At 37.4% G+C, this 46,203-nt stretch carries 33 protein-coding genes; 16 read left to right on the top strand and 17 right to left on the bottom strand.

Annotated features, from left to right (window positions below):
• Positions 1 to 405: 405 nt before the first annotated feature.
• The 3 genes from dprA to ACM03V_RS30475 all read right to left on the bottom strand — a co-directional run bounded on the left by dprA (position 406) and on the right by ACM03V_RS30475 (position 4,809).
• Positions 406 to 1,524: a DNA-processing protein DprA gene (gene dprA / locus ACM03V_RS30485; RefSeq protein WP_414624561.1), complete on the bottom strand. Its 1,119-nt coding sequence runs from the start codon at positions 1,522 to 1,524 to the stop codon at positions 406 to 408.
• A 168-nt stretch (positions 1,525 to 1,692) separates the two neighbouring features.
• A complete protein-coding gene (locus ACM03V_RS30480) occupies positions 1,693 to 2,349 on the bottom strand; it encodes a DUF2301 domain-containing membrane protein (RefSeq protein ID WP_414624560.1) in 657 nt (218 codons plus the stop codon).
• A 93-nt stretch (positions 2,350 to 2,442) separates the two neighbouring features.
• Positions 2,443 to 4,809: an adenylate/guanylate cyclase domain-containing protein gene (locus ACM03V_RS30475; RefSeq protein WP_414624559.1), complete on the bottom strand. Its 2,367-nt coding sequence runs from the start codon at positions 4,807 to 4,809 to the stop codon at positions 2,443 to 2,445.
• 1,098 nt (positions 4,810 to 5,907) lie between these two features.
• Here ACM03V_RS30475 and ACM03V_RS30470 point away from each other — a divergent pair.
• The 3 genes from ACM03V_RS30470 (at position 5,908) to ACM03V_RS30460 (ending at position 9,353) form a co-directional block, all read left to right on the top strand.
• Positions 5,908 to 6,528 (top strand): hypothetical protein, encoded by a 621-nt coding sequence (locus ACM03V_RS30470; protein ID WP_414624558.1) that lies wholly within the window; start codon positions 5,908 to 5,910, stop codon positions 6,526 to 6,528.
• Between the two features lie 203 nt (positions 6,529 to 6,731).
• Positions 6,732 to 7,871, top strand: coding sequence for an AbrB family transcriptional regulator (locus ACM03V_RS30465; RefSeq protein WP_414624557.1), 1,140 nt, complete (start codon positions 6,732 to 6,734; stop codon positions 7,869 to 7,871).
• Positions 7,872 to 8,054: 183 nt separating this feature from the next.
• Positions 8,055 to 9,353 (top strand): ATP-binding protein, encoded by a 1,299-nt coding sequence (locus ACM03V_RS30460; protein ID WP_414624556.1) that lies wholly within the window; start codon positions 8,055 to 8,057, stop codon positions 9,351 to 9,353.
• Between the two features lie 480 nt (positions 9,354 to 9,833).
• Here the strand turns inward: ACM03V_RS30460 and ACM03V_RS30455 are convergent, their stop codons facing one another.
• Positions 9,834 to 10,631, bottom strand: a complete 798-nt coding sequence (locus ACM03V_RS30455) for an SDR family NAD(P)-dependent oxidoreductase (protein ID WP_414624555.1) — start codon at positions 10,629 to 10,631, stop codon at positions 9,834 to 9,836.
• Between the two features lie 413 nt (positions 10,632 to 11,044).
• On the opposite strand from ACM03V_RS30455, the gene lysS reads away from it, so the two are divergent.
• Positions 11,045 to 12,202, top strand: a complete 1,158-nt coding sequence (gene lysS / locus ACM03V_RS30450) for a homocitrate synthase (protein ID WP_414624554.1) — start codon at positions 11,045 to 11,047, stop codon at positions 12,200 to 12,202.
• A gap of 72 nt (positions 12,203 to 12,274) precedes the next feature.
• Here lysS and ACM03V_RS30445 read toward each other — a convergent pair whose 3' ends face one another.
• Positions 12,275 to 12,892: a glutathione S-transferase family protein gene (locus ACM03V_RS30445; protein ID WP_414624553.1), complete on the bottom strand. Its 618-nt coding sequence runs from the start codon at positions 12,890 to 12,892 to the stop codon at positions 12,275 to 12,277.
• Positions 12,893 to 13,506: 614 nt separating this feature from the next.
• On the opposite strand from ACM03V_RS30445, the gene ACM03V_RS30440 reads away from it, so the two are divergent.
• Positions 13,507 to 14,922 carry an aldehyde dehydrogenase family protein gene (locus tag ACM03V_RS30440; protein ID WP_414624552.1) on the top strand — a complete coding sequence of 472 codons (1,416 nt, stop codon included), beginning with the start codon at positions 13,507 to 13,509 and terminating at the stop codon, positions 14,920 to 14,922.
• Between the two features lie 214 nt (positions 14,923 to 15,136).
• Positions 15,137 to 16,540 carry a histidine--tRNA ligase gene (gene hisS, locus ACM03V_RS30435; RefSeq protein WP_414624551.1) on the top strand — a complete coding sequence of 468 codons (1,404 nt, stop codon included), beginning with the start codon at positions 15,137 to 15,139 and terminating at the stop codon, positions 16,538 to 16,540.
• A 127-nt stretch (positions 16,541 to 16,667) separates the two neighbouring features.
• Here hisS and ACM03V_RS30430 read toward each other — a convergent pair whose 3' ends face one another.
• The gene (locus ACM03V_RS30430) at positions 16,668 to 17,447 is read right to left on the bottom strand and encodes a carbonic anhydrase (protein ID WP_414624550.1); all 780 of its coding nucleotides are present in this window, start codon (positions 17,445 to 17,447) and stop codon (positions 16,668 to 16,670) included.
• Between the two features lie 284 nt (positions 17,448 to 17,731).
• On the opposite strand from ACM03V_RS30430, the gene ACM03V_RS30425 reads away from it, so the two are divergent.
• Positions 17,732 to 18,130: a nuclear transport factor 2 family protein gene (locus tag ACM03V_RS30425; RefSeq protein ID WP_414624549.1), complete on the top strand. Its 399-nt coding sequence runs from the start codon at positions 17,732 to 17,734 to the stop codon at positions 18,128 to 18,130.
• A gap of 24 nt (positions 18,131 to 18,154) precedes the next feature.
• Here ACM03V_RS30425 and ACM03V_RS30420 read toward each other — a convergent pair whose 3' ends face one another.
• The 3 genes from ACM03V_RS30420 to ACM03V_RS30410 form a co-directional block, all read right to left on the bottom strand.
• The gene (locus ACM03V_RS30420) at positions 18,155 to 18,619 is read right to left on the bottom strand and encodes a hypothetical protein (protein ID WP_414624548.1); all 465 of its coding nucleotides are present in this window, start codon (positions 18,617 to 18,619) and stop codon (positions 18,155 to 18,157) included.
• 310 nt (positions 18,620 to 18,929) lie between these two features.
• Positions 18,930 to 19,133: a hypothetical protein gene (locus ACM03V_RS30415; RefSeq protein WP_414624547.1), complete on the bottom strand. Its 204-nt coding sequence runs from the start codon at positions 19,131 to 19,133 to the stop codon at positions 18,930 to 18,932.
• A gap of 459 nt (positions 19,134 to 19,592) precedes the next feature.
• Positions 19,593 to 20,948 (bottom strand): ATP-binding protein, encoded by a 1,356-nt coding sequence (locus tag ACM03V_RS30410; protein ID WP_414624546.1) that lies wholly within the window; start codon positions 20,946 to 20,948, stop codon positions 19,593 to 19,595.
• A gap of 592 nt (positions 20,949 to 21,540) precedes the next feature.
• Here ACM03V_RS30410 and bchI point away from each other — a divergent pair.
• Complete coding sequence (bchI, locus tag ACM03V_RS30405; RefSeq protein WP_414624545.1) at positions 21,541 to 22,662, top strand: magnesium chelatase ATPase subunit I; 1,122 nt, start codon at positions 21,541 to 21,543, stop codon at positions 22,660 to 22,662.
• A gap of 126 nt (positions 22,663 to 22,788) precedes the next feature.
• Positions 22,789 to 23,100, top strand: a complete 312-nt coding sequence (locus ACM03V_RS30400; protein ID WP_414624544.1) for a hypothetical protein — start codon at positions 22,789 to 22,791, stop codon at positions 23,098 to 23,100.
• Between the two features lie 376 nt (positions 23,101 to 23,476).
• Here the strand turns inward: ACM03V_RS30400 and ACM03V_RS30395 are convergent, their stop codons facing one another.
• The 3 genes from ACM03V_RS30395 to ACM03V_RS30385 all read right to left on the bottom strand — a co-directional run bounded on the left by ACM03V_RS30395 (position 23,477) and on the right by ACM03V_RS30385 (position 27,623).
• Positions 23,477 to 23,956 (bottom strand): DUF3598 family protein, encoded by a 480-nt coding sequence (locus ACM03V_RS30395; protein ID WP_414624543.1) that lies wholly within the window; start codon positions 23,954 to 23,956, stop codon positions 23,477 to 23,479.
• A gap of 138 nt (positions 23,957 to 24,094) precedes the next feature.
• The gene (locus tag ACM03V_RS30390) at positions 24,095 to 25,186 is read right to left on the bottom strand and encodes an FAD-dependent monooxygenase (protein WP_414624542.1); all 1,092 of its coding nucleotides are present in this window, start codon (positions 25,184 to 25,186) and stop codon (positions 24,095 to 24,097) included.
• 157 nt (positions 25,187 to 25,343) lie between these two features.
• Entirely contained in the window at positions 25,344 to 27,623 is a 2,280-nt protein-coding gene (locus ACM03V_RS30385; protein ID WP_414624541.1) for a CHASE2 domain-containing protein, read from the bottom strand.
• A 256-nt stretch (positions 27,624 to 27,879) separates the two neighbouring features.
• Here ACM03V_RS30385 and ACM03V_RS30380 point away from each other — a divergent pair, with 256 nt between their 5' ends.
• The 5 genes from ACM03V_RS30380 (at position 27,880) to ACM03V_RS30360 (ending at position 37,018) form a co-directional block, all read left to right on the top strand.
• Positions 27,880 to 28,794, top strand: a complete 915-nt coding sequence (locus ACM03V_RS30380) for a DMT family transporter (RefSeq protein ID WP_414624540.1) — start codon at positions 27,880 to 27,882, stop codon at positions 28,792 to 28,794.
• A gap of 496 nt (positions 28,795 to 29,290) precedes the next feature.
• Complete coding sequence (locus tag ACM03V_RS30375; protein WP_414624539.1) at positions 29,291 to 31,018, top strand: alpha/beta hydrolase; 1,728 nt, start codon at positions 29,291 to 29,293, stop codon at positions 31,016 to 31,018.
• Positions 31,019 to 31,286: 268 nt separating this feature from the next.
• Positions 31,287 to 32,165 carry a tRNA pseudouridine(55) synthase TruB gene (gene truB / locus ACM03V_RS30370; RefSeq protein WP_414624538.1) on the top strand — a complete coding sequence of 293 codons (879 nt, stop codon included), beginning with the start codon at positions 31,287 to 31,289 and terminating at the stop codon, positions 32,163 to 32,165.
• A 310-nt stretch (positions 32,166 to 32,475) separates the two neighbouring features.
• Positions 32,476 to 34,218 (top strand): purple acid phosphatase family protein, encoded by a 1,743-nt coding sequence (locus ACM03V_RS30365; protein WP_414624537.1) that lies wholly within the window; start codon positions 32,476 to 32,478, stop codon positions 34,216 to 34,218.
• A 208-nt stretch (positions 34,219 to 34,426) separates the two neighbouring features.
• Positions 34,427 to 37,018 (top strand): filamentous hemagglutinin N-terminal domain-containing protein, encoded by a 2,592-nt coding sequence (locus ACM03V_RS30360; RefSeq protein WP_414624536.1) that lies wholly within the window; start codon positions 34,427 to 34,429, stop codon positions 37,016 to 37,018.
• A gap of 90 nt (positions 37,019 to 37,108) precedes the next feature.
• On the opposite strand, the gene ACM03V_RS30355 is transcribed toward ACM03V_RS30360, so the two are convergent.
• Both ACM03V_RS30355 and dapF read right to left on the bottom strand, forming a co-directional pair.
• Positions 37,109 to 37,609, bottom strand: coding sequence for a hypothetical protein (locus tag ACM03V_RS30355; RefSeq protein WP_414624535.1), 501 nt, complete (start codon positions 37,607 to 37,609; stop codon positions 37,109 to 37,111).
• Positions 37,610 to 37,871: 262 nt separating this feature from the next.
• Positions 37,872 to 38,711 (bottom strand): diaminopimelate epimerase, encoded by an 840-nt coding sequence (gene dapF, locus ACM03V_RS30350; protein WP_414624534.1) that lies wholly within the window; start codon positions 38,709 to 38,711, stop codon positions 37,872 to 37,874.
• A 129-nt stretch (positions 38,712 to 38,840) separates the two neighbouring features.
• On the opposite strand from dapF, the gene ACM03V_RS30345 reads away from it, so the two are divergent.
• The gene (locus ACM03V_RS30345; RefSeq protein WP_414624533.1) at positions 38,841 to 39,053 is read left to right on the top strand and encodes an Hfq-related RNA-binding protein; all 213 of its coding nucleotides are present in this window, start codon (positions 38,841 to 38,843) and stop codon (positions 39,051 to 39,053) included.
• Between the two features lie 121 nt (positions 39,054 to 39,174).
• Here the strand turns inward: ACM03V_RS30345 and ACM03V_RS30340 are convergent, their stop codons facing one another.
• The 3 genes from ACM03V_RS30340 to ACM03V_RS30330 form a co-directional block, all read right to left on the bottom strand.
• Complete coding sequence (locus ACM03V_RS30340; protein WP_414624532.1) at positions 39,175 to 41,514, bottom strand: cation:proton antiporter; 2,340 nt, start codon at positions 41,512 to 41,514, stop codon at positions 39,175 to 39,177.
• 150 nt (positions 41,515 to 41,664) lie between these two features.
• Positions 41,665 to 43,059, bottom strand: a complete 1,395-nt coding sequence (locus ACM03V_RS30335; RefSeq protein WP_414624531.1) for a lysophospholipid acyltransferase family protein — start codon at positions 43,057 to 43,059, stop codon at positions 41,665 to 41,667.
• A gap of 233 nt (positions 43,060 to 43,292) precedes the next feature.
• Positions 43,293 to 44,147 (bottom strand): lysophospholipase, encoded by an 855-nt coding sequence (locus ACM03V_RS30330; protein ID WP_414624530.1) that lies wholly within the window; start codon positions 44,145 to 44,147, stop codon positions 43,293 to 43,295.
• A 445-nt stretch (positions 44,148 to 44,592) separates the two neighbouring features.
• Here ACM03V_RS30330 and ACM03V_RS30325 point away from each other — a divergent pair, with 445 nt between their 5' ends.
• The gene (locus tag ACM03V_RS30325; protein ID WP_414624529.1) at positions 44,593 to 46,131 is read left to right on the top strand and encodes an FAD-binding domain-containing protein; all 1,539 of its coding nucleotides are present in this window, start codon (positions 44,593 to 44,595) and stop codon (positions 46,129 to 46,131) included.
• Positions 46,132 to 46,203 lie beyond the last annotated feature (72 nt).

Raw genomic sequence — 46,203 nt, 5'->3', positions numbered from 1 at the left:
ATTAAACTATGTATGATTATGTTTGACTATATTTTCATTAAACTTAATATATACTCAATGTTTGTAACCGGAACACGTTTCACAAAGACTTTGGATTCCCCAAGGACGATGGTGTGATTCGTCCCCCAACCCGTGCTTGACTCATTAGAATCACTATTGGCAAGTAAACAGCGCAATTGTAAATTATCCAACTGAGCAATTTGCGAACTGAGCTTAAAGTACCTTTTTCTTCTAAGTTCTATATGGTTCTTGACCATTTTTTCCCTTTCAGTTTGAGTAGTTAGATTACAAAGTCAAACCTCTGCACTTTCTCTACAAGAAGCCCCACTTCCTGCGTCTACCGCGTCTAGTAAGGTTTTTTTCAATAATCATCTTTAGCGGGAAGAGAGAATTGATAATTGTTCATTAATAATTCCTCTGATATCGCATTCCTGGAAGTTGGGAAACTAACCCCATTAATTCCAACTGTAATAAAGCGCTGGAAACTTCTGAAGCTGGCATTTTGGTTTGTTGAATTATAAAATCAAAGGGCAAAGATTCTGAAGAAATTGCTTTCATTACCTGGTGTAATTCTGCGGGCAAATCTGGTAACGGCTTCTCTATATCTGGGGTTAAATTTATTACATGAGCTTGAGGAATCGCACCCAACATTTTTAATAATTCATCCAATTCTTTAAGAATGGGAGTAGCACCTTGAGAAACTAATTTTAAGCATCCTTGGGAAGAAAAATCATCGAGTCTTCCTGGTAATGCGTAAACATCTCTACCAAATTCGTTTGCGTAGTCGGCTGTAATTAAAGCACCGGATTTTTGAGGTGCTTCCATGACTAATACAGCGCGAGATAAACCTGCAATAATCCGATTGCGTCGCGGAAAGTGAGTGCGGTGAGGTTGAGTTTTTGTGGGATATTCGCTGACAACAAAGCCTTGATTCAAAATCTGCTTGTATAATTCCCGGTTTTTCGCGGGATAAACCATATCTACACCCGTACCCAAAGCTGCGATGGTACGTCCCCCCGCTTTAATTGCTGCCGAATGTGAAGCGGTATCAATGCCTTCCGCTAAACCTGAAACCACCGTAAAACCATTTTGTACCAAAGCTGTACTAATACGGCGCGTCCAACGAATACCGTATTCCGTAGGTTGTCTGGTTCCCACTATGGCAACGAGAGGTTTTTGTGCCAAATTTTCAGCCTTATCTACCTTGCCGCAATAGTAAAGCACGGCTGGAGGGCTGGGGATTTCCAGCAGCAAACGGGGATATTCTGCATCTGCGGGAGTCCAGAAATTAGGATTTTCTTGTTCGTGCTGTTTAAGAAACTGTTCGGGATTTATTTGGGAACGTTGTTGAATTACCTTTTGCAAAGTTTGATAACCAAAACCTTCAACTTCTCCCAATTGCGAAGAATTTGCTTCCCAAGCAGTTTTCGGGGAACCAAAATGTTGCTGTAGTCTTTGCAGTAAAACTGGGCCAACCCCCGAAACCCTAGACCAAGCTAACCAGTACGCACGTTCTTCCGTCAATTTTCTATCCTCATCCCTACTGAGCTAGTATTCCCAGAAAGACAATGAACAATTATCAATTATCAATTATTAATTGTTCGTTGGGGAGAGGGGGAAGAGGGAGGGATGGGGAGACAAGGGGACATATTAATTCCCAATGCCCAATGCCCGATGCTCAATTCCTCACCTTTAACCTTTAACCTTTAACCTTTGACCTTTTAAATATTCAAATACCGATTTATCTCCAATATCTGGGGGAATTGCCTGTACTGATTTACGAATTGCGAAAACTAGAAAAAATACTGCCCAAACTGCTAATAAAGCTTTTTCTACTTCTAAGGGGAGAATATTTGTCATGTGTCCTAAAAGTAATAGCGGAACTATAGGAGTTAGTATTTTAGTTTCTAGACGATTGAAACAAAAAGCTTCTTTGAAAAAAATACCTGTTAAAGCTGCAAAGGTAAAGCCAATTCCTAATATAGTTAGGGGATAATTGTAAACTGTTTCTGCTAAGGTTCCGCTGTTGGAGAAAGCAAAAACAATTGCCGAAATGCTACCAATTGCCCAAAATACTTGTAATAGTCTGTGCAACTCTACCATGTAGATATGAATGCTCAACAAGCTGACTCCGAGAGCAAGACTAAAACCAGCGTACAAGAATGCGATCAATTGTAAATGGGGATTATCTTTGAATAATACTAAAGCCGTACCAATGGCAAAGAAAAGTGCGGCGATCGCCAACCCCGCACGATAGATAATTACACCCAATCGGTCATCTTTAGTAATCGTAAATTCACCAAATTGACCTTGATAAGTTTCTGGTATCGGTGCTGTTTGTGTTGTCATAGAATTTTAGATTTTAGATTTTAGATTTTAGATTTTAGATTAAAGTAGAGAGTTAAAGGATTTTAGATTAGGAGTTAATAAGTTCTCCCCCCTCTACCCCCTCTCTTCCCTCTCCCCATCTCCTTCTCCCCTCATTTCCCTCTTCCCTATTAACAAATAAGTAGTCATAACACCTCTTCCTTTAATAGAAATTTCTCCGCGTTTTTCTAAAATAAATTCATCTCGCAATCTGTGATAAGTTTCAACGGTAACTTGAATTTTTCCAGGTAAACCGTGAGATTCCATTCTGCTGGCAATATTTACAGTATTACCCCATAAATCGTATGTAAATTTTTGCAGCCCAATTACTCCGGCAACTACTGAACCTGTATGAATTCCAACGCGAATACTCAAGTTTAAATTATTCCTTTTATTAAATATCCCAATAGCATCTTGCATTTCTAATGCCATCGAAGCAATAGCTTGAGGGTGATCTGAACTTCGGGTAGGTAAACCACCAACCACCATATAAGCATCACCGATGGTTTTGATTTTTTCTAAACCATATTTTAACGAAAGACGGTCAAATACAGAAAATATTTGATTTAGTAGGTTCACTAAAATTGTAGCGCTCACTGAAGTTGCAATTTTTGTAAATCCCACAATATCTGCAAATAAAACGGTTACATCTTCAAAATGCTCTGCTATGGTACCCGGTTGCTGTTTCAAACGATTGGCTATACTAGCTGGTAAAATATTAAGTAATAAGCGCTCGGCTTGTTCTTGCTGATGACGTAATGCTTTCTCCGCTGAGATTCTGGCGGTAACGTCGCGAAAAATGGCACGTGTAGCTACTGGTCTTCCTTCGACAAATTTACAGTTAAGGTTTCCTTCTAAAAAGATAGTTCGATTATCTTTAGTCATAAATGCAGCTTGAAGCTGTTCGGAATTACTGCTCGACATGACACGATAAAAAGCATCTCGACACCGGATTTTAAAATCTGGATGTACAATATCAAATACGGATATTTTCTCAAGTTCGGCTTCGGTATATCCTAAAGTTTCTTGCCAAGCACGATTAATATATAAAAATCTTCCGTAAGGATTAACTGACTGAATCAAATCGTTGGCATTTTCAAATAAATCGCGGTATCTTTCTTCACTTTCTAATAGTGCTGACTCTGCTTCTTTTCTTTGCAGAAATTGCGCTATTTGACTGCCGATCGAAACCATCATTTGCTGCAAGTCTTCATCTTTAAATACTACCTCTCGGCAAAAGAAGATCATTACTCCCAAAATTTGATTATCGTTGAGAATCGGAAAACCGAAAGTTGCGTGTAATTGTGTTTCTTCAACCTGTTTAAATCGCGGACAAATATCATCATTGGCTATATCCTCGCACCATAAGGGAGAAATATTTTCCCAAATTTTACCAGCCAAACCATTTCCTACTTGTAAAGTTGTTAGCCAAGTAATAGCTTCAAACTCTCGCACGTCAACTCTTCGAGATGACCAGATTTCGACGCATCTCAAAACAGGATTGCTCGAACATTTCTGGTTTACACTTAGGTATTGACTGGGAGTCCACAATTCTCCTAAATCCCATCCCAAACTTTCACAAATTGCCTGCAAAATTTGCGGCATCGCTTCTTTAACTGTAATTGATTCTGACAAAATATTAGTAATTGCATACTGAGCGCTTTTACGACGTTGACGGCGTTTTTTAGCGGTAATATCTCGACCAATATAAACAATATCTTCTACACCGTTAATTTTCTTACTAATTACCGAACAAGAAAAAGCAATTAATTTTCTTTCTCTTGATTTTGTCCGACATACAACTTCTACATTTTGAAAATATTTTTTGTACAAAGAACGTTGTTGAATCGCTTTTTGCAATAATTTATTATCAGCAATAATTAAAGAAATTTGTTTATCGATTAATTCTTCTTCTGTATAACCGAGTAATTCTACCGTTGCTTTATTTATCCTTTTAATTATCCCGGTTTTAGTCGTTACAATCAACGCATCCGCCATTGAAGCGATTACTTTATCCAAATAGTTTTTATAAGCAACTAAAGTACTTGAGAGCAAATTCGTTTCATTGGCTCTTTGATTTAACTTTTGCTCTAAGAGCATCCTATCGCTTACATCTTCAATTAAAACTACCAATCTATTTTCAATCGGTTCGCCGATTATATATATATCTATATAAAAATCGCCATTATCTTGATTGAAACGGTAAATACCCTCTAACTCAAAGAACTCCTGTTCCCCTTCTAATATAGATGTCATTACATCTTCAAGCCCGACAAACTCCGGAAACCCAAGACGAATATCTTTTTGTAAAACTACTTCTTGAGGATAATAAGCAAAACGCTGCGCCTGCTTGGATATATGTAAAATAGAAAAATTCCCATCCAACTCCAAGCTTTCAAACTTGCGCGGTGCATTGTGTTTATTAAAAATTTTCTCTAACACATGATATTTCATCGTGGCGCTTTAAATTAATTAAAAAGGAAAAACGAATCAAAAAAATTCCAATTCAAACTAAAATTACTATTCTAGTTTAATAGTAATTTTAATTTCATTTTTTTAAGCTCGTCTTCCTACTCTTAACTTTTCAGTTAGATGTAGGCACCATTGATAATTGTATATGTACGTAATCTATTAGAGCGTCACCCTGAAATTAAATTTAAAATTGACTATCTTATTTCAAATATCGATCGCACCAATAATTTGCCACCTGGCAATCTGGTTTAACCAACAACTGGTAGATATACTATCGCAGTAAAAATATGCCTCAAAATGTTCATTTTTATTAAGTAACCTTTTAAATATTACCGCAAACAGGAATTGCTGCTCGTTGAATTATAAAATCGCTTTAGTTCAATCCACTATACTAGTCTTTAAAGCGTTACAGAGCAGCTAATCGAGCCATAGCTTCTACTGCATTGCAAAAATCTATAGTAAGTAAGTCGGCAGAAATAAACCGAATCATGTAACAGAATGTTAATTAGGCTTAAACTCTTACCCCTACTGCCGACTGCCGACTGCCTACTGCCTGCCCTAATTATAATTTTCAACGCCAACCTACTTAGCAGTGTCTCAGTGAATCAAATGTAGTATATTTATCTGTACCTACGTACAAGTTAAAAAGGTATTTAAAGCTTACGCAAAAGTCACTGGTGTTGTGCTACTAATTACTACGTTAGCGTAGTATCTTCCAAGGATAAAGATAGTAACTTTAATCTATCGAGACGTTAGGATAGATCCCTAGATGTAGTCTATTTTATTGCTCGCCACTGTAAAAAAATATCGCTTAGAGGATGGGCGGAAAAGTATTGTGTTTTACTTGCAGCACCTCGGAAACCTAACCCCCCTACCCCCCTTCCCAAAAGCGGGAATGGGGGTTTCAAAGCCTCTCTCCTTCTAGGAAAGAGGTTTCGAGTATAGTTATGGACTTTTCAAACACCCTCTTAGAGTGAATATAAATTTAATTGACAATTGCAAGTGAATATCAATAAGTATAAGTTTGTTGCAAGAGCTTTAAATCTGGCAATAAGGGCAAAATTTTTAATGATTATCGCGATTGCTTCGCAGATGCCCGAAGGGCATGAGGCTTTATTGTCAGCTCTAGCAGTGCGGGCAGAAGTTAGCAATCCTAACGGTATTAAGAATAAACCAGAACCCGGTTGGAGTTTGTGGCGCACGCGAGATAAAGCCCAAGAAGCAGATTTTGATTCTGGTTTCTCGAATCTGGAATTAGGGGCATATTTAGAATTTGAAAATGCCTGTAAAATGTCTTTCGCGCTTCCGGAATCTGAAATAAAATATTGGTTTAGGTTGAGCGATCGCGTTAGTCGTATTGGTACGGGTAAAGTCGAATTTGGTTGTTGGGATGGAAAGCGTTTTTTACATACTTATATTAGTACCGCAATTAAAAGTAGTTTGGAATATGTTGATTGTCTTCAGGTAAAATCTGCCGCAGGTGGTGTATTAATTTGGTCTGAGCCAACAGGTAAATCTAAACTTTTACGAGTCATTGGTAATGGTGAAACTGTTAAACCTGGATATTTCCCGGCGACAATTAACAATGATGGGAATCGTAATTGGGTTGCTATTAGTTCTCCCGTGGAAGGATGGGTTTCTGATGGAAGTATGAAGGGTGAAGGGAATTTAAGATTGTGTAGTCGATGATTTAAAGTTATATATAATTAAATTTTTAAACGACAATTTACAGAATTTGCGGTTCGATAATTTGGAATTTGTAAATTAATAGTTTGCGATTTTAAACAGATAATACAATTTTTCCAGCCAATCTACTTACAAAGCAAGATAAACTAGGATGGGAATTAATGATTTGATTCTTATTGTAAATATATCTGTTTATAAATAGCTTTGTGATTGAAAAAAATCTACCTTTACAAAAATATAATTGTAAAGACTGGCAACAGCAGCTTGTCTCCTATCTTCCCCAATTAACAATAATTGCCTCTCAATTAACTGTAGGAATTATTGCAGGTTTAATATTTAGCTGGTTACAAATTCCTGTAAGTTGGTTGTTAGGTTCGATGATTGGGGGAATTGCCTATTCGGTGATTCAAGGTAATCCCCAGCCATTACCGAAGATGTTCGTTACTGTAGGTAAGGCATTTATCGCTCTTTATACTGCGGCACGTTTTTCTTGGGAAACGATAAACGTTGCCGCAACTTATGCCGTACCATTACTGCTATGCGTGCTGATTACTGGTGCCTTAAGCTTGTTTCACGGGTATTTATTATCTCGCTTGTCTGGTATTGACAGGGTTACGGGATTAGTAGCGTTTATCCCTGGTGCTGCCTCTAGCATTGTGCCTATAGCAGAAGAAATGGGAGCAGATGCAGTCGCCGTAGCAGTGTTTCAATCAATACGGTTATTACTAGTAGTATTGCTGATACCCAGCGCCGCCGGTTTCTTTTTTCCAGCCGATTTGAATAGCTCTGTAACAATAGCAATCGCAACAACAACAGCGGATAATTCATCAATACCGATGTGGCTAAATTTAATCGTATTAGCTGGATGTTGCGTTGTGGGAATGTGGGGTGGAAATCGTTTAAGTTTACCTGCTTCTGGGTTTTTAGGTACATTTTTAATTGGGTTAGCGGTATTTTGGGGTTCCCCTTACGAGTTGCAAGTTCCTCAATGGTTATTCGCTGTGGGATTATTATGTGTAGGGCTTTCGATTGGGGTTAAATTTGATATTAAAACCGTAAATAAACTTCTGAAAGCGGTGTTAATTGAAATAGCTTTAGTAATCTCATTGATTATTTTATGTCTGGGTATTGGTTACGAATTTCATGTATTTACTCACGTTGATACCATTACTTCTTTATTAGGATTTACCCCTGGAGGATTAGAAGCAATGGTTGCCACCGTCATGCAGTTAGGTGGTGACACGGGTTTAGTATTAGCAATGCAGTTAACGCGAATGTTAATTATTATCGCTTTGGGGCCTTGGTTGGTAAAATTTGCGATCAAAGTTGCTGACAGCGAGCAGTGAGCAGTGAACAGTTAAGAGTTAGGAGTTAGGAGTTTTTATTTCTTCCCCCTCTTCCCCCTCTCCCCCCTCTACCCCATCTCCCCTCTCTCAAATATAAGTATAAATTTGCTCTACTTTTTCAAAATTTCCGAAGTTAAACTGGTAAAAGTGTGTTTTTAGTAATATTTAATCGGCTTTATCCAAATGTTATCTACGATTTTTATTCCTCACGGACATTGTTATTTGTGGAAAACTGGATTGGTTTCGCTGCATCTAATTTCAGATTCTTTGATTACAGTGGCTTATTTTTTAATTCCCATCATGCTTGTCTATATAGTTCACAAACGAGATGATGTTCCTTTTGATTGGATATTTCTTTGTTTTGGTGCTTTTATTATTTTGTGTGGCTTTACGCATTTGGCGGAAGTTTGGACGTTATGGCATCCTAATTATTGGGTTTCTGGTTGGTTAAAAGCTTCGACTGCGGCAATATCTCTAGCTACGGCTATTTTACTTTTTTGGTTAATTCCAAAGCTGTTAGCTATTCCTAATGTTCCGAAATTGTCAGCGTTAAATATAGCTTTAGAAAAAGAAATTCTTGAAAGAAAGCTGATAGAAACAAAGTTAAACTTACAAACTCAGCAGTTACAAGAAACTTTATTAGAACTTCAGCGTACTCAAGCTCAGATGATTCATACCGAAAAAATGTCTGGGTTGGGACAAATGGTAGCAGGAGTCGCTCACGAAATCAATAATCCGGTGAGTTTTGTTTATAGCAATCTTGAACCTGCTAGGCAATATGCTCGTGATTTTATAGAGTTATTAGAACTTTATCAGCAGGAATATTCCCAACCTCTGCAAAAAATTCAAAATAAAATTGAAGAAATTGATTTTGATTTTATCAAAGAAGATTTTATGAAATTGCTTGATTCGATGGAGGTAGGAACCGAACGTATTTATAAAATTGTTTTATCGCTGCGTAATTTCTCCCGTCTGGATGAAGCTGAATTTAAGAAAGTAAATATCCATGATGGGATTGATAGTACTTTAATGATTCTGGGAAATCAGTTAAAAGCAACATCAGCACATTCTCAAATTCAAGTCATCAAAGAATATGGTGATATTCCTAATGTGGAATGCTATCCGAGTCAGTTAAATCAAGTCTTTATGAATATTATTGCTAATGCGATCGATGCTTTTGAGGAAAAATTAGATAGTAAAAAAAATAATTCAAATAAAATTACAATTTCTACTCAAAAACTTGATAACAATCTGATAAAAATCATTATTGCTGATAATGCTTGTGGGATTCCGACGGAGATACATTCAAAAGTATTCGACCCATTTTTTACTACGAAAGAAGTAGGAAAAGGTACGGGTTTGGGTTTATCTATTAGCTATGAAATTATCATAGATAAACACGGTGGGAAATTGTCTTTTGATTCTGTTATTGAGTTAGGTACAAAGTTTGTAATTGAGATTCCGATTACTCATGAAAAATAGATTAAGTAGGGAGTAGGAAATTAATTTATAAATAAACTCGCTATTTTTATAAATAGCGGGTTTATGACTTTTTTAAGTAAATACATTTATAATTATCTCGGACTAAATGTATCGAAAACTAAAAGTTTTTCAATATTATATAAAAATCTGACATCTAATTGGGAACAATAAATTTGTTGAGTAACTCGGTTTTTTGGCAATAGCGGGTTTCTCCCCATTCATTCCAAGGATTTTTGTAGGGTGTGTTAGACGCACGACTATTTCATGTATGAACGATAACCTTAATACGTCTAACGCACCATCCGATATTGCTGCATAACGGTATAAAGCTTTTAATTCCGTACTCAATCTTTTTAAGCATCGCACACTAGTAGTCTGGCAACCTAAAAATGCTAGGTGAGAATGTAAGGAGTAGCAGCAGAAAGTAAAAGAACAAAATTACGCCATATTTGCTAAGGATTTTAACTGAAACCAGAGAAGTCATTCCAGAATAGGTTCTAAGTGAGAAGAAATCATTAACGCGCCTCCATTAACATTAATCACCTGACCATTGACAAAACCGCTATAATCTGATGCGAGATACAAAGAAGCTTCCGCTATATCTTCACAAGTTCCCAAACGACGCACGGGTATGAGCTTTTTTAAAAGTTCGTATTTAGCCTCCAAATCAGGGTAATCTTGAGCAATGCGATTAGTATCTATTGTGCCGGGACTAATTGCATTTGCCGTGATTCCGTATGGTGCTAATTCTGTGGCGAGTGCCTTTATTAAAGCATCCAAACCACCTTTACAAGTGACGTTATGAGCGCGGTGGGATGCTCCGATTGTGCCGTCATAACCAGAAATATGAATAATTCGCCCCCATCCTCTCTCTTTCATACCCGCTACTACTGCTTTGGCTAAATAAAATGCAGAATTTAAGTTTGTGTTAATAACTTGATGCCAATCCTCAATCGAAAGATCAAAGAAAGATTGTTTTTGTCTAAGTGAAACATTAGAAACAATAATATCAACCGCACCAAACTTTTGGGTTGCAGTATCAACCATTTTTTGAACTGCATCGGGATTGCTCACATCAGCCATAACTGCAATTGCTTGAGCGCCTAAATCGCGAGCTTCTTGAGCAACTTTTTCAATCGCTTCTCGATTTTTATGACCATTAATTACAACATTCGCACCAGATGAAGCAAAAAGCAATGCGATCGCTCTACCAATATTTTGACCAGAACCTGTAACTATAGTTGTTCTACCTTGCAGAGTTTTATTCCGATCTTTCATTAGTAAATTTAACCTTTTTTCAACTATTTATAGCTAAACAAAAAATAAGCTTTTACATTGTACTACTCGGTTTAATCATCTTCAAATACTTTAATATAATCGCTAGTCATCTTCATGTAAAAATTGTCTAATAATGTAATAAAAGTAAGAAAATTCATATACGTTTTTGATTTATTATACCACTTAAAGAATCTAAAAAAGAGAACGGTAAATAGGAAACAGTAATCAGAAGTAATCTAGAGTTAAAACAAAAATGAAATTATTTTTATTAAATAAGGACTTCAAGCTGTTTGACAAAATATACAGACATATAAAATACAGCTATAACCAAAAATTACATATAATTTATTTTACAAAAACAGAATATAATAAAACTGTTGTAAAATAAACCAAGCTGTTATGAAAGGTAGTCAATGTTATTTAATAAACTAGCGATTATTGACTCTACTTTACGCGAAGGCGAACAATCTTGCTATGCTAACTTTTCGTCTGAAGATAAAATCGAAATAGCAAGAGAACTTGATGCTTTTGGAGTAGAATATATAGAAGTTACATCTCCATGCGTTTCCTCTCAATCCTATAAAGATTGTCAGCTTTTAGCTCATAATGGTTTACAATCAAAAGTTTTAACCCACATTCGCTGTAATTTAGAAGATGCTAAAAAAGCCTTGGATACGGGGGTTAATGGTATTAATATATTTATGGCAACCTCTCCACTTTTACGTAAGTTTGGTCATGGTAAAGAAATCAATCAAGTAATTGATATTGCTAGTGAAGTAATTACCTTTATTCATCAACAAAATCCTCAAACAGAACTGCGTTTTTCCACAGAAGATTCTTTCCGAAGTTCGCTACCAGATTTGCTCAAAGTTTATCTTGCTATTGCAGAATTAGGAATTGTTAATCGTTTTGGAGTTTCCGATACAGTTGGTGTTGCAACACCACAACAAGTCTCTCAATTAGTACAGACTTTACGTCAATGTTTTGATCGAGATATCGAGTTTCATGCTCATAACGATACCGGATGCGCGATCGCAAATAGTTATGCAGCTTTTGAAGCAGGTGCTACCCATATTGATACAAGTGTATTAGGAATCGGCGAACGAAATGGGATTACTCCTTTAGCTGGATTAATTGCTCGTTTATATACCCTCGATGCAGAAGGTTTACGTAATAAATATAACCTGAATAAGCTTTTACATTTACATCAAATTGTCGCGGCTAAAGTTGGCATCGAAATTCCCTTTAATCACTATATAGTTGGTGAATATGCCTTTACTCATAAAGCCGGGGTGCATACAAAAGCAATTTTAAATAATTCAAATACCTACGAACTAATTTCTCCCACGGATTTTGGTTTAAGCCGAAGAGTATTAATCAACCATAAATTAACAGGTTCTCATGCTCTGACTCATCGCATGAATGAACTCGGAATTAACTTAGATTCAACTCAAATTCAAGTCATTACTAGGGAAATTAAAGAATTAGCAGAACGGCAAAATGTAACTTTAGAAAAGCTTGATGAAATTTTATTATCATACAGTGATGTTTCCGCGAGGAAAGTCAATTGATTTAGGAAACAGAGTTAATTGTTTCATAACTTAATTCCGAATTTCCCCAATCGGTATCATCCAGACATTAACTTAATTTAATGGCATCGGAACAGTTGATTTTACCGATTCGCGCTGATGCAATTCATTAAACCAATTTCCGACATGAGGAAACTCTAAAAGCCAATCTTCATTTAAGCGAAAGCTGTAGTAGCCAAAGGAACATAATGCTGCTATATCTGCTGCTGTCCATGTGTCATTACCTAATAAATATTTAGATTGGGCTAATTGTCGCTCGAAAAATAATGCAAGACGATTAATTGAAGTTTCTAATTTAGTTCGATGACGAGTTGAAGCTAAATTATTTGTTAAATTAAGTATCCATAGATTGATGATATTATCACCTAAGTTATCTGCTAACTCTTCCCATTTCCGACAATCAAGCCTTGTGCGAAGATTGCTAGGATAAAAACTAGGTTGTGGATAAGTTTGATCGAGATACTCTGCAATTAATGTAGAATCCCAAATCACCGTACCATCTTGTTCTACAAACACGGGTACTTTACCAATGGGAGAAATTTCTAGGAATTCAGGAGATTTATTCAGCAAATTAATATCTTTTAGTTCACAATCCAAATTTTTCTCCGCTAATAAGATGCGAATTTTCCGAGAAAAGTTTGATTGTTGGTGATAATACAAAATTCTATTCATGAAAAAATGCTCATTTATTTTCTCTTACAAAGCTTATACTGATTATGCCTCAAAATAAATCAATTTAAAATTTAGTTGTGATTGGTGCCGGAATCGATGCTTTAAATTGTAGGTTGGGTTAGAGAGGATTTAGTAATTGGATTAAAACGAAAATATATATTAAACAATCGTAACCCAAGATTATTGTGATGAATTTGAGTTATTTTAAGATGCCGATAATTGCATTTTTATCGTTGAAAAACATGGTTATAATTGTGCCATGAAGTTAACCTACAAATTGATAACTCTTATAGCAAAAGTTTTATAAATTTCACATCTTGCACCAGTGTCGTAAACCCGGTTTATTTTAGTGAAACTTTAAAATCATCGACTATCGCGGTATAGTGCTTACAGAAATGGGTGCAGGTGAAACACCGCAACATTCACCTATTTAATCAGAAGATGCAAGGGGAGAGCAGTAAACATTTTTAAAGTAGCGAGTCGAAATAGATGTTTGAGCAGCCACATCTACGACAATAATGCAGAAAAAGTATTTACTTGGTACTTGCTACTTTCTACTCATTCCTTAACTCTCAACTATTTCCAATCCCCAATGCCCAATGCCCTAATATCTTATGTCCAAACCAATCGAAATCCGTAACCCCCGCACGGGAAAATATGATTACGTAATTGTACCTCCACCAGAAAAGCTGTTGGTGCAGCAATGCAATCGTCTGCGGAGAGCGCAACAAAGTTGGTTTGATTTAGGTGTGAGTGGAAGAATTGATGCTTTATTAGAATTGAAGGATACTATATATTCAAAGCAAGATACATTAACAGAAGCTTTGACAATTGATACGGGTAGATTTAGAGAATCTAAGTTAGAAGTTGATTTCTTTATTTCTAGTATTGAAAGATGGTGTCGGTTAAGTTCAAAAATATTGCAAGAAACGCAAAAAGGAACCTCAATTTCGTTTATTAATTTGCAACAAACCGGGATACCTTATGCTTTAGTTGGCGTTATCAGTCCTTGGAATTTTCCTTTATTACTATCAACTATTGATACTATTCCGGCATTATTAGCCGGTTGTGCGGTAGTTGTTAAACCCAGCGAACTTACGCCACGATTTATGGCTCCTTTGATGAATGCAATTAGTAACATTCCCAAACTAAGGGATATATTAATTTTTATTGAGGGGGATGGTAAAACAGGAGCGAGTTTGATTGACAATGTAGACCTGGTATGCTTCACAGGCAGCGTTGAAACAGGACAACAAGTTGCGATCGCAGCAGCCCAACGTTTTATTCCTGCTTTCTTAGAATTAGGAGGAAAAGACCCAGCAATTGTATTAGAATCGGCAGATATAGAGTTAGCAACTTCTGCTATATTATGGGGTTCTGTAGTTAATAGCGGACAGTCATGCTTGTCAATCGAGAGAATTTATGTTGCTCAGAATATTTATGAAGAGTTTTACCATAAAATTGTAGCCAAAGCACATAAATTAAACCTTGCTTATCCTACATTAGAAAGTGGAGAAATTGGGCCAATTATTTCCGAAAGACAAGCAGCAATCATCAACGAACATTTACAAGATGCGGTGGAAAAAGGTGCAGTAATTCACTGCGGTGGTAAAGTTGAAAAAATAGGTGGTGGCTGGTGGTGTCACCCCACAGTAATCACCGAAGTTAATCATCATATGAAATTAATGAACGAAGAAACATTTGGCCCTATAATGCCAATTATGTCCTTTTCTAAAGTAGAAGAAGCCATCGAATTAGCAAACGACACCTATTATGGATTAAGTGCCGCAGTATTTGCAGAATCGCCAGACGAAGCATTAGAAATAGCCCGTCAAATAGATGCAGGTGCCATAAGCATTAACGATGCAGGTTTAACAGGAATGATGCACGAAGCCGAGAAAAACGCCTTCAAATTTTCCGGTTTAGGAGCTTCCCGCATGGGTGCATCAGCATTAACAAGATTTATCCGCAAAAAAGCATTTTTGATTAAGACTAACGACAATTACGATCCTTGGTGGTTTAATCAATGATCAATGATCAATTATCAATGTTAAATTAAATCAAAAAATAGGTTCGTAGTAAGGGCTAAAGCCCTCTCATCCAAGGACTAAATTCCTCACTACAAACTAATTAAAAATAATGCAACTAAGTACTACAAGCATAATTCCACCTTCATATAGTATGCTTTCCCAATGCCTCATACCCAATTACCTGATAACTGCTCACTGTTAACTGTTAACTGATATGCCAAAATCTGACAAAATAAATTACTCTAATCCCAGCGGTTTTCCTGAATTTTTACCTGGTGAAAAGCGCTTAGAATCTTATTTGATGGATACTATTCGTAAGGTTTATGAAAGTTACGGATTTACGCCGATTGAAACTCCTGCTGTAGAACGTTTAGAGGTTTTGCAAGCTAAGGGAAATCAAGGTGATAATATTATCTATGGTATTAGTCCGATTTTACCGCCGAATAAACAAGCTGAGAAAGAAGAATCTGGTAAAAGTAAATCCGATGATAATAATTCGGAAGCTAGAGCATTAAAGTTCGACCAAACTGTTCCTTTGGCAGCTTATATTGCGCGAAATTCCAATAATTTGACTTTTCCCTTTGCTCGCTATCAAATGGACGTGGTATTTCGCGGGGAAAGAGCAAAAGATGGACGTTTTCGCCAGTTTCGTCAGTGCGATATTGATGTAATTGCTCGTCGGGAATTGAGTTTACTTTATGATGCTCAAATGCCTGCAATTATTTCCGAGATATTTGAAGCGGTAAATATTGGTGATTTTCTGATTCGGATCAATAACCGTAAGGTTCTAACGGGTTTCTTTCAGTCGGTTGGTGTTACCGAAGACAAAATTAAAACCTGTGTGGGGATAATTGATAATTTAGAGAAAATTGGTGAAGCAAAAGTAAAAAAAGAGTTAGAACTCGAAGGTATTTCGGCAGAAAAAACTGATAAAATTATTGAATTTGTGAATATTAAGGGTTCGGTAGATCAAGTTTTGAGTAAACTGAAACATCTTGCTGAAAGTATGGCAGAAGCCGAACAATTTAAACTAGGCTTAAACGAATTAGAAACTGTTATTTCCGGAGTTCGTGATTTAGGAGTTGCCGACAATCGCTATTGCATTGATTTGGCGATCGCTCGCGGTTTAGATTATTATACCGGCACCGTTTACGAAACAACTTTGTTGGGACATGAAGCGTTAGGAAGTATATGTTCTGGTGGTAGATATGAAGAGTTAGTAGGGACATTTTTAGGTGAAAAAATGCCGGGTGTGGGTATTTCTATTGGTTTAACTCGCTTGATGAGTAGATTATTAAAAGCCGATATTTTAAAGACTTTACCCGCAACACCAGCACAAGTAATGGTGGTAAATTTACAAGCCGAATTGATGCCACTTTATTTGAAGGTGTCTCAACAACTGCGGCGATCGGGAATAAACGTAATTACCAGCTTTGATAAACGCGGTTTAGGTAAACAGTTTCAAGCCGCCGATAAACAAGGAATTCAATTTTGTGTAATTATCGGTGCTGATGAAGCAGCAGCAGAAAAATCAAGTTTGAAAGACTTGAAATCGGGAGAACAAATCGAAGTTTCGCTGGATAAATTGGCAGAAGAAATTAAGCAGAGATTGAGTTAGGAGTTAAGAGTTTAATTATGTTCGTTCGTAGTTGCGCTTCAGCGCCTCTTCTCGGAAGCGCTGAAGCGCAACTACGAACATATTATGCATTCCCAGCCCGGAGGCTAGGAACGAGAAACTGCTAACTCTATTCCAACAAAAATCTCCGCTTAACTACTTGTACTGGCCTAGCATTCATGGGAAATATTTGAGCAAACTTCTTTACTTGTTGCGAAGAAATTTCTACTGGTTCTTTAAAAACAATCCAGTTAACCATTTCCGAACAAGGTGGTATAGTCAAAGAACCGAAATACCGATAGTAATCTTGGTCTTCTGGTAATAAGTCAGCAGCATTAATATTTACATTAGATACCATTTGTTCGCGATTTTCTTTTATCGGCAGTGATTGCCAAATTTGCTCTATAATTTGATTTTGTTGACCCTGTTTTAGAAAAACACCAACTACAGCCAAATCTCCTTTTTTATTTTTATGAACTAAATGCAATTCCATCGGTAAGGCAACTCCGTCAACCTGATGCTCGCTGGGGTGATGGAAGTGGAATTGTAGTAACTCATAAGGCTGATTATCAAGAGTTAAAATGCTTCCCGGTTGATAATTAATCTGAATAGTATGACCGTTATTAATTATACGAAGAGGAGTATCTTTATAGGTAATTTTTAGTCGAGGTAAATCCGCATCAATAGCCGATTGAAGATTAACCGGAGATTGACTTTTACCCGATTGACAAACATCAAATTCTTCAGATAGAGTTCCCCAATTTTCAGGCCCTTTTTCACCAATGTAACCCCAATGCGTTTTTCCTTTTTCCTTTGTTGCTGAGGTTAATGAATTACAGCCAAATAAAGAACTTGTTGCAATTCCAGTAGCTGCAAATAATCCCTTTTTGAGCAATTGTCTTCTATCCATAGTCTTGCTACGATAAACTCGAATTTGCCATTACAGTATCTGCCTAAATTAGTTTACGCTCTATTTAGTCAAGTATATCAAAATACATATTATAAATAATTAATTAATTTGTCATATTTAATCTTGATAATTGATTTTTATTATTATCTTACGAATTATGAGTTGTTCTTTATTTACTTTTAGATTAAATATCTTGTGATTATATTTACAGGATGTATTGTTTAAGCTTAGAATACTTTAGGCACTGATTTAATCTTGCGAGCAAATTTTATAGATCAAATAAAATGACTCAAAATTCAGAAAACACCTTAAAAATTGCACATCAAGGATTTGAAGATTTTACACATGGTTTAGCAACAGGGGAATGGAACGATTTTTTAAATATGCTTACAGAAGACTTTACCTTTTGGTTTCCTAATGGAGAATATCACGGTTTAAACGTCGGAAAACAGAAAGCAAAAGAGTTTTTTGAATACGTTTCCCAAGCCTTTAATTCGCAACTTATAATTACTTCCGTAGAAAGAGTTACCAGCAACGATACAACAGTTGTATTTGAATTTCGCGACGAAGGAAAACGAATGGGAGAACCTTATAAAAACAGAGTTGCAATATCCTTTGATGTACGTGAAGATAAAATTTGCGGATATCGAGAATATTTTGGTAGCGATGGTAAATCTAATTGAATCAATTATCAATTACCAATTACCTTAATTATTTTCAAGATTCGGTTGATTGAGTTCCTCATATTTAGCTGCTGCTAATTCATAAGCGGATAAATATTCTTTACCACCTAACATTACTTCCCCATAATATTCATAAGGCGTATCACCGTAAATTGGTAATGGATCATCTTCTGGATAATCTTCTTTTGACTCTTCAATTATCCTTTTAAGTTTTTTGATGGTAAAAGTTTGTGCCGTGAAGTACCACATTTCCTGAGATTCCTTAGTTAAATGTGGTAAATTTGGGTCAATTATTCGCGAATCTATTTCTATCCAAGAATGTTCGAGAAGTTGGTAAGACTTACGTTTGATAATCAAAAAACCTTGAGCATAAACTGCACCTTCCGTAGCCAATACCGCTTTATAAGCATTGTCAAAAGGTTTTTTAGCTTTACTTCCGATTTGCTCGGCAATTTCTCGCGAAGCTGCTTCATCCAGTAACTTATCCATCAGCAGCAAGAACAACTACATCAAACAGTTTACAGTGACCAGTGACCACTTACCAGTTATCAGTGAGCAGTGAGCAGTTAGCAGTTAGCTTAAGCCCACATTTCCGCTTTGTAAGCCGGAGGCTTTCTCGCAGAGAAATCAATTTCAGGGCTGCATATACAAACTACGTTAAAACGCACTAAAATAACCTAAAAACCTTAACCAGTCTGATTTATCAGACTTTGTGTATTAGCCTTGGAATAAATTCCAAGGCGGTTGTTGAGAATGATACAAGATGTGAGTTAAAACGCACTAAAATAACCTAAAAACCTTAACCAGTCTGATTTATCAGACTTTGTGTATTAGCCTTGGAATAAATTCCAATGCGGTTATTGAGAATGGTACAAGATGTGAAAATTAATACTATTCGCAAATTACGCCATTCACTTTGTCGCAATAATTCTAATATATCTTCTGATGATTCGGGATTTGATAATGGAAACTGATAAGCTTTTTTTGCTAATTCTTCTTCCATTCCGAATTGGATTCCTTTGGATTTTAAAGCTTAAAGTAATAGTTTTCCTAATTCATATACCCAGTTGGTGTAAGTTCTGATTTTAATTGGTACTATCTCTTCTAAACCAATAGAACTATGTTTTAAAGCCGGTACTAATCCTGCCTACTAAATTAGGACGATTTGCTTGAATAAAAATATTAATACTCTGCTGAAAATAAATATGTGCTTCTTGTAAAAAATTAACAGATTTTAAACGATATCTTTGAGCCTGCTGGAAGTAGCATAACCCCATATAAAACAAAATTACTCCCATGCGGAATTTGGAATTTGGGAGGAGGGCAGAGGGGAGAGGGGGGTAGAAATATCTAACTCGTCTCTTTGTAATCTTTTACTATCTTCTAACTCTTCACTCATAACTCTTAACTCCTAACTATTATTAGCCAATTACCAATTACCAATGCCCAATTACCAATCCCCTCATTCTTCCAACTCACTAGCTTCAGCCAAAATCGGATTGATATCAAACCAAGATTCCCCACCAGCATCGCGATATTCAAACACTAAACGACTGTGAACTAATGCTTGATACTCCAAGTCTCCTCTCACTTTCTTCCGCTTCTTCACTTGACGCAATAATTCCCATTCATCATCGGAAATTTGCATAGTCATTTCATTGCGACGGTAGCGAATCAAAGCTTCTAAAGTTTTACAGGATAAAGGAAGTTTTCTTTCTTTCTGAATCCAGTTATTTAACAACCGCAGCAAATCCCGCACGTGCCCCCCACTTACCTGACATAATCTATCTAAACTTTTGGCATCGTCGAAAACTTGAGTAATTTTATTTAGGCGCTGCTGTGGATTCAAATCTGGAAAAGCCCGCGCTAAAACCATTTGCCGTAACAATACCATCCCCGGTTCAAAAATGCTTCCATCTGGTAATTGTACTGGTACCATTGGTAACACCTTTCGGTCTTCAGGAAAACGTTGAGTCAAGTATCCATAGTCATTAGAGAACTTTAACGCCAAAGGCATTGTGTAAACAACATGACACCCCAACTTCGTTAAATACTCACTCTGATCGATAAATAGATACTCTTGTTGCGGTCTTCCCCATGACTTTGCACGAGAATCAACTCTATCGAGATTATCCACAATTACAACCAAACCTTTTTTACCCTGTTGCTTCAATTTTTCTATCGCAGGTTCGAGTAATTCAGAATTAATAGCCTCTAATAGCTTAGTTTTTTGAGGCCCTAAATACTGATTCAGCCTACCTCTTAAGGTGGCATCATCCTTGGTTTTCGCCGTAATCTCTCCAATCCCAAAAGCCAGAGAAAACTTATCAGAGTCCGAACTAACACCAACATCACCAACACCCGGAAGTTTAGCTTTCATCCCTACAACTTCCGCATTTAGAACCCGCCAAGTACCCTGCAACAACTCCTTTAACAGACTGGGTTCATCCAAACCCATATCAGCCAAACTCTGACTAACCCGACGCGCCACACTCAGCAGGAAATCACCGATATCAACATCAGCCATTTCCATATCTTCACTAGACTCAAAATAGACCACATAAAAGCCTTCCCCCTCCAACTCCGCCTTCAATCTCAACAATTCAGTAGACTTACCACACCCAATATGTCCCGTAAACAAAACACAAGTAGGTCGATCCGGCGAGAAAAAACTAATATTATCCCGCAACTCCTGAATAATCTTGCCACCTCTTACCGAAGAAAAATCAATATAATACTTTTCATCTTCAGCATTTTCGATAACCAGAGTTTTGCTAGGATTCGTAGCTTGAAAAAATTTTCGTAAATCTATCACCATACCAACAAACCCGTATTTTGTAATAACGTCTTAATTCCAATAGACATCTCCGGAAAACATTATATAGTTTTAAATTTACACTTTGACCTAACCCCCCTGCCCCCCTTCCCGGAGCAGGGAAGGGGGGTTTTAAAGCCTCTCTCCTAGTAGGAGAGAGGTTTGGAGAGAGGTATTTTTCATTTCCGGAGATGTCTAATAGATTTACCAGCAGCCGAAATTTAATTAGATAGCAAACTAGAAAAAATACTTAAGGTGCAGTATTAAAACATCTAACTTATACAATGGTATAGTTTAGATTAACGAAGTGTTAAGTGATAAAATATACTTTTAAAAATTAACTTGCCACTAAATTACAATTTTGTAATTGGTAATTAGGGATTGGGCATGGGGCATTGGTAATTATTAGGAGTGCGAGCATCTTGCGATCTTGTATCGAGCGAGCAAGATACTCGCACTACAAATGGTTTAACTCCCCATCACCCCATCTCCCCATCTCCTCATCACCCCATCACCCCATCCCCCCTATCCCCCAATTCCTTAATGTGGCAAAATAAAGACGGTAATAAGAGAAATATATAAAGGTAATTTATCAGTGAGTCCTACTAATCAAAAGACTTCTACAGCGCGGCGCGTGGTATTTCCTTTTACCGCCATTGTGGGCCAGGAAGAAATGAAGCTGGCTCTAATTTTAAATGTGATTGACCCCAAAGTTGGCGGCGTAATGATAATGGGCGATCGCGGTACTGGAAAATCAACTACTATTCGAGCGCTAGCTGACTTGCTGCCAGAAGTTGCCGTGGTTGCTGACGATCCTTTCAATTCTCATCCCACCGACCCCGATATTATGGGTGATGCAGCCCGCCAAAAACTTGAACTTGGTGAAGATATTCCTGTAGCACAAATGAAGGTACCAATGGTAGATTTACCTTTGGGAGCTACAGAAGACCGAGTTTGCGGCACCATCGATATTGAAAAGGCTTTATCGGAAGGTGTAAAAGCTTTTGAACCGGGGCTTTTAGCTAAAGCTAACCGGGGCATTCTCTACGTTGATGAAGTTAACTTGTTAGATGACCATTTGGTAGACGTGCTGTTAGACTCGGCTGCTAGCGGTTGGAATACCGTCGAACGTGAAGGAATTTCTATTCGTCACCCAGCACGTTTCGTTTTAGTTGGTTCCGGAAACCCAGAAGAAGGTGAATTACGACCACAGCTACTTGACAGATTCGGAATGCACGCCGAAATTCGCACAGTTAGGGAACCAGCATTAAGAGTGCAAATCGTGGAACAAAGGTCAGAATTTGACCAAAACCCTCCCACATTCATCGAAAAATATCAAGAACAGCAAGAAGAACTGCAAAAACGTATCGTCCAAGCCCAGGAACTTTTACCCTCCGTTAATATGGAATACGACTACCGGGTAAAAATTTCCGAAGTATGTTCCGAACTAGATGTAGACGGTTTACGCGGTGACATCGTAACCAACCGCGCCGCCAAAGCCCTAACCGCATTTGAAGGACGTAACGAAGTCACAGTAGACGACATTCGCCGCGTTATTTCACTGTGCTTGCGTCACCGACTGCGTAAAGATCCATTAGAATCCATAGATACCGGCTATAAAGTAGAAAAAACCTTCTCCCGCATCTTCGGCGTAGAACTTCCAGAAGATTCAGCCAACGTCAATGGAACCGGAGAAAAAGTACGAACTAGAAGTTAAATAGAGCAGAGAAAGCGGAGGGAGTAGAGGAAGAAAGTAAATAATTACTCAAAGATAAAAAATTAACTGCTTCTCTTGCCTCCTTTACCTCTCCTGCTCCCCATCCCTCATTCCCTCACCCCCATAATGATTAGAACCTGTTACTCCTGGATACATACCCTGTTTTTAGCAAGTCAGTACAATCCACCGAGATTTGTAGAGTTAATAATGCTCGGTATGGCATTAATAATGCTGACAATTTATACCTTACTTGCTAGCTTGCCTTATTTAATTTTGGGTTTTAGTTTGGTTATTGGTGCATCGGCTTCTATTTTAGTCAGAGAGGCGATCGCCCCAACTCCTCAAACAAGAATTACAAAAATCACAGCATTACTCTTGCTTGTTATTAGTATTTATGGCTTTGCTGATGAGTTGAAATTTTTTATTGATTTTGCGTAAACTTGATCTTTCTCTAAACCGCTAAAGTGGTAGTGGTAGGTTGGGTTAGATGCGCGACGATAGTGACAACTAACCGATCAATTTATATTGCATCGTAACCCAACATCAGTATTTTGATTTTATGAATTATCCAATATCAATTTTTGGATCAAGCGAGTATTATCATGATTTGAATTATTTCGTTGAGTTTTCCAGATTATGTTGGGTTGTGCCTCCGGCACACCTACGGTGAACGTTCCTCAACCCAACCTACGAACTATTTAACATCAAATATTAACATCAAATAATAGTATCGGGATGAATCAATTTGTAACCTGCGGCTTTAATCTTTTGATTGTTTATACGAGCATTAAAAGAGCGGTAAGTTGGTTTTGTGTCATTCCAAAGAATCGTTTGCAAATTTCTGAGAAAGACGAGTTTCTTCAATAAATGATATGCCATTAAATACCCCATCCTTAAATGCCTGAGTACTGCGAACTCGATGATTTGGAGCAAGTAAATTTACTGTTTCCATGAAAGTAATCAGCTTTCCATCTTGAGTTTTATTTGCCCGAAAGGCGATGGTATTTTCACCGGAATCCCATGCAATCGCTTGGAAGTCAAAGTAGCTGGTAGAATTCAATGTCAGAATTCCGTTGTTAAATTCTCCTTCAAAATTAAGAGTCACTTGCTTTCCATCTGGAAATTCATACTGATTAACTTGTTGATAGGTATTCCCCTGAATCTCGATAGTAAAAGTTCCTAAAAAACTGCTTTGAAAATGTCCTTTGGTATCAGTTTTTATGTACTCACCTTTCCAGGTTCCAATGTGACGTTTAAAAATTTCTGGGACTATTTGTTGACTTATTTGATTCATAGAATTTGTTAACCTCATATTTTATGAATTAAAAATCGAAGATTTACAGGATTTTTGAGAAAAAATCAGGAATGAACCCGATTTATTAAATTAAATTAAATTAAAAAAAATTAAAAAAAATTAAATTAAAAACGAACATTAAATTGCTGCTGTTCTTTTCCCACTCCGACCAATTTTTAAGCTCATTTCGCGGCTAGTTCTTTGATACTCATGAACTATGGGCATTCTTTGGGTCTGGAAGTTTTCCAAAGCCTCTGCAATACTATTACTAGTTGCAATATGGTGCGATAACGAGAGCGCATCTTCCCAACCAGAAGTCATTCCTCTAGCACGTGTTGGACTTTTAGCATGGGCAGCATCACCAATTAACACGACTCGTCCGTTGTACATACGTGATAAGGGGCTAATATCGTAGGAGAAACGACAAGTTATTTGTTCGGGTGGAGTTGATTCAATTACGGCTCGCGGCTCATCTGGTAATTTAGCTAATTCTTCAGTAGGAATATTGATATTATTGGGTCTTGATGCTCCGACTTCAGATTCCTCTTGTTCCGTTTCAAGAAAGAAACCCCAATGAGTGTAACCATTCCCAATATCAAAGAAATTAGAGTAAATTCCCCGTCCACGTACATAAACAATAAAATTTCCTTCGGGACAGAACTGATTACCTGAAACTATCCCCCTCCACACAATATCACCTAAATAAAACAATTCTACTTCTGGTATTACAAACTCGCGGACTTTGGAGTAAATTCCATCCACACCAACAAGAATGTCACCTTCCCATTTACTACCATCAGTGAAGTGAGCTACTACTGAGTTACTAGTCTGTGTGACAGACTCAAATTCAGCGTTTAAGTGCAGACATTCTGGAGGTAGTGGTTCTAGGAGAGCTTCTAAAATTGCCTTACGGTGTACCAACATTCCTGGTAACTCCGATTCTTCGTAGGTTACGGTTTCAGAATTGATAAATCCACCTTTTAAATTGCGAAACTCAAATTTTTTTACAGGAGAACCCGAATCTATTATCTTCTGGCAGATTTGAGGATTTCCTTGATAGAGTGTTTTCATTCCAGCTTGAACCACAAAAATCCCACATCCATCAGTACGAGGGTATTCTCCCTTCTCAAACAGATCAACTTGGTATCCTTGCTGTATTAGTAAATCTGCCAGATAAACTCCCGATGTTCCAGCACCAATAATACCTATACGGCAGTTTGAAGAAACCATATCAATAATTCCCGCTCTCTTAAATTTTGAATAAACTTTGAACTAAATCGAGACTCTCAAGCAGTTGTTATACAATAACAACTACAAAGTAAAAATTTATAACTTTCGTGAGCATTATAGCGCACCATTTTATCCAAAATTTGATAACTGCTAACTGCTAACTGCTAACTGATTTAATCTCTTCCAACGCTTCAACAGCAGATTTATAACGTTCCGAAGCATGATAGCGCACCATTTTATCTAAGATTTCTGCAAATTTATCGCTGACTTGCGCCCATTCTCGCCATTCTAGGTTTCCCGTGTCGGGATGTGGTTGCAATTCGTGGGGAAGCAATCCGGTTAATGCTTGAATGGCGATCGCACCTAAAGCATAAATATCGCTGCTGAGTCGGGGATGCCCTGCAAATTGTTCTGCTGGTGTATAGCCCCGCGTACCAATGGCTACGGTGGCTAATTCGGTTTGTTCTTTTGATTGCGGTTGCATTAGTTTTACGGCACCAAAATCAATTATTACCAAGCGATTATCTTGATTGCATCTAATAATATTCGCTGGTTTAATGTCGCGATGAATTACTTGACGTTGATGAATAAATGCGAGGATTTCTAACAGTTCTTTGAGCATATCAATAACATAAGACTCGCTTTTTATATTCTTATGGGGCGGTAATTCTTCAGTCAAAGGATGTCCGGGAATAAATTGCTGTACTAAATAAAATTCTTTTTCTTCTTCAAAAAATGCATACAGTTCTGGTATTTGATCGTGTTTTCCTAAAAGTTCGAGAATTTCTGCTTCTGAGTCAAACAATCTTCTGGCAACTTGTAAAAATCTAGTGTCTCTTCTAGCTGGCATTAATTGTTTGACAACGCAAGTTGGTAAACCGGGGCGTTGAGTATCTTTAGCTAAATATGTACAACCAAAACCACCTTGAGCAAGAACTCTAGTTATTTTATAGCGGTTGCTAAGTAAGGGAGAGGAAGAAGTTGAAACAGCAGCAGCAAAAGCTAAAGGCTGTATCCGAGGGGTGTCTTGAATACCAGATGTTTCGTTTAAAAGTGTATTTAATTGTTCTATCGCTTCCTTCTGTTTTTCAACTTGTACAAGAATAACTTTTGTCTGTAATTGTGTTTGATAACTCGTATAGCCTAATACGCCAATAGCAGTAAAACCTAAAGCAAGTCCTGGAGGTACTACGGGAACCCAACCAGCTTGTACAATTAATTGATAACAAATAACTACTAAACCAGATAAAGTAACACCTGATACTATTAATAAAAATGCAGGTCTTCGCACTTTCCACGCTAAAACGCCACCAAATAAAGACCAACCCCATATCCATACAACTTCCAGCCATTCGGGAAAATACCAAATTAAAGGTCTATTATCCAATACCGCATTAATAAGTTGACTGCTGATTTGTGCGTGAATAAATACAGGAGAAACTTTTGATATTTTTTCTCCAGAGATACTATAAGGAGCATCTAACCCACGGTCAATACTGCGAGCGCTAGTACCAATAATTACCAAACGATTTTTAATTACATTTGGATTAACTTTGTCTGTTAAAACTTCCGTAAAACTGATATTCTTGGCAACATTGTTGTGATTGCGATAATTAATTAAAATTTGAGAACCACCCCTATCAAGGTTTATATACCCACCAGAGTTTTTTTCTAAACGAGGAAAAGGCACTTTATTTAAAGAAAAAATTTCACCTGGAAAATTATATTCAATCCCTTGTTTGGCTAAATAATTGACCGCAAGTTTGGTAGCAAAAGAGTAATAACTATTACATTTACTATTTGGAAAAGCTGTAGAAAATAGTAAGCCCCGGCGAACAACACCATCAATATTGACATCGGGAATTAAATCGGTAAAACCTGTATTCTCTTTAGTAAAATTAGGCGGTGGTGGTATTTCTGCTTCTGCTTCGTTTATACCTTTAAATACACAACCAGCAAAAATATTATCTTTGGGTATCCCTATTTCTAAGTTAATTTTTTGGGTATTTTTTTGATATAAACTATTATGTAAACCAATAACACGCGGTTGATAAGATTGAATTTTTTTCAATACTTGATTAATAGTTTCATTGCTGAGTACATCTTTTTGTTGCTGTAAATCTTTATCTGTTAGCGTTACCAGCAAAATTCTATCATCTTGTGGTTCCGGAGGGCGCATAAGCATCATTTGATCGTAAGCACGCAATTCCCAACGCTGCAACCAGCCTAATTCCCGTGCCCCTAAAACCAAAACAGTAACGCCCAAACTGGTAACAAAAATTGTTCTCCACCAGCTTGTTGGAGTCGAATCTTGAATAGAATTATCGCGGGTGCTATCTGCAACTTGAGGAGCTACAGTGTCATCCCTCTCCGACAAACTACCCGGTTTATTATTTAAAAACGCAACACGGAAATTATCTAAAAGTCTCCTAATCACGGTACGGTAACAATAGCCTGAATTGGTAGATGTATTAAATATAGTTGAGGATCGGAAGTGAAGGTAAATATTCAGTTAAGAATTATACAATTTTACACAAATTAGGGAATAGGGAATGGGCAGTAGGGAGTAGGGGGAGATAGGGAGATGGGGAGATGGGGGGAGTTTTCAATTACCAATTACCAATTACCAATTCTCAATTTCCAATCCAAAATCCAAAAGACACGCATCCGTTGTTAAAATCCAAAATCGATTTATGCATCAAATTTCTGGGCGCTGGCGTTTCGGGCTGGCATTGTCTTTATTAACGGTTGTTTTATGGGGTGTTTTACCAATTTCCTTGTCGATAACGCTACAAGGATTGGATGTATATACCTTGACTTGGTTTCGCTTTTTGGGATCTTTCTGTTTGCTGGCAATTTATTTAATGTGTCGCGGGAATTTACCAAGTATTTCACAATTACGTTCTACTTCCCCGAAGCTGGTAGCTATTGCAACTATCTTTCTGGCAATGAACTACATTTTATTTGTCAAAGGTTTGGATATTACTACCCCTGCAAACGCTGAAGTTTTGATTCAGCTAGCCCCTTTACTACTGGGCTTCGGGGGTTTGGTCATTTTTAAAGAAAGCTATAACTTGTATCAGTGGATCGGTATAAGTATTCTTACTATCGGCTTTGTTATATTTTTTAACGAACAATTATCTAATTTGATTACCGCTCAAACAACATATGTATTTGGTAGTGGTTTAGTTGTACTAGCTGCTTTTACTTGGTCTATTTATGCTTTAGCTCAAAAACAGCTTTTGCAAAGTTTATCTTCCGCTCATATTATGCTGATGATCTATGGGGGATGTGCTTTAATCTTCACGCCTTTTGCCAGTATTAAAACAATTTTTACACTTAATTCCTTGCAAACTAGTATGCTGGTTTTCTGTGCTTTAAATACTCTAATTGCTTACGGTGCTTTTGCTGAAGCATTAGCACATTGGGAAGCATCGCGAGTTAGTGCAGTATTAGCTATAGCTCCTCTTGTAACATTATTATCATCTTACTTCGTATCGGAATTATCACCAAATTTAATTGCTGCCGAGCATTTTACTTTGTTAGCAATAGTCGGAGCTATTCTAGTTGTATGTGGTTCTACGGCGATTGCATTGGGGAAAAGGTAATAAGTTTCGATTTTGTTCGGTACTTCTACGTGTAATTAAAATCATCATTTATCTTTATTTTAAAGTTTAACTTAACCTACGCAAGCAGATGTTTATTTTATCTGCTATCATGTCATAGTGAACATCAAAAAACTAATTCAATCTATCTATTAGTAAGTAATTCAACTTACCTGTAAATACGGTTGAGATGTAAAACAGCATTCTACCTATCTACCTTCACAACTAAATCGATACGTTATTAGTAAGGCAAATAATATTAAAAGCTATTAGCTATTAGCTCTTAGCTATCAGCTTTTCTGTTGGCAATTGGATGGGGATTTAAACCTTAACAAGACGGCTTACACCGTCCCTTTTCTGTGGGGTATTTAACCCACTTCTAGCTAAAAGCTAAAAGCTAAAAGCTAACAGCTAACAGCTAAAAACTAAAAGCTATCTAGGGTGTCTGAGCTACCAAATCTACCTATTTGAAGCACATCTTTTTTGACACTATCTAGTGATGAACAGTTTGTTTGGTAAGTGGACTAGCACCCTGAGAAAATCTTGGCTGTTGCTGGTTCTATCTGTATTGCTATCTATATTTGGTATCAGTAATTATGGTTGGACTGCGGAACGAATTTATGCATCTTATTCAGCATTTCAACGTTCTATTTCTATAACTGCTTTAGAAAAATTCGCCCTTGATGGCGAAATTGGCGAAGAAATTGCCGTGTATACGCGGTATTTAAAATCGGAACAAATAGCAGAGTTACGCCAAGTTTTAACAAGTCAGATCAAAGTACATCCCGTAGCGGTTTCGCAGTTTCTTTATACCTCGCAAGGGGAATTTATGTTGCGACGGTTAGGGGAAGTAATTAAAACCGAATCGGGTGAGAGTAAGTCCGAATTTCATGCTTTGCGATCGGCTTTAATTCTAGCTGCCGAGCGCCCGGAAGGTTTAACTTTATTAAATGTATTGCGCTCGTATCCTAGCTCCAGCATGGATATCGATTTAGCGCGTACATTGCAGATAGCAGAGCAATTACAAACATTAGTAAACGAAACTGATAAGGCTGTCGCAGCAGTTTCTGCTAAGTCTGATACGGAAGCTAGATTTCAAACTGCTCAACAAACAGTTGAAACAGCAGTCAGCGTCGATAATTTACCTAACTTAAATCGTAGGGGAAAGTTTGTTACCAAAAAGCAAACATTGAAATTTTTTGATGTAATCCGTGGAAGGTTATTATCAACCGAGATTTATCTTCCTAATATTCCCTCCTCCGTACCCGTAATTGTGATTTCACACGGTATAGGTACCGATAGCAGTAATTTTCGATATTTAGCCGATCGTTTAGCAACAAACGGTTTCGCTGTTGTTGTTCCCAATCATCCCGGTAGCGATACCAAACAAATAAAATCTTTATTGAATGGTAGTGCTTCCGAAGTTGCACAACCGGAAGAATTTATCAATCGTCCTTTGGATGTTAAATTTGTTCTTGATGAATTAGAGAAACTCAACAATAGCGATCCCCGCTTTAAGAAACGTTTAAATTTAGAGCAAGTTGGAGTATTTGGGCAGTCTTTTGGTGGCTATACAGCTTTAGCCTTAGCGGGTGCAAAAATTAACTCAGAGAAAATAGAACAAGATTGTAACCAAAAAGCTTTAAAACAAACCTGGAATATGTCTTTACTGTTGCAATGTCGAATTCAGGAATTGCAAGTTAACAAATCAGTGAAGCAATATAATTTATACGATGAGCGAGTCAAAGCTGTAATCGCGGTGAACCCTATAACCAGCAGCATTTTTGGCAAAACCGGCTTAAGTCAAATAAAAACTCCGGTGATGATGGTAACAAGCAGCGAAGATACCGTTGCACCAGCTTTATACGAACAAATTTTACCTTTCTCCTGGATTGCGAATCAGCACAAATATTTAGTCCAGCTTGAGGGTGCAACTCACTTTTCCACTATCGGTGATGGCAAAGCTAGTTCCGAGCAAGTTGGAATACCCTCGAAATTAATCGGTGATAATCCCAAACAAGCACAAAGCTACATGAAAGTTTTGAGTTTACCTTTCTTTCAAAGCTATGTATCTGGAAACTCACAATATCGTCCTTATCTTACAGCAGCTTACGCAGAAAGTATCTCTACAAAATCTATGGATTTAAGTCTAATTGAGAACTTAACTACTACTGAGATTGCCAAAGCAGTTAACAGTGAACAATTATCAATGAACAATAAGAGATAGAGGGTTAAATCCCTTACTACGAACTTAAAAGTTGCGTAAATCTTACATCTTGCACCATTTTCAACACCGCCTTGGAATTTATTCCAAGGCTCACATACCAAGTCGCCTAAAGACGACTAAATAAGTCTTTTAGTGCGTTTTAACGCACTTCGTATATGCAGCCCTGAAATTGTTTTCCGTGAAATGTGGGCTTAACGATAATGGTGCAAGATGTAAAATAAATCCCGTATTAACTGATAATTGATAATTGTTCATTGATAATTGACTCGTGTTTGGTTTCTTAAATCTCGATAAACCCTTTGATTGGACTTCTCATGATTGCGTGGCGAAAACGCGCAAACTTTTGCGGATCAAAAAAGTTGGGCACGCGGGTACTTTAGATCCTGCTGCTACTGGTGTTTTACCGATCGCCATTGGTAAAGCAACACGTTTGTTACAATATCTCCCTACCGATAAAGCTTATAAAGCTACGATTCGGTTGGGGGTACAAACTACGACTGATGATTTACAAGGAGAAATAATTTCTCAACAACCTGTAACTGAGTTAAGTTTGGAAACTGTAAAAACGGTGTTGCAGCAGTTTCAAGGTAAAATTGAACAAATTCCGCCGAGTTACAGCGCTATTCAAGTTGATGGAAAACGACTTTACGATTTAGCACGCCTCGGTGAAAAAGTTGAAGCACCCGTGCGTAATGTGGAAGTATTTAATATTGATATTTTAGATTGGCGAGTAGGTACCTTCGCAGAATTAGATGTGAGTATAGCCTGCGGTGGGGGAACTTATATTAGAGCGATCGCCCGCGATTTAGGTGCAGTATTAGGTACGGGGGGAACTCTGGCAGCTTTACAGCGTACTGTTAGCAGCGGTTTTAATTTGGCAGATAGCATCACTTTAGCTGAGTTGGAAGCAAAGTTAGAAGCCGAAGAATTTCAACCGATGGTTGCTGATGCACCTTTGCAGCATCTTCCTGAAATAACCTTAGCTGAAACAGAGGCGCGGAGATGGTGCCAAGGGCAGAAAATTTCCTTAGATAGTCAGGTATCGCAAATAGCAAGAATTTACAACGAAGAAAGACTTTTCTTAGGAATTGGTGAATCTAAAGAAGAATTATTAATTCCGCGAATGGTGTTGGAAGGAGTTTCTTAAAAAAGTTCGTAGTAAGTAGCTCTAACTCTTAGTATAGCGGTTTTCGGTTGAGTCCAATATAAACCTAACCCCCAGCCCCTTCCCTGCAAGGGAAGGGGAGCAAAAATTAAAGCCTCTCTCCTCGCAGGAGAGAGGTTTGGAGAGAGGTCAAAACTATATTCTATCCAACTGAAAACGGCTATATAAGGACTAAAGTGCTTACTACAAACTATAAAAAATTCAAAAGCTTCTTCGTCACATAAACTACATTTATAAGAAACAATTATCAATTAATTGTTTCTACAAAACTATAGATGATAGGAAATTAATAATGTTTAGACGCTTTCAAAATCGTCCGATACCATTAGCATCTGTATTTGTATGTGTTTTATGTTTTACTTTAATATATGGGTGCTTACCGAATTCGCAACCTGCTGATAAAGCTTCAATGCTGCTGACAGAACCTTTTTTACAGTTACCAACCGAAAATTCGGTGAGAGTTGTTTGGTTTACCGAGTATCCTGGTGAAAAAAATACGGTTGCTTACGGTGAAAATCTCAAACAAACTACCGAAGCTACAACTATTAAGTTAAGTCATACTAGGGAAGATCAAAAATCCAAAGTTGGAAATCAAACAAAAGATAAACAATATCAACAACCCGTTAAACGCGATATTTGGCGACATGAAGCAGAAATTACGGGTTTAACTCCAGGTAAAGAAGTTGACTATCAAGTAATTAGTAAACATGAAAATGCTGGGAATGCAAAAAGTAAAATTTATAACCTCGCGTCTGCACCTCAAGCAGGTAAACCATTAAAAATTCTGCTTACTTCCGATCATCAGCTTAAACCAATGACGGCAGCGAATTTACAAAAGGCGAAGGAAACAGTTGGAGATATTGATGCGGTATTTATGGCTGGCGATTTGATTAATATACCAGATCGAGCTAGCGAATGGTTTGATGATAATCGCGGTGGTGCATTCTTCCCGGCTTTTCAAGGTAAAGCTAATTATGAAATTGCTAAGGAAGGGGTAAAAACCAATTATACTGGCGGCGAAATTATTCAAAATGCTCCTCTTTTTACGGCTCTTGGCAATCATGAAGTGATGGGAAGAAGAGGGAAAAGTGATGATTTGGATGGTGAATTTAACGATCCAATTCCTCGCGAGGTAGCTGAAAATTTGTATGGTGAATCGTCTTTGAAAGCAAATTCATTTAATACCGATACCTACGAAGAGATTTTTAGTTTACCTGAAAGTAAATCTGGGGGAGAAAAGTATTATGCAACAACTTTCGGTGACGTGCGTTTAGTGGTGCTTTATGCCACAAATATCTGGCGAGTACCGAGTTTAGAACCCGATGCCAAAGGTAAATATCGCGAAAGAGAAGCTGATTTTGATAACCCGGAAAATTGGGGTTACGCACAGCATCTTTTTGAACCAATTGATAAAGGAAGCACTCAGTATAATTGGTTGGTAGAAGAACTTAATAGTCCGGAATTTAAGCAAGCAAAATACAAAGTTGTCATGTTCCATCATCCGGTTCACTCTTTAGGTGATAATATTGTTCCAGCTTATACCAATCCAGTACAAAAAATTGAAAAAGATGATAGCGGAAAAATCACAAATATACGTTACGAATATCCCCTTGAAGAAGATTTTTTAATTCGGGATATTGTACCTTTATTAGAACAAAATAACGTGCAATTAGTATTTTACGGACATTCTCATCTATGGAATAGATTTAAGAGCGAATCGGGAATGCATTTTTTAGAATCATCGAATGTTGGTAACACTTACGGTGCTTTTTTAGGTGATAAGAAACGCAATGTACCTCAAGAATACAAAGAGAAATATATAGAAGTCGGCAACCCAAACGGTTTAGAACCGATAACGCCATCAATTAAACCCTTAACCGGCGAAGATGGGAAACCAATGCCTTATATTGCCAGTAATGAAATAACTGTATTTAGTATTTTAGATACTGGTAATGGTACGGTTGATAGTTATTATTTTGATACGACTAAACCTCAAGATAAAGTGGTTAAATTTGATGAATTTCAATTGGAATAATTATAAATTTACTGGCGAACAAATTAATGATGTAGTAAAATTTTACGTCTCCCTAAATTTGCGGATTCTTAAAGGATATTTAGGTGCGTTACGCTGTCGTGATAACGCAGCCTACAATTACTGATTTTAGACAAATATCAAATTTACTTTAATTTTTAATTTGTAACTGGGAATCATATATAAAAGTCGGTTACTACCATTTTTATATATGTTTCTTTCCTCACTCAAAAAAGCTTTTCACTCTCCTTGCTGCTTGGGAATCCTAGCGATTTCCTTTTTACAAGCTTCAGCTTATGCTCAAGTAATCAAAGATGATACTTTACCAACTCGCGTTACAACTACAGACAATCTCAATTTTACGATTGATAGTTTTAATAACAAAAACCGTATAGGAAACAATTTATTTCACAGCTTCAAAGAATTTTCCATTCCTACAGGTGGCTCTGCGGTTTTCAATAATTCCACTGATGTAGTTAATATCATTAATCGGGTAACTGGAGGAAATCTTTCTAATATTGATGGATTAATAAAAGCGAATGGTAATGCAAATTTATTTTTAATTAATCCTAACGGTATTGTATTCGGTAAAAATGCGCGGTTAGATATCGGTGGTTCATTTTTTGGCAGTACTGCTGAAAGTATTAAGTTTGCTGATGATATTGAATTTAGCGCGATCAATACGATAACACCACCACTATTAAGTATTAACCTACCTTTAGGTTTACAGATGGGGAGTAATTCGGCAGCAATTGAAGTGCAAGGTGATGGTTACACCGCTGTTTCTAATGACAGGGATTTATTTAGTCCTTTTGTCGTTACTAATATCAATGGTTTGCGAGTTAAACCGGAAAATACTTTAGCTTTAGTTGGTGGTGAAGTATTTTTAAATGGAGGTATAGTAGCCGCAGATTCGGGAAGAGTTGAGTTAGCAAGTGTGAATTCTGGTTTAGTTAAGATTAATTCTAATTCACAAAGTTGGAGTTTAAATTATAAAAAAGATGATATACAAAGTTTTGGCGATATAAAGTTTTCTTCCCAAGCTTTAGCTGATGCAAGTGGTATAAGAAGCGGTTCGATTCAGTTACAAGCAAGAAATATTTATATTAAAAATGGTTCAAAAGTCTTTGTGCAAAGTCGCGGTTTGCAATCGGGAGGAAAATTAAATATAGATGCAACAGAATCAATTGAAGTAATAGGAACTAGTTCGGATGATAATTTTACTAGTGCATTTTTGACTAATACCTTAGAAAAGGGAGATGCTGCGGAAATTAGTATTTCAACTCCACACTTGTTGATGTCTGACGGGGGTGTAATATCAAGTGAAACCTTTAATTCAGGAAAAGGAGGTAACATTACGATAAATGCTTTTGAATCATTGCAAATTAAAAAAAGTTCACCTACAAATCCAATTCATTTTGGTGACATTTTAACCTACAGTTTTGCTGGGGGAAAAGCCGGAGATATCAATATTTATGCAAAAGATTTATCAATTGCGTCTCAATACATAGCTTCTCCTAGCTACGCTACTGGTAATAGCGGTAATATTTCTATATCAGTTAAAAACTTAACAAATCTCGATGGTGGAGTAATAGCTTCTACTACTTTAGGAATTGGCTCCGGTGGAGATGTTACAGTCAATTCCGAATCGATTAAACTCAAAGGCTTCGATTTTGATCGTTTTACACCTAGTGGTTTGAGCGCTTCAACACTTGGAATCGGAAACGCAGGTAATTTAACTGTCAATACCGGAAGTTTGATACTTGAAGATGGTGGTAGAGTCGATTCTTCTACACTTGCTTTTGGAAAATCAGGAAGCGTAACTATTAAAGCTACAGATTTTATCGAAGTAAGCGGTACCGTAGCGAATTCGGTTAATCCTAGTTTAATCGTTTCCAGCGCCAATATTGTAGATGAATCCTTACAGCAATTATTTGGATTAGCTGCTATACCCAGCGGAGATTCGGGAAACGTAGATATAAATACACCCATTTTAAAAGTTAATAATGGTGGGGAAGTAACTGTAAAGAATGATGGCACTGGTAAAGGTGGAATTTTAAATATTAACGCTAATTCTATTCTTCTCAATAGCAAAGGAAAAATTACCGCGTCAACTCAATCTGGTACGGGGGGTAATATTGATTTGCAAGTTAAAAATGGTTTAATACTACGAAATAAAAGTCTTATTTCTACTGAATCTTTGGGAACAGGTAACGGTGGTAATATCAATATCAATTCATCAGTAATTGCAGGTGTAGAAAACAGCGATATTATTGCTAATGCTGTAGAAGGTAACGGTGGAAATATTAACATTCATACGAGCGGTTTATTCGGTTTAGAGCTTCGAGATAAGTTAACTACAGAAAGTGATATTACTGCTAGTTCTCAATTTGGCGTTAGCGGTACAGTTGAAATTAATAACCCAGCAATTAACCCCAATTCAAGTTTTACAGAATTACCAATAAATGTAATTGATAGTACTCAAACAATGAAAAGTGGATGTAGTGCTAACAGAGGAAATAATTTTGCAATTGTAGGTAAAGGTGGTTTACCTTATAATGCCGAAACTGTTATTAGAAGGATGAACTTATGGCAAGATTTGCGTAGTTTAAATGCTGTTGATACTAATAAAAAAACAAGTATTCAAGTTAAAAAGAATTCTCCAAAAGCAATTTTTGAAGCTACTGGTTTGGTTGTAGATCAAGAAGGAAATATTGAATTTGTTGCTCAATCTAATGATGTGAATGCGGGAGATAATTGGCACAAAACTAGTAATTGTAAAGGTGAAGTAGAAAATATTTAAGAATCAACGTAAAACAACCCTACTGTAACTAAGACGGTAGGGTTATTTGATTATAAATCGGTGCTATCAAGTAACTAAATATCTAATAATTTATTCAAGCAGCCGAGTCCCCATTAACTGAAGCTTGTTATCAGAACTGTAATACATATAGCAGTGATAACCTTTTCTTAAAAGCGCTCCATATTTGTTTTGGGAATCTACTTTTCCTGTTACAACATAAATACCTTGAAAGATTTCTCTTGTTTGCGGTTTACTAGGATATTTTGCTGAAGCTGGTGATTTTAAAGTATTTGTTACTTTTGTTTTACAGACTCCTGGCATATCTTTAACTACTTTTTTAGGTGCCGATTTTGTTGTTTGCCCCAGTTGAGAAAATCTCTTAGAACCTATTTTCTGTAAAGCCATTTTACATAAGGAATTATCATTACCCTTTAAAGGTTCACAAATATATTCTCTTGCCTGTTTTTCGGTATTAAATACTTTTACGGCATGATCAGATTTTTTAGCGGCTTCAGCTTTAGTTGGGATGAAACCGATCAACTGTGCCGCAATTGCTGCCAACAAAAATATATTTAAAGGTTTGATTTTCATATCTGTGATGTATTTTTATTAACACTATCTATTTTAAATTTTGATATTTATATACTGTGGGAGAAAAATTACGTAAATAGAATTAAAGTTTGTATAATTAATCCGGTTTCTGCTATTTTCGGGAAATTCCGATGAATTGGTATTTAAGTTAATTGATAAATAGATATTGGGATTAAGAATATTTATCAAATATATGTAGTTATAATCATAAATCCTGGGAGACGTAGCACTGCTACGTCTCTACATGAGTGGCTGTTTTGATTTAAAGTTTGCCAGTGAAGACTTTTTGGGCAGGCCCCGTCATATAGATTCTTTGGTCAATTTCTGACCATTCTATTAATAAGGGGCCTCCGGGAAGCTCTACGGTGGCTGTTCGATCGCATTTCCCATTCAATACTCCAGCTACTAAGGCAGCACAGGCACCAGTACCACAAGCTAAAGTTATACCTGCACCGCGTTCCCATACGCGCATTTTTACGTAGTTGGAACTAACAATTTCAATAAATTCGGTATTGATTCGTTCGGGGAAAGCTGGATGATGTTCAAATTGAGGGCCGATTTTTTCTAATTCAATTGCTGCAACGTCTTCTACAAAAGTAATGCAGTGAGGGTTGCCCATATTTACACAGGTGACATCCCAAGATTTACCCGCTATTTCTAAAGCTAGATTAACTACCTTTTCATTTTCAGCAGCAAGAGTAGTAGGAATTTCATCAGCAGTCAATCTAGGAATTCCCATATCCACCTTAACTTGCCCGTCGGACATTAATTGAGGTGTTATCGTACCACCTAAAGTATGAATCTTGTACTTATCGCTTTTTTTAGTATCTCCTTCTAATTCGGCCAGAAAAGCAGCCATACAGCGAATACCATTGCCGCACATTTCCGGTTCCGAACCATCAGAATTAAAAATCCGCATAGTATAGTCAGTGCCATTTCCCCCAGGTAAGGCAAAAATAACACCATCAGCACCGATACCAAAATGGCGATCGCACAACTTAACTGCCTGCTCTGGAGTAACCGCCGGTTCTGAAGTTGAGCGATTATCAATCAAAATAAAATCGTTACCTAAACCCTGATACTTAGTAAAATTAATTGCCATTTGTCTATGAGATGAATTATTACAGATATTAGTTGTTAGTAGTTAGTTATTAGTTGTTAGTTGTTAAAGCCACTAACTACTATCCACTAACCACTATCAACTATCCACTATCTACCATTCATATACAAAATGTTGACAGAATTCGATACCTCACTACCAAGCATCAAGCAAGTTCAAAAATTAATTCAAGAAAACACCCAAATTGAATTAAAGCTAATAACCGGGGATGTCATAGCCGGAAAATTGTTATGGCAAGACTTACAGTGTTTCTGCATCATGGCAGACAACCAAAAAACCACCGTTTGGAAGCAGGCGATCGCCTATTTGAAAATTGGAGAATAGGTAATTGGGAATTGGGCATTGGTAATTGGTAATTGGTAATTGGCAATAATTATTTATTCTTTTTCCCTTCTCCCCTTGTCCCCTTTGTCCCCTTCTCCCCTTCTCCCCATCCCCCCATCCCCTATTCCCTCAACTCATCAAGCGGCAAATATTCGCGCAGTGCTTCTAATTCTGCGGCTTTGACTACTGGAATTGATAACGCTGCCTGGTTAGTTGGGGGGGAAAATAGTTCTTCTAGTTTATTTAAAGCTGATAATCTGCCGCACAATAATAATTGATCGCGGTTTTGCAGTTTGGTTTTGCCGTTAGGATAGCGAATAAATTTTCCTTCTCTTCTAATTGCTTGTATTTCTACCGCGTATTGTTTGCGGATGTCTAAGTTGCTAAGGGTTTTACCTAGTATGGGGGATTCTGCGCTGAGTTTTACCCACTGGCAAGCGCTGTTTTCTCCGGGTACGGTTGCTTTTCCTAATGCGAATTCGTCTAAGGCGGCTATTTCTTCGGATGAACCCACTACTAAAAACTTGTCGCCTTCTTCTAAACTTGTTGTTGCGTCGGGATAATCTATTTCTTCTCCGCTAGTACGCTTAATTGCCATCAGGCTCACGCCGGTTAGATAGCGCATATCGGCTTGTTCTAAGGTCATTCCTATTAGGGGAGAGTTTGTTGGTAGGGGGTACCAGCGTTTGTTTAAATCGGCTGTGGCTCGTCGTAAATCGCGGGCTACTTCGGATGCCGATTGTTCGGGGCGGAAATCTAAGTAGTGACTTTGACGAATTTTTTGGATTTCTTGCTGTACTGCCGTTGGTGATAAGCCGACATCTGTTAATACAAAGGAAACCATTTCTAAACTAGCTTCAAATTCTGGCTGTACGACTTCTCGCGCTCCTAATTGGTAAAGTGCTTCAATATTTTTGTTATTTGTGGCGCGAACAACTATATTTAATTCCGGAAATAACTCCAAACCGCGCCGTAGAGAAAGACGAGTACTCATTGGATCGGGAAGCGCGATCGCCATTGCTTTGGCTTGGGTTACTCCTGCTGTTTCTAAGACGTGAAAACTAACGCAGTTGCCGTATACGTAAGGAATTTTAGCTTCCCGCAGTTGTTGAATTACTCTTTCGGATTGATCTATAACGACTACAGGAAGTTTATGGAAAAGCAATAATTTAACTAAGTTTTGACCTACTCTTCCGTAACCGCAAACTATTACATGATCTTTTATCGGTAAATCGTCGGCTACTTCGAGGGGTTTGCCTTCACCGTTGAGATAAGGCTTTAACCAAGGCATTGTTTCAGCCCAATCAAAGAAAATTGGTACCAATCGCAGCACGAAAGGAGTAATCACTAATGTTACTGCCGTCGTACCTAAAATCAGTAAATATACTTTACGAGATACCAACCCTAACTTTTGACCTTCACTAGCAAGTACAAAGGAAAATTCCCCAATTTGAGACAATCCCAAGCCCGCAATTATCGCTGTTTTCAGCGGATAGCGGAATAATTTTACTAGAGGAGTGATAATTAAAAATTTACCAATAAATACTAACGCCACCAATCCTAAAATTAATTCCAGATGCTTCCATAGAAATACCGGATCGATCAACATCCCGATCGCCACAAAAAACAAACTGGCGCAAATATCCCGCAGGGGTTCCACATAAGTTAAAGTTTGGTCGGCGTATTCCACCTCGGAAATCATCAACCCGGCGACAAACGCCCCCATTTCAATGGAAAGTCCCAATTCTTCAGTTAATAAAGCGATTCCCAAACACAGAGCCACCACACCCAATAAAAATAACTCTCGGCTTTCCGTTTGAGCCAGCAACCGCAACAAAGATGGAATCAACCAAATACCTGTAGCTACAGCACCCGCAGCAAATAAACCAATTTTTAACAGCGCCATTAATACCGCTATAGCAAGAGTTTCCGCTGGACGATCCAGAGCGGGTAACACTGCTAACATTAACCCCAACGCTAAATCCTGCACCACCAGAATTCCCAGCATTACCTGTCCGTGGGGAGTTTCCGTTTCATTGCGTTCCATCAAACACTTCAAAACCACCGCAGTCGAAGACAAAGATAAAATCGCCCCCAAAAACACCCCTTGAACCGGCGAATCTACCCAACCAACTCCCACCGACACCAAAGTCGTGACTGCGATCGTCAAAATAATTTCTAAACCGCCACCACCCAAACTAATTTTCTTAACCTTATTAAGTTCCGCAAAAGAAAACTCCACACCCAGCGCAAACAACAAAAAAGCAACACCAAACTGCGCTAACGTCTCAACTTGAATAAATTCCTTAATCAATCCAAAACCAGTAGGGCCTACAATCATCCCACCCACGAGATACCCCAACAACACGGGTAAACCCAAAAGCGAAGCAAACAGTCCCCCACCCGCAGCAACAGCGAGAACCGAAACCAAATCAACTATTAATCTAAAATCTTCTTGCACGAGCTTATAAAAAAATCTCAATATCCCTTTCAATAAGCATACAAACTTTAGGAATCAGTGAACAGTTATCAGTTACCAGTGTAGAGACTCCGCAGTGCTACGTCTTTTAGGAGTTAGGAGGCGCGGAGTTATCACCTTTAACCTTTAACCTTAAAAAACCATTCCTTCCAAAGCCGTTTGTAAATCTTGAGTTAATTGAGCTACAGATTGTTTTGCACCCTGACGGCTTTGTTGATAAACGGTAGCGCGATCGCTCACCGAAATTGGTTCTCCCACAGTCACCGTAGATTTACGCAATCCCAACCGGGGACGACGAGGACTTTTATTTCCTTTAATTCTGGCGATCGCATCAAATAAAATTAAGGTTGTTTCGGCTAATCTTTCAAAACTAGGTTTTTCTTTAACGTAAGTAGCCGTCATGACGACAAAATATTCTACCAAACGCATATGCAGCATTCTTAAATCGGCTTCTGCGGCAATCCAATCTGCTAAGCCTCGTTTCACGGCAGATAAATTTTTGAATTTATTCAATTCTTCGCGATAAATGTAATTCCAACCAGCCTCTTCTAAACGTCTACAGCGCTCTATTACATTTCCCTTTTTCTTAATACCAAAATATTCTTCACCTACTTCTAGAGATACATCTAATAATTGTTGCAGTCTAGCTGTGAGATTTTCTTCTAAACTAACAGAATCTTCAGAAAAATCTGGTAAATCACGATGATAAAAACAACGATAAAACTGTTCCATTTCTCCGAGAAGATATTCTCCCAGTCTTAATAAACGCTTTAAATATAATTGTTCTGGTTCTGTATTAGCAATTTCTATAGTTTGTTGTGATAAACCACAATCAGCTTCTAATCTACTTAACAGCCGATCGAGTTTTGACCATTGAGGATTAATATAAGAATACTGAATATTAATAGGCAGAACAATAACTTTTTCAACACGATTAGCCTTTGCTAAATCCTCCGCACACCAAAACGCTAATTGAGCTACACCAGGTTCTAGTGGACTAATAACTTCACTATGCCCATTTGTCGCACCTTCAGGAGCAACTACCAAAGGAAACTGACCGTTAATTAATATTTCTCTAACTTTTTTTATTGCTTGTAAATCAAGAGTTTTACCTCGATGTACGGGAATGCCTCCTAACTTAGAAAATAACCAACCCAGCCAATCACCAGCCCAAATTGTCATACCTCTGTCATACATAAAATGACAGTTAATCGGAGATTTTAATTTTATTTTATTTTGACGAGCAACTTTGGGTATTTCGCGAGAAAATAAATATAAACCAGTAAGTGGATCGTCTACCTCACAATGACGAAAGGCAAAGATAAGGCGAATTTTTCCAATTTGGAATTGATGATAAATATTAACTAAAGTTTCTTTATTTCTTGTTTCAACTTCCTTAATTCCTGCTGGTAGCCAAGGTTGCAAGCGAAATCTTTGTAAAACAGGCAGCATCCAATGAACAAGCCGAAGAATTAAAGAGTTGAAATTTGGAGGAATAAAACTTAATTTTGGTTGAGCGCGTTGCATATTTTAGTTGTTAGTTGATAGTTGTTAGAGGATGTAAGAATGCGTCAATAACTATGCTCGGAACCTCTCTCCAAACCTCTCTCCTAGAAGGAGAGAGGCTTATTACCCCCATTCCCTATGAGGGAAGGGGGGCAGGGGGGTTAGGTTTCCGAGGTGTTGGAATTAAAACATAATATTTTTCCGCGCATCCTGTTAGATATTCCCCTACTCCCCATTCCCTGTTCCCTATTGCCTTACTTTATTATTCTCGAACTCAACAGATGTCTTTGTATCCAATCTTCCATATCTTCTAGTACCTCTTGGTAGTTAATATCGCTGTGAAGCTCGTGATAGCTACCGAGGTATTCTTGTCTTTCTTTATCAGCTAAAGTTAAGCGTTCAAAAAAAATTCGACTGCTTTGAGGTAATGTGACTGTATCGGCACCACCATGAAGAATTAATAGAGGAACTTTTATTTCTGCGATATGAGCCTCAATCCACTCAATAGTATTTAACAATTCTGTCGCTAATCTAGCGGTACCTCGGCTATGACGTAATGGATCTTCTTTGCAAGCCGCTACTGCTTTTGGATCGCGAGAAGCAGCACTAAAATCTATTCCCGTAGCTAAAGAGAAACGAGGCAAAATACCCGACAATATTTTACCAGCTAATAACTTCCACGAAGTTACTCCTAATCCTAAAGCTGGAGCCAATAATATTAAACCTTTGAGTTGCGAAGTTTCTCGTAAAACATAGTCTAAAGCAATTGTTCCTCCCATACTTTGACCAATAATAAATAAATCTCGATCGTGTTCTTTAGCTTTGACTAAATCTACAAATAATTTTAAATCAATAAGGAATTCTGACCAACTATTAATATAGCCACGCTGCCCTGGCGATCGCCCATTACCACGCAGATCGAAACTATACACGGCGTAATTACGCTCGATTAGATATTCCACCATCTGTGGAAAAATGCCGCTATGCCCTCCGTGCCCGTGGATTATTATTAAAACGGCTTCTGTTAAACCTTGAGGATGCCAACTTTGATAGTACAGTTCGAGTCCTTTTGCTCCCTGGAAAGTTCCTTGGCAATTATTATTTGTCATTAAGCAAGAATTTATATTTTCAACCGTCTTGATATTTTTTAATATTCTCACATCAAGGATAAAAAAGTAAATAACTAAGAATAAAAATCAAGATTGGGAATCGCCACAAAATGTAAACTATGTCAGTTAAATTGGTCACTTTACTTTAGTTTCGTCATAATTGAACAAATGAATATTGATTCAAATCTATACAGTATGCCTCGAATAAATACAGAAGTTTTAATATTTAAGTGTAATCGTTTTTTTTGTATAAAACTATAAAAACAGCTATAATAGAATAAATGAATTATAGTTTATTATTACTTCTCGACAGTTGATAATTTATATTTAAAATCCATAAATATAAGTATATTTTGTTTATCTTAAAAATTTTAATCTACACCTTCCAAGCTCACATCTGATAATTGGTCATTGATAACTGATAACTGATAACTGATAACCGAACATGAACATAATTTGGTTCCGTCGAGACTTACGTTTAAGCGACAACGAAAGCGTTGTTAAAGCGGTTGCAAACAATGCAGAAGTTTTACCATGCTTTATAATCGATCCTTGGTTTTATCAATGGAAAGATGTTGGTAAAGCGCGAGTCAGATTTTTGTTTGAATCTTTAGAAAATTTAGACGAAAATCTAAAAATATTAGGTGGCAAACTGTATTTATTTGAAGGAAGTGCGGCAGATATTCTGCAACAACTTACCCGCGAATTACAACAGCAATCCTATCAACCCAAACTGTATTTCAACCGCGACGTACAGGTAGAATATGGAATTGCCAGAGATAAATCAATCGTAGATTTCTACCAACAGCAGCAGACGGAATGTCACATCGGTTTAAGCACCTTTATCCAACATAGGGAAAATCGCGAAGAATGGTTTAAAGAATATTACTCTTATCAAAGAGATACTTTACATTTAACTCCAACTCATATCAACACACCACAATTATCTTTAAACGTACCCCAACTGACAATAGAAGAATTAAAGCAGAAATATCGGGCTTTTTGGGAAACAGAAAAAGTTTATTTTCCTGGTGGAGAAACAGAAGCAACTACAGTATTAAATTCGTTTCTTTCAAGTAGATACAAAGGATATCATTGGAAACTATCTCGCCCTTGGATGGCACAGAAAAGAGCTACATCTCACCTATCACCGCATCTTGCCTTCGGTACAGTTTCCACGCGCACGATATACCAAAAAACTAAAAAACGTGCCGAAGAATTAGCAAAACAACCCAAAGCGGGATTTTCCCTCAAAGCATTTAGAGATCGATTGCGATGGCATGATAGTTTTACTCAACGCTTATACTCGCATCCAGAAATAGCTTACACCAATCGTTTCCCAGAATTCGACGAATATTATAAACCAGATCAATTAACATCTCAACAGCAAGAATTATTTCAAGCTTGGTGTGAAGGAATGACAGGTTTCCCAATGGTAGATGCAAGTATGCGTCAGTTAGAAAGAATGGGTTGGATGAACTTCCGAATGCGGGCCATGTGTGCTACCTTTTTAACAATAAACTGCGGTGTTTCCTGGCATCATGGCGCTAAACACTTCATGAATTATTTAGTAGATGGAGACTTAGCCATCAATAATTGGCAGTGGCAAATGCAAGCAGGAATTACCAATCCCCTCAGCGACACCTTCCGTATTTATAATCCGACTAAAAACATCAAAGATCGAGATCCCGAATTAAACTTTATTTACCATTGGATTGAAGAATTGCGCGGTTATAGCTTACCGGAAATACTTTCTGGCGACTACATGAATAATAGTTACTATCCGCAACCAATAATAGATTGGTCGCAAACACGTAAAGTTAACGGTAAAATAGTTTCTAATCTACGTAAAAAAGTCAAAGAAAGATTGCTTTCCGAAAAAGGCGAAGAATATTATAATGCAACTGCGACAAAACGCACCGTAGAAAAATATCGCGAATCTAAAGACAGACAGTATCAAGAAGTGCAGGATAAAAGCTCGTAGTAAGGGCTTTAGCCTAAGCTGTTGACTCTGTACCTTTTTAGAGCTTAAAAATTCATGCAAAAAACGTGTTGG

Origin of the sequence: Calothrix sp. CCY 0018 (genome assembly GCF_963920925.1) — a bacterium.
Taxonomy (GTDB): Bacteria; Cyanobacteriota; Cyanobacteriia; order Cyanobacteriales; family Nostocaceae; genus Rivularia.
The sequence above is the reverse complement of the archived record's forward strand: the minus strand, read 5'-3'. Positions and strand labels throughout refer to the sequence as shown.

Coding starts and splice junctions, on each gene's coding strand:
- ACM03V_RS30480 (WP_414624560.1), bottom strand. CDS start 2,349: ATGACAACACAAACAGCACCGATACCAGAAACTTATCAAGGTCAATTT.
- ACM03V_RS30470 (WP_414624558.1), top strand. CDS start 5,908: ATGATTATCGCGATTGCTTCGCAGATGCCCGAAGGGCATGAGGCTTTA.
- ACM03V_RS30460 (WP_414624556.1), top strand. CDS start 8,055: ATGTTATCTACGATTTTTATTCCTCACGGACATTGTTATTTGTGGAAA.
- ACM03V_RS30455 (WP_414624555.1), bottom strand. CDS start 10,631: ATGAAAGATCGGAATAAAACTCTGCAAGGTAGAACAACTATAGTTACA.
- lysS (WP_414624554.1), top strand. CDS start 11,045: ATGTTATTTAATAAACTAGCGATTATTGACTCTACTTTACGCGAAGGC.
- ACM03V_RS30445 (WP_414624553.1), bottom strand. CDS start 12,892: ATGAATAGAATTTTGTATTATCACCAACAATCAAACTTTTCTCGGAAA.
- ACM03V_RS30440 (WP_414624552.1), top strand. CDS start 13,507: ATGTCCAAACCAATCGAAATCCGTAACCCCCGCACGGGAAAATATGAT.
- hisS (WP_414624551.1), top strand. CDS start 15,137: ATGCCAAAATCTGACAAAATAAATTACTCTAATCCCAGCGGTTTTCCT.
- ACM03V_RS30430 (WP_414624550.1), bottom strand. CDS start 17,447: ATGGATAGAAGACAATTGCTCAAAAAGGGATTATTTGCAGCTACTGGA.
- ACM03V_RS30425 (WP_414624549.1), top strand. CDS start 17,732: ATGACTCAAAATTCAGAAAACACCTTAAAAATTGCACATCAAGGATTT.
- ACM03V_RS30420 (WP_414624548.1), bottom strand. CDS start 18,619: ATGGATAAGTTACTGGATGAAGCAGCTTCGCGAGAAATTGCCGAGCAA.
- ACM03V_RS30415 (WP_414624547.1), bottom strand. CDS start 19,133: ATGGAAGAAGAATTAGCAAAAAAAGCTTATCAGTTTCCATTATCAAAT.
- ACM03V_RS30410 (WP_414624546.1), bottom strand. CDS start 20,948: ATGGTGATAGATTTACGAAAATTTTTTCAAGCTACGAATCCTAGCAAA.
- ACM03V_RS30400 (WP_414624544.1), top strand. CDS start 22,789: ATGATTAGAACCTGTTACTCCTGGATACATACCCTGTTTTTAGCAAGT.
- ACM03V_RS30395 (WP_414624543.1), bottom strand. CDS start 23,956: ATGAATCAAATAAGTCAACAAATAGTCCCAGAAATTTTTAAACGTCAC.
- ACM03V_RS30390 (WP_414624542.1), bottom strand. CDS start 25,186: ATGGTTTCTTCAAACTGCCGTATAGGTATTATTGGTGCTGGAACATCG.
- ACM03V_RS30380 (WP_414624540.1), top strand. CDS start 27,880: ATGCATCAAATTTCTGGGCGCTGGCGTTTCGGGCTGGCATTGTCTTTA.
- ACM03V_RS30375 (WP_414624539.1), top strand. CDS start 29,291: ATGAACAGTTTGTTTGGTAAGTGGACTAGCACCCTGAGAAAATCTTGG.
- ACM03V_RS30365 (WP_414624537.1), top strand. CDS start 32,476: ATGTTTAGACGCTTTCAAAATCGTCCGATACCATTAGCATCTGTATTT.
- ACM03V_RS30360 (WP_414624536.1), top strand. CDS start 34,427: ATGTTTCTTTCCTCACTCAAAAAAGCTTTTCACTCTCCTTGCTGCTTG.
- ACM03V_RS30355 (WP_414624535.1), bottom strand. CDS start 37,609: ATGAAAATCAAACCTTTAAATATATTTTTGTTGGCAGCAATTGCGGCA.
- dapF (WP_414624534.1), bottom strand. CDS start 38,711: ATGGCAATTAATTTTACTAAGTATCAGGGTTTAGGTAACGATTTTATT.
- ACM03V_RS30345 (WP_414624533.1), top strand. CDS start 38,841: ATGTTGACAGAATTCGATACCTCACTACCAAGCATCAAGCAAGTTCAA.
- ACM03V_RS30335 (WP_414624531.1), bottom strand. CDS start 43,059: ATGCAACGCGCTCAACCAAAATTAAGTTTTATTCCTCCAAATTTCAAC.
- ACM03V_RS30330 (WP_414624530.1), bottom strand. CDS start 44,147: ATGACAAATAATAATTGCCAAGGAACTTTCCAGGGAGCAAAAGGACTC.
- ACM03V_RS30325 (WP_414624529.1), top strand. CDS start 44,593: ATGAACATAATTTGGTTCCGTCGAGACTTACGTTTAAGCGACAACGAA.